The 57,671-nt window shown below is 69.8% G+C and carries 47 protein-coding genes, 1 tRNA gene and 3 pseudogenes (1 of these 51 running past the window's edge); 24 read left to right on the forward strand and 27 right to left on the reverse strand.

Annotated elements, in window-relative coordinates; translation table 11 throughout:
- Nucleotides 1-492 precede the first annotated feature (492 nt).
- Nucleotides 493-3,711 (forward strand): helicase HerA-like domain-containing protein, encoded by a 3,219-nt coding sequence (locus tag ACFE76_RS05900; protein WP_375430825.1) that lies wholly within the window; start codon nt 493-495, stop codon nt 3,709-3,711.
- Nucleotides 3,712-3,781: 70 nt separating this feature from the next.
- Nucleotides 3,782-4,039, forward strand: coding sequence for a hypothetical protein (locus ACFE76_RS05905; RefSeq protein WP_375430826.1), 258 nt, complete (start codon nt 3,782-3,784; stop codon nt 4,037-4,039).
- Here ACFE76_RS05905 and ACFE76_RS05910 read toward each other — a convergent pair.
- On the reverse strand, nt 4,036-4,224 hold the full coding sequence (locus ACFE76_RS05910) for a hypothetical protein (protein WP_375430827.1): 189 nt from the start codon (nt 4,222-4,224) through the stop codon (nt 4,036-4,038). The two genes, ACFE76_RS05905 and ACFE76_RS05910, sit on opposite strands and share 4 nt — an antisense overlap.
- Nucleotides 4,203-4,799, reverse strand: coding sequence for a hypothetical protein (locus ACFE76_RS05915; RefSeq protein WP_375430828.1), 597 nt, complete (start codon nt 4,797-4,799; stop codon nt 4,203-4,205). Before ACFE76_RS05915 ends, ACFE76_RS05910 begins: the two co-directional genes overlap by 22 nt.
- An 827-nt stretch (nt 4,800-5,626) precedes the next feature.
- On the opposite strand from ACFE76_RS05915, the pseudogene ACFE76_RS05920 reads away from it, so the two are divergent.
- Nucleotides 5,627-6,854, forward strand: a pseudogene (locus ACFE76_RS05920) (IS256 family transposase).
- A gap of 132 nt (nt 6,855-6,986) precedes the next feature.
- On the opposite strand, the gene ACFE76_RS05925 reads toward ACFE76_RS05920, so the two are convergent.
- Nucleotides 6,987-7,059 (reverse strand) — tRNA-Ala (locus ACFE76_RS05925).
- Nucleotides 7,060-7,188: 129 nt separating this feature from the next.
- Between ACFE76_RS05925 and ACFE76_RS05930 the strand changes: the two genes are divergently transcribed.
- From ACFE76_RS05930 to ACFE76_RS05960, 7 genes and pseudogenes are all read left to right on the forward strand, one after another.
- Complete coding sequence (locus ACFE76_RS05930; protein ID WP_375430829.1) at nt 7,189-7,608, forward strand: DUF5318 family protein; 420 nt, start codon at nt 7,189-7,191, stop codon at nt 7,606-7,608.
- Complete coding sequence (locus ACFE76_RS05935) at nt 7,601-9,760, forward strand: transglycosylase domain-containing protein (RefSeq protein ID WP_375430830.1); 2,160 nt, start codon at nt 7,601-7,603, stop codon at nt 9,758-9,760. The genes ACFE76_RS05930 and ACFE76_RS05935 overlap by 8 nt, the downstream gene beginning before the upstream one ends.
- A gap of 80 nt (nt 9,761-9,840) precedes the next feature.
- A complete protein-coding gene (locus tag ACFE76_RS05940; protein WP_375430831.1) occupies nt 9,841-11,250 on the forward strand; it encodes a glycosyltransferase family 87 protein in 1,410 nt (469 codons plus the stop codon).
- A gap of 41 nt (nt 11,251-11,291) precedes the next feature.
- Entirely contained in the window at nt 11,292-12,422 is a 1,131-nt protein-coding gene (locus ACFE76_RS05945) for a hypothetical protein (RefSeq protein WP_375430959.1), read from the forward strand.
- Nucleotides 12,423-12,452: 30 nt separating this feature from the next.
- Entirely contained in the window at nt 12,453-13,253 is an 801-nt protein-coding gene (locus ACFE76_RS05950; RefSeq protein WP_375430960.1) for a tyrosine-protein phosphatase, read from the forward strand.
- A gap of 577 nt (nt 13,254-13,830) precedes the next feature.
- Nucleotides 13,831-13,890: pseudogene (locus ACFE76_RS05955) on the forward strand (hypothetical protein); the annotation flags it as partial.
- Nucleotides 13,891-13,915: 25 nt separating this feature from the next.
- Nucleotides 13,916-14,047: a hypothetical protein gene (locus ACFE76_RS05960; protein WP_375430967.1), complete on the forward strand. Its 132-nt coding sequence runs from the start codon at nt 13,916-13,918 to the stop codon at nt 14,045-14,047.
- 41 nt (nt 14,048-14,088) lie between these two features.
- Here ACFE76_RS05960 and ACFE76_RS05965 read toward each other — a convergent pair whose 3' ends face one another.
- Together ACFE76_RS05965 and ACFE76_RS05970 are read right to left on the reverse strand one after the other, a co-directional pair.
- Nucleotides 14,089-14,970, reverse strand: a complete 882-nt coding sequence (locus tag ACFE76_RS05965) for a hypothetical protein (protein ID WP_375430968.1) — start codon at nt 14,968-14,970, stop codon at nt 14,089-14,091.
- A complete protein-coding gene (locus ACFE76_RS05970; RefSeq protein WP_375430832.1) occupies nt 14,967-15,515 on the reverse strand; it encodes a hypothetical protein in 549 nt (182 codons plus the stop codon). The genes ACFE76_RS05965 and ACFE76_RS05970 overlap by 4 nt, the downstream gene beginning before the upstream one ends.
- 109 nt (nt 15,516-15,624) lie before the next feature.
- On the opposite strand from ACFE76_RS05970, the gene ACFE76_RS05975 reads away from it, so the two are divergent.
- Nucleotides 15,625-15,846: a tyrosine-protein phosphatase gene (locus tag ACFE76_RS05975; RefSeq protein ID WP_375430833.1), complete on the forward strand. Its 222-nt coding sequence runs from the start codon at nt 15,625-15,627 to the stop codon at nt 15,844-15,846.
- A 415-nt stretch (nt 15,847-16,261) separates the two neighbouring features.
- Here the strand turns inward: ACFE76_RS05975 and ACFE76_RS05980 are convergent.
- From ACFE76_RS05980 to ACFE76_RS06000, 5 genes and pseudogenes are all read right to left on the reverse strand, one after another.
- Nucleotides 16,262-16,420 (reverse strand): annotated as a pseudogene (locus ACFE76_RS05980) (transposase); the annotation flags it as partial.
- 756 nt (nt 16,421-17,176) lie between these two features.
- Nucleotides 17,177-17,995: a Hint domain-containing protein gene (locus ACFE76_RS05985; protein WP_375430834.1), complete on the reverse strand. Its 819-nt coding sequence runs from the start codon at nt 17,993-17,995 to the stop codon at nt 17,177-17,179.
- 667 nt (nt 17,996-18,662) lie between these two features.
- Nucleotides 18,663-24,584, reverse strand: coding sequence for a DUF6531 domain-containing protein (locus ACFE76_RS05990; protein WP_375430835.1), 5,922 nt, complete (start codon nt 24,582-24,584; stop codon nt 18,663-18,665).
- 164 nt (nt 24,585-24,748) lie between these two features.
- A complete protein-coding gene (locus ACFE76_RS05995; protein WP_375430836.1) occupies nt 24,749-25,810 on the reverse strand; it encodes an alanine racemase in 1,062 nt (353 codons plus the stop codon).
- Between the two features lie 68 nt (nt 25,811-25,878).
- A complete protein-coding gene (locus tag ACFE76_RS06000) occupies nt 25,879-27,003 on the reverse strand; it encodes a lipid II:glycine glycyltransferase FemX (protein ID WP_375430837.1) in 1,125 nt (374 codons plus the stop codon).
- A 94-nt stretch (nt 27,004-27,097) separates the two neighbouring features.
- Here ACFE76_RS06000 and uraD point away from each other — a divergent pair, with 94 nt between their 5' ends.
- The gene (gene uraD, locus ACFE76_RS06005; RefSeq protein WP_375430838.1) at nt 27,098-27,634 is read left to right on the forward strand and encodes a 2-oxo-4-hydroxy-4-carboxy-5-ureidoimidazoline decarboxylase; all 537 of its coding nucleotides are present in this window, start codon (nt 27,098-27,100) and stop codon (nt 27,632-27,634) included.
- Nucleotides 27,631-27,951, forward strand: coding sequence for a hydroxyisourate hydrolase (gene uraH / locus ACFE76_RS06010; RefSeq protein ID WP_375430839.1), 321 nt, complete (start codon nt 27,631-27,633; stop codon nt 27,949-27,951). Before uraD ends, uraH begins: the two co-directional genes overlap by 4 nt.
- 135 nt (nt 27,952-28,086) lie before the next feature.
- On the opposite strand, the gene ACFE76_RS06015 is transcribed toward uraH, so the two are convergent.
- The 9 genes from ACFE76_RS06015 to pta form a co-directional block, all read right to left on the reverse strand.
- A complete protein-coding gene (locus tag ACFE76_RS06015) occupies nt 28,087-29,577 on the reverse strand; it encodes an amidohydrolase family protein (protein ID WP_375430840.1) in 1,491 nt (496 codons plus the stop codon).
- A gap of 47 nt (nt 29,578-29,624) precedes the next feature.
- Nucleotides 29,625-30,533, reverse strand: a complete 909-nt coding sequence (pucL, locus tag ACFE76_RS06020) for a factor-independent urate hydroxylase (protein WP_375430841.1) — start codon at nt 30,531-30,533, stop codon at nt 29,625-29,627.
- Between the two features lie 55 nt (nt 30,534-30,588).
- A complete protein-coding gene (locus tag ACFE76_RS06025; RefSeq protein ID WP_375430842.1) occupies nt 30,589-33,312 on the reverse strand; it encodes a molybdopterin-dependent oxidoreductase in 2,724 nt (907 codons plus the stop codon).
- Nucleotides 33,309-34,124 carry an FAD binding domain-containing protein gene (locus ACFE76_RS06030; protein ID WP_375430843.1) on the reverse strand — a complete coding sequence of 272 codons (816 nt, stop codon included), beginning with the start codon at nt 34,122-34,124 and terminating at the stop codon, nt 33,309-33,311. Before ACFE76_RS06030 ends, ACFE76_RS06025 begins: the two co-directional genes overlap by 4 nt.
- A 328-nt stretch (nt 34,125-34,452) precedes the next feature.
- A complete protein-coding gene (locus ACFE76_RS06035; RefSeq protein ID WP_375430844.1) occupies nt 34,453-36,144 on the reverse strand; it encodes an FAD-binding oxidoreductase in 1,692 nt (563 codons plus the stop codon).
- 55 nt (nt 36,145-36,199) lie between these two features.
- Complete coding sequence (locus tag ACFE76_RS06040) at nt 36,200-36,883, reverse strand: lysophospholipid acyltransferase family protein (protein ID WP_375430845.1); 684 nt, start codon at nt 36,881-36,883, stop codon at nt 36,200-36,202.
- 93 nt (nt 36,884-36,976) lie between these two features.
- Entirely contained in the window at nt 36,977-37,744 is a 768-nt protein-coding gene (locus ACFE76_RS06045) for an SDR family NAD(P)-dependent oxidoreductase (protein ID WP_375430846.1), read from the reverse strand.
- 392 nt (nt 37,745-38,136) lie between these two features.
- Complete coding sequence (locus ACFE76_RS06050; RefSeq protein WP_375430847.1) at nt 38,137-39,294, reverse strand: acetate kinase; 1,158 nt, start codon at nt 39,292-39,294, stop codon at nt 38,137-38,139.
- Nucleotides 39,291-41,423, reverse strand: coding sequence for a phosphate acetyltransferase (gene pta / locus ACFE76_RS06055; RefSeq protein ID WP_375430848.1), 2,133 nt, complete (start codon nt 41,421-41,423; stop codon nt 39,291-39,293). The genes ACFE76_RS06050 and pta overlap by 4 nt, the downstream gene beginning before the upstream one ends.
- Before the next feature lie 133 nt (nt 41,424-41,556).
- On the opposite strand from pta, the gene ACFE76_RS06060 reads away from it, so the two are divergent.
- On the forward strand, nt 41,557-43,071 hold the full coding sequence (locus ACFE76_RS06060; protein WP_375430849.1) for a serine/threonine-protein kinase: 1,515 nt from the start codon (nt 41,557-41,559) through the stop codon (nt 43,069-43,071).
- A gap of 18 nt (nt 43,072-43,089) precedes the next feature.
- Here ACFE76_RS06060 and ACFE76_RS06065 read toward each other — a convergent pair whose 3' ends face one another.
- The 3 genes from ACFE76_RS06065 to ACFE76_RS06075 are packed head-to-tail and all read right to left on the reverse strand — an operon-like array spanning nt 43,090 to nt 44,734.
- On the reverse strand, nt 43,090-43,440 hold the full coding sequence (locus ACFE76_RS06065) for a winged helix-turn-helix domain-containing protein (protein ID WP_375430850.1): 351 nt from the start codon (nt 43,438-43,440) through the stop codon (nt 43,090-43,092).
- Nucleotides 43,437-43,895: a hypothetical protein gene (locus tag ACFE76_RS06070; protein ID WP_375430851.1), complete on the reverse strand. Its 459-nt coding sequence runs from the start codon at nt 43,893-43,895 to the stop codon at nt 43,437-43,439. Before ACFE76_RS06070 ends, ACFE76_RS06065 begins: the two co-directional genes overlap by 4 nt.
- A 38-nt stretch (nt 43,896-43,933) precedes the next feature.
- Nucleotides 43,934-44,734 carry a deoxyribonuclease IV gene (locus ACFE76_RS06075; protein ID WP_375430852.1) on the reverse strand — a complete coding sequence of 267 codons (801 nt, stop codon included), beginning with the start codon at nt 44,732-44,734 and terminating at the stop codon, nt 43,934-43,936.
- Nucleotides 44,735-44,787: 53 nt separating this feature from the next.
- On the opposite strand from ACFE76_RS06075, the gene ACFE76_RS06080 reads away from it, so the two are divergent.
- From ACFE76_RS06080 to ACFE76_RS06115, 8 genes are all read left to right on the forward strand, one after another.
- Complete coding sequence (locus ACFE76_RS06080) at nt 44,788-45,756, forward strand: Type 1 glutamine amidotransferase-like domain-containing protein (protein ID WP_375430853.1); 969 nt, start codon at nt 44,788-44,790, stop codon at nt 45,754-45,756.
- The gene (locus ACFE76_RS06085) at nt 45,753-46,988 is read left to right on the forward strand and encodes an alpha/beta hydrolase-fold protein (RefSeq protein ID WP_375430854.1); all 1,236 of its coding nucleotides are present in this window, start codon (nt 45,753-45,755) and stop codon (nt 46,986-46,988) included. Before ACFE76_RS06080 ends, ACFE76_RS06085 begins: the two co-directional genes overlap by 4 nt.
- A 435-nt stretch (nt 46,989-47,423) precedes the next feature.
- A complete protein-coding gene (gene rpsF, locus ACFE76_RS06090) occupies nt 47,424-47,714 on the forward strand; it encodes a 30S ribosomal protein S6 (RefSeq protein WP_375430855.1) in 291 nt (96 codons plus the stop codon).
- Nucleotides 47,715-47,883: 169 nt separating this feature from the next.
- Nucleotides 47,884-48,447: a single-stranded DNA-binding protein gene (locus ACFE76_RS06095; protein WP_375430856.1), complete on the forward strand. Its 564-nt coding sequence runs from the start codon at nt 47,884-47,886 to the stop codon at nt 48,445-48,447.
- Between the two features lie 107 nt (nt 48,448-48,554).
- Nucleotides 48,555-48,791 (forward strand): 30S ribosomal protein S18, encoded by a 237-nt coding sequence (rpsR, locus tag ACFE76_RS06100; protein WP_375424317.1) that lies wholly within the window; start codon nt 48,555-48,557, stop codon nt 48,789-48,791.
- Nucleotides 48,792-48,805: 14 nt separating this feature from the next.
- Nucleotides 48,806-49,255, forward strand: coding sequence for a 50S ribosomal protein L9 (gene rplI / locus ACFE76_RS06105; protein ID WP_375430857.1), 450 nt, complete (start codon nt 48,806-48,808; stop codon nt 49,253-49,255).
- Between the two features lie 104 nt (nt 49,256-49,359).
- On the forward strand, nt 49,360-49,917 hold the full coding sequence (locus ACFE76_RS06110) for a hypothetical protein (RefSeq protein WP_375430858.1): 558 nt from the start codon (nt 49,360-49,362) through the stop codon (nt 49,915-49,917).
- A complete protein-coding gene (locus tag ACFE76_RS06115) occupies nt 49,914-50,351 on the forward strand; it encodes a cupin domain-containing protein (RefSeq protein WP_375430859.1) in 438 nt (145 codons plus the stop codon). The genes ACFE76_RS06110 and ACFE76_RS06115 overlap by 4 nt, the downstream gene beginning before the upstream one ends.
- On the opposite strand, the gene ACFE76_RS06120 is transcribed toward ACFE76_RS06115, so the two are convergent.
- Nucleotides 50,348-51,664 carry an MATE family efflux transporter gene (locus ACFE76_RS06120; protein WP_375430860.1) on the reverse strand — a complete coding sequence of 439 codons (1,317 nt, stop codon included), beginning with the start codon at nt 51,662-51,664 and terminating at the stop codon, nt 50,348-50,350. The genes ACFE76_RS06115 and ACFE76_RS06120 overlap by 4 nt on opposite strands.
- A gap of 50 nt (nt 51,665-51,714) precedes the next feature.
- Nucleotides 51,715-51,987 carry a cell division protein CrgA gene (locus ACFE76_RS06125; RefSeq protein WP_375430861.1) on the reverse strand — a complete coding sequence of 91 codons (273 nt, stop codon included), beginning with the start codon at nt 51,985-51,987 and terminating at the stop codon, nt 51,715-51,717.
- A gap of 104 nt (nt 51,988-52,091) precedes the next feature.
- Between ACFE76_RS06125 and ACFE76_RS06130 the strand changes: the two genes are divergently transcribed.
- Nucleotides 52,092-52,934: a DUF881 domain-containing protein gene (locus ACFE76_RS06130; RefSeq protein WP_375430862.1), complete on the forward strand. Its 843-nt coding sequence runs from the start codon at nt 52,092-52,094 to the stop codon at nt 52,932-52,934.
- A gap of 15 nt (nt 52,935-52,949) precedes the next feature.
- Nucleotides 52,950-53,585 (forward strand): aminodeoxychorismate/anthranilate synthase component II, encoded by a 636-nt coding sequence (locus ACFE76_RS06135; protein WP_375430863.1) that lies wholly within the window; start codon nt 52,950-52,952, stop codon nt 53,583-53,585.
- Nucleotides 53,586-53,725: 140 nt separating this feature from the next.
- On the opposite strand, the gene ACFE76_RS06140 is transcribed toward ACFE76_RS06135, so the two are convergent.
- The 3 genes from ACFE76_RS06140 to ACFE76_RS06150 all read right to left on the reverse strand — a co-directional run.
- A complete protein-coding gene (locus ACFE76_RS06140; protein WP_375430864.1) occupies nt 53,726-54,358 on the reverse strand; it encodes an alpha-ketoglutarate-dependent dioxygenase AlkB in 633 nt (210 codons plus the stop codon).
- A 45-nt stretch (nt 54,359-54,403) separates the two neighbouring features.
- Complete coding sequence (gene pknB / locus ACFE76_RS06145; protein ID WP_375430865.1) at nt 54,404-56,188, reverse strand: Stk1 family PASTA domain-containing Ser/Thr kinase; 1,785 nt, start codon at nt 56,186-56,188, stop codon at nt 54,404-54,406.
- A gap of 85 nt (nt 56,189-56,273) precedes the next feature.
- Nucleotides 56,274-57,671, reverse strand: partial view of a peptidoglycan D,D-transpeptidase FtsI family protein gene (locus tag ACFE76_RS06150; protein ID WP_375430866.1) — the 3' portion only. Its footprint extends 39 nt past the window's final position; only the last 1,398 of its 1,437 coding nucleotides appear in the window; the start codon falls outside the window, past its right edge — the gene reads right to left on this strand; the stop codon is at nt 56,274-56,276.

Raw genomic sequence — 57,671 nt, forward strand, 5'->3', positions numbered from 1 at the left:
ACGCCGAGCCAGAGCCGCCACCACCACCCCACCCCGTTCGACACCAGTCACCTAGACGCGGGTGGGACTCTGCCCGCGCTTAAGCTCCGCCTGCACGCCAACGACAGAGCCAGGACGACGGTCCAAGTCGACTGGAGGCCAGACCTAGATGATGTAGCGCTCTTACGTGCGGCGCTGCTGTTTGCCGAGCAGCCCAGCCTTTCGCTTAGAGCCGATGATGAGCCGACCCTGCATGCGTTTTGTGGCGCCCAGCCTTTGAGGTTCGCCGCTGTACCGCAGACCCTTCAACCCCTCGCCTCGCTACTCCACGACACAGCAAACGAGGCACTTGAATATGGGTTGAGCCCAGCCCTACTTACGCGCTGGGCGGAAGCCTGGACCACGGCGTCCCAGGCCCTGCAGGCTGCCGGCAATGAGTCCGACGCGCAAGCGCTGGCGCTCGCGGGCGCTGTCCGGGCCGGACAGTGTGTCGCTCTTACTGGCTTTGCCCCGATGAAAGCAGAGTGGCTCGGTCAGCAGCTCGAAGCTCTCTGGAAACTACTCGACCGGGCCGAAGACGGCAGAGACACTGAACCCGGGGATGCAGCTGCTGCTGCTGCCGCCGTGGCCCGTACCACTGCAGCGCACCACCCTGCCCATATTCGGCTGCGCAACCAGGACAACGTCCTGCTGCCGACCGCTGAGGGGCGGATTTGGAGCCTCTACGGCTCCCGCCGCAGCCTCGACGAGAGCGGGGCCGCCTCCGACTCGTTGCACTCGGTCATCACCCAATTGCTCACCTTGCAGCCCGAAGCAGCCGGCCACCTGCGCTGCCTCGCCTGGGGACCCGGCGCCGCCGACCTGCTCGCCGCCGAAGCGGTTGAGTTGATCGGCACCAAGATCGGCAGCGCCGTCGTCGAACGCGTCGAAATCTTTTGCGTCGGGGACCAACCTGTGGATAAGCCGTCCCGGCCCACCCTGGACCGAGCCGACCGCAAACTCCGAGGTGAGCAGGACGCGCTGCAGCTTCGCTACATGCCCGACCTGGCCGGCGCCCGACGAGTGCTCGCCCCAGCCCACGACACGCCTGCGGTCCACCTGGCGCTCGTCACCGGCCTCACCGAAGGTGGCCGCCGACTCCAGGTTGACGCCCCCGAGGTCGAGCTGCCGCGCTTAGACGCGGAAGTCCTGTTCGCCCCCCGTGTCTGGCAGCGCCCCGGAAAGGAGCGGCGGACCCTGCTCATGCCGCCGGCTGCCAGCGCGACCGGCCGGTCCTGGCTACAGCTACAGAACGCCGTCTCCGACTCCTGGCCCGAGCCGGACGGCCCCCTCGAGGTCCCGGAAGTGCGCACCGGCACCCTCAACATCCGCGACCAGCTCGTCGAAATCCACGAACTGGCCCTCTGGGTAGCCACCCTCGACCGCTACGCCACGCGCGATAGCCTCGAGCAGGCGCTCGGCCGCGATCAAGTCGCGATCCTTCATCAGGAACGTCGCCTCGGCGGAGACAGCCCCCTCGCCCTGGTTCTCAGCCAGAAGTCTGGAGGACCCGCCGACCGGGCAATCGGACGGAGCCTCCGCATCGCCGGCATCGTCGACAATCCTGACGTCGCGCTCGAACTCGGCACCGACCTCCGCAAAGTCGCCAGTCAGGGATACGGAATCCTCGCGCTCCAGGCGGCGACGAGCGGGGCCGGCATCAACGAACTCGTCGGTCACGTCGTCGCGTTCAGCATGCTCGCCACCACTGCGACCCCCTGGCCGCTGCCGCCTGGCTGCCGGGTGCTGCTGGTTAGTCTCGACGAATACCGACACTGGTTCAGCGGTAAGCGCGCTGACCTCCTCGCCATCGCCCTCGACCCTGCCGAACGAGGCGTCCACGTCGCGGTCATCGAAGTCAAGGCCCGGCGCTCTGACGAGACCGACGCCAAAGCCGGTGCTCTCGACCAGCTCGTCCAGACGATCGCCGCCACCCGCTGGGCGGCGTACCCCGACAGCAGCATCCAGAGCAGGCTGTGGCTTAACCGTATCGCTGAAGCCGCCTACTCCGTGGCGCGGGAGTCGAAGTTCCGGCTCGACGCGGCGGAGCTCGACGCGCTCGAGAGTTTCCGCCTCGGCGACGGCTCGTTGGAGTGGGCCGGTGTGGGACTGGTGTTCCGGCCCAACGCCAAGTCCGACGACGCCACCCACCAGCAGTCCGTAGCCGGGGACATCGTTCCTGTCGTCCTGCGCAGCGTCACCCTCACCGAGGAGCTGCTTCGCACCGCCACCAGTACAGACCTGACCCAGCTGCGGACCGTGGAGTCTGAGCGGGCGCCGTTCCAAAGCACCCGCGTCCACCGACGGCCCGAAATCGGAAGAGGCGCAGCTATTGCGCCGGCCGGCCCGGAGGCGTCTACCGCACCACAGGCGGCCGAGCACGGAACAAAAGTCCAGCATCTCGACCCGGAAGCCGGCGAAGACACCGAGTCGCTTGTGGAAGCGGCGCCGGAACCGACCCGGGAGAGCAGCAGCGCCGGCACCCGGATCGGCGACGACAGCGACAGTCCACCAGAAGACCATGAGCCCGGCGGCGGGGAGGACCACCAGGCCCCCGACGGCCCAGAAACCTCTACAACGACCGGCGAGCAGGCGGCGAGCCCGACCTCGGCAGGCTTCCGGGCCCCGGTCCTCGGATGGGACGCCGACACAGGCGACGCTGTCAGCTGGCACCCGGCAGGGCCGCCCAGCCCAAACCTGCTGCAGAACGGCCACGTCGAAATCTGGGGCTCCTCCGGTATGGGGAAGACCCAGTTCGTCATGAGCCTTCTCGCCCAACTGACCCACCACAGCGGCAGCAAGGTCGGCATCCTCGACTTCAAGAACGACTACAGCGGCGACACAGGCTTCCCCGACTTCGCCGACGCAGAGTTCCTCGACCTCTGGGACGGGGGAGCGCCCTACAATCCGCTGGCGCTGCCCAGCGACAGCAAACGCGACATCGACGCCGCCGTCATCGAGATCCGAGACACCGTCGAGGAAGCTACCCGGGCCTTTACCCGGATGGGCGTCCGGCAGAAGAGCAAGCTCAAGACTGCGCTAGAAAACGCCTACCGCATCGGCCGCCAAGAGCACAGATGGCCCACCCTGAAGACCCTCGGCGGGCAACTCGACGACGACCTCGCCGGAGTGATCGGCGACCTCACCGAATACGACCTGTTCGGGTCCGGAGAGCCGCTCGGCAGCGTCATCGACCGCAACGTCGTCTTCGGCCTTTCGCGCATCCCGGGCAACGGCCAGACCACCGTCTTCGCCGCCGGCTTCATCCTCTCCTCGCTGCTGCTCACCGTCCAGAACCTCCCCCCCGTGCCCAACACCATCCGGTACGTGGCCGTCGTCGACGAAGCTCACCGCGTCGCCGCGTTCAAAGCCATCGGAACCATGATCCGCGAGGGCCGGTCCAAAGGACTCTCCGTCGTCCTTGCCACTCAGCAGCCCCTGGACCTGCCCGACATCGTTGCTGCCAACGCCCAGACCAAGATCTGTTTCGGCCTCCCCGACGGCCCAGCCGCCACCATGGCCGCCCGGAAGCTCGACCCCCACAACGCGCGCCTCCCCGAACAGATCCGCACCCTCGGCGTCGGCGAGGCCTACGTCAGCCTCCGCGGCGGGACCCCGCAGCTGGTGCGGATGGCCCAAGCGCACCGCGACGCACCCGCCCTCGGCTTGCCGGCCCTCCGCCACCCCCAGTGACCCCGGCCGGCCGGCGTCAGGACGGCCGGCCCGCCACCAGCCGGCGGACCCCCGCCGATCAAGGCGAGTCTTGGGCGAGCAGCCCGGCCGTCCGGGCGCTGATGCAGCGGCAGCAGACTCGCGACACCTCTGCCGAGCTTGCCGTTCGGCGGCTACTGCACGTCTAGGGGCTGCGGTACGGCATCGACGCTGCCCCCTGAAAGGGCTGCGTCGCCGAGCCGACCTAGTGTTCGGCCCCGCCAAGGTCGCCGTCTTCATCGACGGCTGCTTCTGGCACGGCTGCCCCGATCACGGCTGCCCCGATCCACCACCGCCAACCGCGGGCTAGTGGAGCGACAAGATCTCGAGGAACAAGGCGCGCGACGCCGGCACCGATGCCGCCCTGGCGGCAGCCGGCTGGTCGGTGGTCCGGGTCTGGGACACGAAGATCCGGCCGCAGTTGCGCACGCCGTCTGCTTCGAGGTCGCAGCGCGGCGCCCGCGGAAGACAGGTCAGGACGGCCGGACCCCCCACCTGTGAACCTCCTCCGGTGCCGTGTGCCAGCGACCACTGGCTGGGCTGCGATGGAAGCGGCCGACGAGGCCGTACTCCTCGCTGACCACTCGGACAGCAGAAGCCGGGGCGTACTCAAGAGCGCGATACCAGCCGGTCTCCAAGCCGCCGCGGAACAGCAGAACAGGCTCCGAGTCGCCGACCAAGCGGGGCCGCTGCGTCGGCGCAGGCGGCTCGAACGGGTGAAGCCAGGTCAGCTTCGGCGGCTGCTCCTCCGACGGTGCCAGGACGTGCTTTCCGAACTCCTCAAGGTGCAGCCCCCAGGGGCCGACCGGCTCACCTTCCTTCTTGAGCTCATAAGCCGTTTCCACCGTTTGGTCCATCCAGGCGGAGGGCAGGTGGTCTGCGCCTGTCTGCGCGCGCCACGCCATGTACCGGGGGACGGCGCCGTCACCGAGCCACACGTGCCGGACCAAGGCCAGCGGCAGCACGTCGTCGGGCGACCCCTCGTCCAGCCAGCGTGCTAGGCCTTGGGCGGGGAATGTCCACCCCAGCTGGTAACGCAGCACGTGGTCCAGCGCCGTCCAGTAGGCCAAGGCACTCGCGAATGTCTGGTCCCAGCGGTCCCCGGCTCGGACCCACGGACACGGCGGCAGGGCCACGTCGGCCCGTCGGTCGGCTAGAAGGCGTATCACGGCAGGCAGCGCTTTGCCCCAGTTCTCGGTCGTCGATCCGGTCCATGCTCGACGGAGGCGGGGGAAAGAACTTGGTGAGGGCATGTGGTCATCCTGCCTCGCAGAGGCCGGCTGCCGAGGCACCACGACCTTCGCCTCTTGCCAAGGCATTTGGCTCGGCGAAGCCGCCGGGTCCCGGCGACTCCTGACTAGGCGACACAAGGAGGCCCAGGTGTCAGTAGCTGATCGCCCGAAACAGCCGCGGATCGCCGCGGCGCGAGATACCGTTCTCGCTGCCGGTCCGGGTACACGGGAGGGTGCTGCGCGGCGGCCGACGAGGGGTGAATCGAGTGAGGCAGACGCCAGAGCATCGCCGCAGGCGAGAGCAGTTCAACAGCGACGCTCTGCTGGTCGCCCTGGGCTCTCTGCGCTGAGTGAAGGTTGACTCATTCACCGTGACGCCGGGCGGTTCCAGCAACGGTGCCGACCAGGTCCGGGCAATGCTGCACCTGCCACGGCTTCCAGTAATTTCTGAGAGAAACTTCGACGGCCGTACTGCTCGGCAATTACGGATGATTAGAATGGTATTGAGGCAATTAAAATCCCAGCCCTGAGGCAAGGTGACGAAGTTACGTGTGAGTCTCCTGGCGTGGTGGGGTTTCGGGGTTCGGTGAGTTGCTGCAGTTGAGGGCGCCATCGGCGGGATTCTCGGTGTGTACCGGCAAGTTCTTACCAGGAGGTTCCCGCCAATGGTGTTGTCCCAGTCTGTCGCATCCGAGCTGTTAGAGGCCTTCCGGGCCGGGGAGGGTGTGGACCTGATCCGCGAATCGGTGCGGTTGGTCATGCAGGACCTGATCGAGGTCGACGCGGCCGAGCAGATCGGCGCCGGCCGCTACGAGCGCACCGAGACCCCCACCACCCAGCGCAACGGGTCGAGGTCGAAGCTGATCTCCACCCAGGCCGGGGATGTGGAACTGGCGATCCCGAAGCTGCGGCAGGGGTCGTTCTTCCCCGTCATCCTCGAGCGGCGGCGGCGGATCGACCAGGCCCTGTATGCGGTGGTGATGGAGGCGTGGGTCGACGGCGTCTCGAACCGGGCGGTCGACGATCTGGTCGCTGCCCTCGGGATCGGCTCGGGCATCTCCAAGTCGGAGGTGTCGCGGATCTGCGCCGGCCTGGACGAGCAGGTCGAGGCGTTCCGGTCCCGTCCGCTGCACCACACGACGTTTCCGTACGTGTTCGTGGACGCCACCTATCTGCATGTCCGCCGCACCGGTCAGGTCACCACCATGGCGGTGGTGGTCGCGACCGGCGTCACCGCCAACGGCGGCCGAGAGATCCTCGGTGTCGACATCGGCGACTCCGAGGACGAGGTGTTCTGGCGCGGGTTCCTCCGCACCCTGCGCGAACGCGGCCTGTCCGGGGTCCGGCTGGTCATCTCCGACCAGCACCGCTGGTCTGGTCGCCGCCCCTCGCCCGGCAGCTGCAGGGGTGGTCCACCAACGGTGCCGGGTCCACTTCGCCCGCAACCTCCTCGCCCTGGTGCCGAAGTCTCACAAGGACACGGTCGCTGCGGTGTTTCGGACCGCGTTCGCCCAACCCGACGCTGCCGCCGTCGCCCAGGCCTGGGACCAGGTCCGTGACCAGCTCGCCGGCACCTTCCCCAAGATCGGGCCGCTGATGGATGACGCGAAAGCCGAAGTGCTGGCGTTCACCGCCTTTCCCCGCAGCCACTGGGTCAAGGTCTGGTCGACCAACCCGATCGAACGGCTCAACCGCGAGATCAAACGCCGAGCCCGCGTCGTCGGCATCTTTCCCAACGACGCCTCCGTCATCCGCCTGGTCGGTGCGGTGTTGAACGACGCCCACGACGAATGGCAGGTCTCCGACCGCCGCTACCTCTCCGAGACCTCCATGGCCAAGCTCAACCCAGCCAGCGATACTGGTGCTGTCGCCGCAATCGGAGCCGGCGACTGACATCGAGAACACCCGAAAGCCCACCACCGGGCGGGACTCAATCCGCGTTAGTCACTCAGTGGGCCATCTGAGCTGTTCTAGCAGTGCCAAAATTCATGGGTCAAGTGCCCTTTGACTAGGTAGGGTGATGCGTGGAGCCAAGGGGACTCGAACCCCTAACCCCCTGCTTGCAAAGCAGGTGCGCTACCAATTGCGCCATGGCCCCGCGGTCGTCGACCAGCCCACGATGCTACGTCATCGGGCGCCCCAACGTCCCACGGTAGCCTCAGGTTCCAGCCTGTCAGGCACCTCACAGAACCGGCTTCCCCTGGCCAGGAGTCGTACCCTAGACGCCATGTGGTCGCAGCGGGAGGTCATCGATTATGCGCTGCAGCGACGCTCCACGCTGGAGAAGCTGCGCCGCAACGGACGCAAGATGGCGCGTCTGGACGCGTGTGACGCCGACCCGATGCTGATCCGGGCGGCCAAGTACCACGGTGAGGTGACGACCAACGCGTGCCCGGTCTGCCAGGCGCCGGCGCTGACCACGCTGAGCTACGTGTTCGGTGAGCAGCTCGGTCAGTACTCCGGCCGAATCAAGCGGACGGCTGAGCTGGAGGAGATGGCTCACGAGTACGGCGAGTTCAAGGTCGTCGTGGTCGAGGTGTGCCAGACCTGCAAGTGGAACCACATGATCTTGTCCTACTTGCTCGGCGACGGGGTGCGGCGCAAGCCCCCGCGCCGGCAGCAGACGGTTGAGGACATCTATGGCTGACCCCTCTTGGGGGCCGGTAGCAAAGCGACCTGAGGCGAAGGCGCCGCGGAAACGCGGTCGCGCCGCCAAGCGGATCTTTGCTGCGCTCGCAATCCTGATCGCGCTCGGCCTGGTCAGCGTGACTGCGGTCGTCGCGGTCGGCTACACCACCACCGACCTGCCCAACCCGAACGCCGACTTCGAGACCGCCACCACCTTTGTCTACTACGGCGACGGCAAGTCCGAGCTCGGCAGCTTTGCCATCCAGAACCGGCAGCCGCTGGAGTTCAAGGAGATGCCGCAGACGATCAAGGACGCGGTCGTGGCGGCGGAGAACCGTTCGTTCTGGACCGACCGCGGCATCTCGATCCGTGGCATGGCCCGCGCCGCCTTCACGATCGCCCGCGGCGGCAGCCTGCAGGGCGGCTCGACCATCACCCAGCAGTACATCAAGATCAAGTACCTGTACTCCCAGCAGACGGCCACGCGAAAGTTCAAGGAGCTCTTCCTCGCGTACAAGATCAACAAGCAGCTGTCCAAGGAGCAGATCCTCGAGGGCTACCTCAACACGATCTACTTCGGGCACGGCGCGTACGGGGTTCAGGCGGCGAGCAGGGCCTACTTCGACGAGGACGCCAAGGACCTCTCGGTCGCCCAAGCCGCCGTGCTGGCCAGCGTGATCAACAACCCGACCTATTTCGACCCGTCCGACAAAGAGGGCAAGCAGCACCTGCTGGACCGTTACCGCTACGTGGTCGGCTCGATGGCCGAGACCGGGGCGATCACGCCGGCGAAGGCCGCCAAGGACTCGGCCAAGCTCCCGAAGTTCCCCGACGTCGCGACCAATGAGCGTTACGGCGGCCCTAAGGGATTCCTGCTGAAGATGGTCGAGAGCGAGCTGGCCCAGAAAGGCTTCAGCTCCGACCAGATCAGCGGCGGCGGGCTCAAGATCACGACCACGTTCGACAAGGACGCGCAGAACGCCGCCGTCGAGGCCGCTCAGGACTACACCAACCAGGCGGCGACCGCGGCGGACAAGAAGGCCAAGAACCTGCACGCCGCGATCGCCTCCGTCGAGGTCGGCACCGGCGAGGTGCTCGCCCTCTACGGCGGTCCCGACTACGTCAAGAACTCGCGGAACTGGGCCACCACCGCCCGCCCGACCGCCTCCACGTTCAAGGCGTACGCGTTGGCTGCCGGCCTGGATGACGGCTACAGCCTGCGTTCCACCTTCCACGGCAGCAGTTTCTACCTGCCCGGTGACCCGAAGGTCGTCCGCAACGAGTACTCGCAGAGCTACGGCTACCAGACCAGCCTGCTCAACGCGACCACCTACTCGATCAACACCGCCTTCGTCGATCTCGTGACCAGCATGGAGGACGGCAAGGCGAAGGTGGAGAAGGTCGCCGAGGATGCCGGCGCCCCCGAGACCCGCGGCTGGGACGCCGCCCCGCGCAACATCCCGATCGGCACCCCCGAGGTCAGCCCGCTCGACCAGGCCAACGCGTACGCCACCTTCGCCAACGACGGCGTGTCGGTCGCCGACCACGTGGTCAAGGAGGTGCAGGACGCGGACGGCAAGGTTCTCTACAAGGCAGACCCCAAGGAGAAGCGGGCAGTCAGCGAGGACGTCGCCGCCGACGTCACGTTCGCCCTCTCCAACGTGGTCGAGAACGGCACCGGTACCACCGTCCAGACCCTCAACCGGCCGGTCGCCGGCAAGACCGGGACCAACGGCGTGGACGACGGCAAGGGCGGAAACGTCGTCAACTCATCTTGGTTCGTCGGCTACACCAAGCAGATCTCCACCGCGGTGATGTACGTGGCGGGCAACAGCGGCTCGGCCAGCCTCGACGACTATCGCCGCCCCGGCGACAGCACCTTCTTCGGCGGCACCTACCCGGCGCTGACGTGGGAGGAGTACATGAAGACCGCCACCGAGGGCCAGGCGGTCAAGGAGTTCCCCGAGCCTGCCTACGTCAACGCCGACAGCGCGCCGCAGCCCTCGCCGACCTACCAGGCGCCATCGCCGACAGAGCAGCAGTCCGCCAGTACCGCACCGTCGCAGACGCCCAGCCAGACGCCGAGCTCGTCCGCTTCGGCCAGCTCGATCCCGCCCAAGCCCAGCTCGTCGAGCACGCCAAAGCCCAGCTCGAGCTCCAGCGGGCGTTAGCTGAGCGGGCTTGGAGGGAGCGCAACCTCTTCGAGGCCTTCGACAGGCTCAGGGCGCGTAGGTGCGCCTAGTCTGTCCGGGTGCAGCGGACGTCGCCCCCGGTCAGCGACCCGTTCGTCGTCGAGCTGGGCCGTCGCTTCGGCGGACCGGCCGGTCGGCACGCGACGGGCGGACGTTGGTGGAACCCCACCCGGGTAGCGCTACTGGTCGGCACGCTCGTCTACCTCGCTGGGCTCGTGTTCCGGCTGCCGTGCCGGATCACCACCGCCGGCCAGTCGATCGACCAGTACAAGAACATGTGCTACTCCGACATCGGGCTGCTCTACTCGGGCCGCGGACTGCTGCAGGGCAACGTGCCCTACCTCGACTCCGGCAGCTATCCGGTGCTGGAGTATCCCGTCCTCACCGGCGCGTTCCTCGAGCTGGAGCGGCGGATCACGGTGCTGCTGGGTGCGCCGTCCGGTACCGGCCTGACCGACCAGCAGGCGGTCGACGCCACGCTACGGTTCGTCGACGTGAACGCCGTCCTGCTCGGGGCGCTGCTGCTGGTGACGATCTGGGCGCAGGTGCGGTCGGTCCCGGGCCGCCCGTGGGACGGGCTGATGCTCGCCGCGTCGCCCTGCGTCGCCACCGCCGCGCTCGTCAACTGGGACCTGCTGCCTGTGGCGCTGACCGCCACCGCGCTGCTGGCCTGGTCGCGGCGTCGGCCCGGCCTCAGCGGACTGCTGCTCGGCCTGGGCATGGCGGCCAAGCTCTATCCCGGTCTGCTGCTGGGGCCGCTGCTGCTGCTCTGCCTGCGCGGCCGCCGGACTGGTGACCTGCTCACCGCGATCTTCGCGTTCGTGATCGGCTGGGCGGTGGTCAACCTGCCGGTGCTGATCTTGGCGCCGCAGGCCTGGCTGAGCTTCTGGCAGTTCAACTCCGAACGTACCGGCGACTTCGGCTCGCTCTGGTACGTCCTCTCCCTCGCCGGCCACCCCGTCGCCAACCTCAACCTGGTCAGCGGCGGGCTGTTCGCGCTCGGCTGCCTGGCCATCGGACTACTCATCGTGCTCGCGCCGGTCCGGCCGCGGCTCGGCTCGGTGGCCTTCCTGGTGGTGGCCGCCTTCCTGATGACCAACAAGGTCTACTCCCCGCAGTACGTGCTCTGGCTGCTGCCCCTGCTCGTCCTCGCCCGTCCCCGATGGCGCGACTGGGTGATCTTCACGGTCGGCGAGCTGCTCTACTTCGGCGCCATCTGGTGGCACCTCGGCGGTCTGCTGGCCCCCGGTGACGGCTCGCCGGACCGGCTCTACTGGCTCGCCGTCCTGGTCCGGCTCGGTACTCAGGGCTGGGTGGTCGCCGTCGTCGTCCGCGACATCCTGCGGCCCGCGCACGACCCCATCCGGGCCGGTGGGCTGGACGACCCGACCGGCGGCGTGCTCGACGGAGCGACTGACGCCGCCTGGGTGCGACGGCTGCGGGCTGCGGTCGTGGGCGGCGTCGGATGAGCGCGGCGCTGCAGCTGCGACCTGACCCGGCGCCGAGCCGGATGCGCCTGGCCCGGCTCGCGCCGCCGTCGACCCTGGACGGGGCCAGCGGCCGTACGGTCGTCCAGGCCTGGCTCGCCAGCCGCGGGCTGATCGCCCTGGTCGCGCTGGTGCTGGCGCTGCGCGAGGGACGCCGGGTGACCGACATGGTCAGCAACTGGGACGTCCAGCACTTCACCCTGCTCGCCCAGGGCGGCTACTTCGCCGAACCGGACAACATCTTGATGGCCTTCTTCCCCGGCCTGCCTGCGCTGCTCGCGGCCGGCCTGGCGGTGGGCGTCCCGGTCGCGGTCGGCGGCGTCGTGCTCTCGCTGATCTGCTCCGGGATGGCCGCGGCGGCGCTGGCCCGGCTCGGCGGTCCGTGGGCGGCGGCGCTCTGGCTGTTCGCGCCGACGGCGGTCTTCACGACCGTCCCGTACACCGAGTCGCTCTTCTGCGCTGCGGCCTTCTGGGCCTGGGAACGGGCGCGGGCCGACCGATGGGGGACCGCCGCGCTGCTGGCGACGGTTGCCTGCACGGTCCGGGTGTCCGGGCTCTTTCTGGTGGGCGCGCTCGGGGTGATGATCCTGACCGCGGGCGGGCTCAGCCTCGTCGACCGGATACGGCGGGCGGCGTGGCTGCTGCTGCCGGCGGCGGCGATCCTCGCCTTCGCCACCTACCTGCACGCGCTGACCGGCAGCTGGACCGCCTGGTACACCGCGCAGTCGACCGGCTGGGTACGCCAGCTGACCACGCCCTGGCAGTCGTTCCTGAACACGATTCCCGCCATCGTGCCCGGCGCGTACGCCGACCATCCGTGGTGGGCGGCGGTGTTCCGCGGCGAGGTGGTCTCGATGGCCGTGGGGCTCCTCGTCACCGTGTGGTGCCTGACCCGGCGGCTGTGGGCCGAGGCCGCCTGGGTGGGCGTGCAGGTGGTGGCGTTCTCGCTGTCGTACTGGTTCTTCTCGGTCAACCGGGCGACCCTGTTGTGGTTTCCGCTGTGGATCATGCTGGCCCGTTGGGGGGTCCGGCGACCCGCCGGCGTCGGGCCGGGACTGGTCCACCGGGCGCTCGTGGTGGCCGGGGTCGGGCTCGGTGTGGTCGGGATGATCTGGTGGAGCTGGCTCTTCTTCACCGGTCACTGGGCGAGCTAGCAGGCTCCCTACACTTGCTCGGTGCAACGGATGTGGATCGACGCTGACGGCCTGGTCAACCTACGAGACGTCGGCGGGATCCCGACCACCGACGGGCAGGCGATCGCCGCCGGCCGGCTGCTGCGCTCGGACAACCTGCAGTCCCTGACCGAGGCTGACGTGGCCACCCTGCTCGGCCGCGGGCTGAGCGACGTCGTCGACTTGCGCAGCGACTACGAGGCCGAGATGGAGGGCCCGACCGCGCTGACCGGGCACCCGGAGGTGTCGATCCACCAGCTCTCGCTGTTCCGCGAGTGGCGCGAGGGGGTCGGCGAGGCCAAGCCCGAACCCGAGGAGGACCGGCCTGAGGCGCTGCCCAAGGAAGCGCTGCCCTGGGTCGACCTCGAGCCGAGCGTCGAGCTGGGGAACGACGTGGCCTCGCACTACCTCTCGTACCTGGTCGACCGGCCCGACTCGGTGATCACGGCCCTCCGGGTGATCGCTGACGCGCCGGGCGCGACGCTGGTGCACTGCGCGGCCGGCAAGGACCGGACCGGCACCATTGTCGCCCTTGCGCTGACCCTGGCCGGGGCCGACCGCGCGGCCGTGATCGCGGACTACGCCGCCAGCTCGGAGCGGATGCAGGCCATCGTCGACCGGCTGATGACCTCGGCGACGTACGCCGACAACCTGCGCGACCGGCCCCTGTCGTCGCACCTGGTGTACGCCGAGACCATGCAGTTCCTGCTCGACCACCTCGACGACCAGTTCGGCGGGGTCGAAGCCTTTCTCATCCCGCACGGCTGGACCGCTGAGGACACCGCTCGGCTCCGGAGGAAACTGCTGGACTGACTCCGAAGACTCAGATCCTTTTCTGCTCGACGCTGGTGCAGATACCAAGGTATCTCGGGCGACAACTCGTTGCGAAGCTCCCCGAAACCTCTAGCATCTCGCGCTCGTTCCTGAAGTAGTGGTATCCATCGGAGGGAGTAACACCGTACCGGCGCCCAGCCTGCTCGATCAAAGCGGCTCCCTTGTCTGGGTCCGGGTTCGCAACTCTGCTCGTTGGGAATTGTGGTCGATGATCGCCTGGTAGGTAGAGATGTCCTGGCGGATGAACGCGTCTACTACACACCGCGGCTCGGTTTCCCGTGTCGGGGTTGAACGCGTTGACCTGGTCGCCGACCTGGATGTCCTCAATTGGATTGCTCGTGCCGTCGGCGAGGAGGACGGGGGCCGGCGACTGAGGGCGGTGCCGAGGGCCTCAAGTCCGCCGGTGGTCAGCGCGATGGCGCGGCCGGGTCGATCTCGAGCCGAGCGTCGAGCCGGGTAACGACGTCGCCTCGCACGACCTGGCGTACCTGATCGACCGGCCGAACTCGGTGGTCAGGGCCCTTCGGGTCATCGCTGACGCGCCGGCGTAACCCTGGTGCACTGCGCCGCCGGTAAGGACCGGACCAGAACAGTCGTCGCCCTGGGCCTCACACTGGCCGGCGCCCCTGTCGTCCCACCTCGTGCACGTCGAGACCATGCAGTCCCTGCTCGACCACCTCGACGACCAGTTCGGCGGGTCGAGGCCTTTCTCACCCCGTCATGGCTGGACCGCCGACGACACGCGGCGGCTGCGCGTCAAGCTGCTGGGCTGATCGGTCGGGCATCGGCGGGAACGTTCCCGCGGGAAGGTTTCTCAACGGACGAGAACCTGCAGCTCGCCGACCGGGATCGTCGTGCTGGCGGACTGATAGAACGGGATGGTGCCGGTGGTGCCGGTGATGTTCCAGTCGACGGCCCAGACGGCATTGGCGGTGACGGTGTAGGAGCCGGCGGGGAGCGACGGTTTCTGGTAGCGGTATCCGCAGGACGGGGACGCGGTGCCGGGCTTGACCGACGGGGTCCACTGGGTGCTCAGATTGGTGCAGGTGAGCTTGTTCCCGTCGCCCATGTCGAAGACGACCTTGACCAGGCGGGCGTCGAGGGAGACGGAGATGTCGTAGACCGAGTCCGAGACGGGCGCGGGGTCGAGGTTCCCGTCGGCCCACAGCCAAAGCGGATAGCCGACCGCAGCCATCTTCCACCGGTTGAGGTCTGGTGACGGCCCGATCCTCGGCTTCGGTGGGGTCAGCGTGAGCCGGGCCGACGCGATGTAGGCGACCTCTTGCGGGCTCAGCGCAGGTTGTGCCGGTTCGGCCGGGTCGCCGGCTTGGCGAATGTCCGGTGCTTCGGGCAGCTCGTCCTGTCGCCTGATCGCACAGCCGGCAGCCTCGATCCGGTCCACGCACAAGGCGTTGCTCGACTGGAGCTGCTGGTTCCGGGCGATCGCCGCCGCCAGCTGGGCGCGATAGGCTTTCATCTGGCTCTTGTACTCGTCCTTGGGCAAGTACCTGTACTTCGGCGCCGCTGTCTTGGTACTCGCACTGTGCTTCTCCGGGTGCCCAGCGGTTGATTTTTTGCCTTTCTCCGAGACAAAAACGGTGTTATTACCGGTCGTTAGTGCGCCATGCGCAACATCAGGCACAGCAACGAGGGACGATGCGATGATGAAGACCGGAGCGGCCAGGAGTGCTCTCATTCGCATGACGACACCTTTTGGCCAGTTCCAGACCACAGCTTCCAGGAAGTACCGACCTTGCGAACCTTGAGTCGAGCCACACGGATCTCATTGCCCTTGAGCCGTCGTCCCGGTGCGATAGAAAGGATGGGCCGTTCGTCCTCGCAAACCTCGAGGATCACGGCGCGGGCACTGTGACCGTCGGGCCGTACGTACAGGATCTTCTCCTTACCACTGTCGTGACCACCGATACGGTCATAGGCGACGATGACTTCGGTGAGTTCAGCGAGGTATGAACCGCCTGCGGTCGCTTTCATGAGCTTCGTCGGCTTCTTGGCACCGCCGGCGCGTAGGACGCGGTTGTACTCGGCGCGGAAGGTCCGGTACGACTTCTCGGCGGCGGCGTAGTCAAGCCGTTGCTGGCGCTCCAGCGTGGTCTCGGTCGGCGTCTGCACCACAGGCGTAGGTGAAGGGGCAGGACCGGCGGGTTCGTCGCTCGTGCAGCCGGTGACGGCAAGCAGGCAGGCCAGGGTGACCACCCCCAGCACGCTGCGCGCGTCAACCATCTCCACGTCCTCCCCCGTACGCGAGACGCAAGAGTGACACGTCAGCGCCCTACCTGTCAGCCGGCTGCGCACTTCTGTGGATAACCCTGGCGCGCCAGTAGAGCTGGGAGTGGACCATCGGGTCGACCGCGACATCGCCGACGCACCGGGCGCGACCCTGGTGCACTACACGGCCGGCAAGGACCGGACCGGCACCATCGTCGCCCTTGCGCTGACCCTGGTCGGGGCCGACCGGGCGGCCGTGATCGCCGACTACGCCGCCAGCTCGGAGGAGGCAGGCCATCGTCGACCGGCTGATGACCTCGGCCACGTACGCCGACAACCTGCTTGACCACTACCTGATGTGCTCTGGAACAACCGTATCGCCGGATCCGATCCGATACTCGCCGTGACCCGTCTACACGACTTGCCCATCTGGACGGCCGCCCTCTAGGACCCTCGTCGCGTAGCCGCTGCCGCCGCGCGCCAGATGTTCTGCTGGCGTGGGGCTGATGTGGTCGAGCGTTCGGCCAGCGTAACTGCCAATGCCGTGGCTGACGGCGCCGCCGAGGCTGGCGAATGCGGTGCCGGTGCCGGCTCCTTCGGGCGGTGGCGCCGAGGGGCCCTGAGCTGGTGTGCGGGCCGGGACCAGTGGCTACTGGTCGCCGCACCGCTGACCCCGCCGGCGATCGTCGCTCCGACGGGCTCCTCAGTTCGAGCTCCTTGGGCCGCGCCAGCTCGCTGACCGTCAACACCGGCTCCTCGCCGACGTGCTCGACCCGCCAGGCGTTGACCCAGTTCCCCAGCGTCTGAGCCACCACCCCGTTCTCCCGGGCCACGTCCGCGATAGGGCGGGACTTGTCGATCACCTCCCGGACAGCCGCCGCTTTGAACTCAGGAGAGAACTTTCCACGCTTTTCAGGCAAAATGCGTTTCCAATCTGATAGGCCCCAATCTTACTTGGGGGCCACTGTCCGGGAAACTTAGAGCACCTCAGACCGCGGCCCAACCCCAGGTCGCGTCACCGGTGGCGGTTTGACGGGTTCATCCAGTTGAATGAGTAGCAGGGGGTGTTCCAGCCCTTGATGAAGGCTCGGATCTGGGACATCAGGTCGCGGACGGAATTGAAGTTGCCGCGGTGGATGGTTTGCTTGTCAGAAATGGAGAACCAGACCTCAACCAGGTTAGCCAGACCCGTAGGTGGGTGAAGTGGACGTGGATGCGGGGTTTCGCCTCGAGCAGAAGCTATCATCCCCAGCCAACGTAAAATCCAAATCGACACACCACTAGCCGCCGCTCCCGCCATCAAGTACGTAGGTACTGTCGTCGTCAGACTGGAGGTTATAGCATCTGCCCGATCGCGATCAGCCGAGGGAGTCGCAAGACCCAAGGATCGATATCAGTGTCAGCATGCACATGAAGTATCGCGTTGCTGAAGCGAAATTTGATTTCGCCAGCCACTCCGTCCTCCACCGTGATTAAGTTAGTGCCGATCAAGTCCCACGCGCGATCCTCCACGTCATCATCTTCCCAGCTGACCTGACGTGATGCTATGACACCTGACCATGGGCATCTCAGACTCAATGACCATTCCATTCCAAAAATGGTAAGGATCGGATCGCTGTACTCGAGTTCGGCCACCGTTACTGGTAGCCCGGCGTTAATTTCAGAGCGTGGCCAACTCATGGGCCAAGCTCCACGTGGGTCCGCTCTATGACATATTCGCAACGCTGCGGTTTTGTCAATCCCGGTGGTGGTTGAGGAGTTTTCCCCGTGAATGGACTTACTGGCCCGCCGTTGGCGTTCTCGAACGAGGCGCGCAACGGTGCCGTATTGGTCGGTTCCATCACACGAACACGCGATCCATCGGACAAAGTGTACTGGGTTCCCGGTGAAGCTGTGGGAGCTGAGGGCAGCCCAGCGGAGCGGTAGCCTTCTTCCAGCCGAGCGCGGCTAGTAGGAACGACGACCCCGTCAGAGTTGGCGACGAAGTCTGCTCGGCCGCAGTTGGCGTTGTGGACGAGTAGCCGGTGGTGGCCGGCTTGGATGTAGTAGTTGTGGAGTCCATCAACTTCGAAGTTGTGGACGGTGGCGACCTCGCCGGTGGCGTCGATGGAGTGGATGGTGACGGTCGACCCGTCGGGTCGAACCAGCTGGTCGCCTTTGCGGAGTTCACGGACGGGGGTCCAGCCTTGGCCGTCGACCATGAAGGGGTGTTCGGCGGTGGTGGTGACGGCTTGGTCGTTGTCGAGGATGACGCGGTAGGTGGGTATGTCGTGGTGGGTGAACGCGTCGAGGACCCGGCGTGGCTCGTTCTCCCCGGTCTCGGGATTGAACGCGGCCACCTCGTCGCCGATCTGGATGTCTTCGATGGGTTTGGTGGTGCCGTCGGCGAGGAGGACGGGTGTGCCGGCGACGAAGCAGGCGGTGACGGCTTCTTCGGTCCGGTTCAGCAGCCGACCGGCCCCTGACTCGAGTCCATGGCCGGCGACGCCGCGCAAAGGGACGCCGCCGGTGGCGGCGCCGACCCCGGCGTTCTTGGCCAGTCCGGTGACGGTGTGCGGGCCGGGCCCAGTCAGGTAGGTGGCGCCGTTACTGACCCGCCCCTCAATGATGAACACCACTACTGATCAATCTAGAGTGCTTCGGGTCAGAACCAGGGAGCGGTGGCACCGGAGTACGCCAGCTTGAGTCGCTCGAATCGGCACCGGTCTGATCCGGCACAAGCAGGGCCTCGACTCCACCTGCGGCAGCGACCCCCTTGAACTGCCGTGACTAGTAGGTCGGTCTCGTGTATTCAGGTGACCTTAAGTCATCATTGGGAAGCTGCTGGGCTCGTTGCCACTTGCATCTGACTCGTCGAGCGCCATGGCGGATGCAACGATCAAGCCCTCTCCTCCGCGACTGCGTACCGAGAAGATAGTCAGGTCAACATCTACTTCCAGTTCCCACGGTACCCGATCCGGATTCTCGCTGAGTGTTCCTACCGCCTCGATAATCGGACCTACCAACACCATCGGTACGGACATGTACTGGACGTACATAAAGAATATTTCCATCCTCGATGTAACATCTTGCCTGATATTCGACCGGAAAAGAAGCCGGTTCATACCACCTCGCATTACCTCTAATCTGAACGTCCGCTTGGACAGATCAAGGTAGACCGGGTCATTCAAATGGATTTTTGACATTACTTCCTCCCTCCCAAAAGTTGACATTCTTGAGCTCCTGCGCTTCGTGCAGTTGACGCATCTCCCAGTCGAAGGGTGATCCGCGCCCCGTCGCGTCACGTTGTACTGCAGATACCACCTTGTGATAGGGGGATTCTCCAGTGACGCCGTCGAGCACCACGCTAATTCTCGTACTTGGGTCGTTAATCGCCGCCCGCACGCTTGATTGCCAATCAGCGTCCTGCATCAGGTGGCGTCCGCCGATTAGCTTGGCTTGTTGCGCCAGCCCCTCCGACTTGCCGAGCACGACGTGGTCGCCACAACTGTTGTGGACGAGGAGCCAGTGGTTGCCGGCTTGGACGTAGTAGTTGTGGAGGCCGTCGACTTCGAAGTTGTGGACGGTGGCGGTGTCGCCGGTGGCGTTAATGGTGTGGATGGTGACGGTCGACCCGTCGGGTCGAACCAGCTGGTCGCCTTTGCGGAGTTCACGGACGGGGGTCCAGCCTTGGCCGTCGACCATGAAGGGGTGTTCGGCGGTGGTGGTGACGGCTTGGTCGTTGTCGAGGATGACGCGGTAGGTGGGTATGTCGTGGTGGGTGAACGCGTCGAGGACCCGGCGTGGCTCGTTCTCCCCGGTCTCGGGATTGAACGCGGCCACCTCGTCACCGATCTGGATGTCTTCGATGGGTTTGGTGGTGCCGTCGGCGAGCAGGACGGGTGTGCCGGCGACGAAGCAGGCGGTGACGGCTTCCTCGGTCCGGTTCAGCAGCCGACCGGCCCCTGACTCGAGTCCCTGTCCGGCGGCGCCCCGCAAAGGGACGCCGCCGGTGGCAGCGCCGAACCCAGCATTCTTGGCCAGCCCGGTGACGGTGTGCGGACCGGGACCGGTCAGGTAGGCGGCGCCGTTGCTGACCGCACCCTCGGCGACGTTCGCGGCGACTTCTTTCGCACCGGTACTGAGAGCAGTCTTGGCGAGGACGCTGCCGGCGCCGAACCCGACCGCGCCGGCGGCGCCGGAGACTGCGACCTGACCCCAGTTCACGTCACCGGTGGTGGCTTTCTGGATGATCGTGTCCGCACCAGCGGAGATCAGCATCATCCCGGCCGGCCCGCCCACCCCGGTCGCCATCAACGCCCCACCGGCGACGACCATGGCGCCGCCGGCGACGTACTCCCAGTTGTTCTTCAACCAGTGGCCGGTCGCGTCCATCGCCGAGTGGAACGCGTCCCCGGTCGCTTGCAGGGCGCTGCCGACCAAACCGTTGTTACTGTCCCGGTAAGCAGCCAGCTCAGCGTCGGTGACCGGCCGCAACCCGGTCGGATCGACCGCGTGCATCGGGTCGTTCCCGGCGAACGCGTACGGGTTCCCCGCCCACCCGGCACCGGTGACCGGATCCAGCGGGTCGACCGACAAGAAGCCGCGGGCCGCTGGGTCATAGACCCGCGCCCCCATCCATTCCAGGCCGTCCACGCTCACCTCACCCGAGGAGCCGACCGACGCCGCCCCGAGCCCGGTCTGACCGGTGCCGCCGAGGGACCACGGGTCGGCGCCGACGGCACGGGTGGTGCGCCAGCCGGGCGCAGTCCAGCCGGCGCCGATCCCGGTGACCGGACCGGAGGTGAGGATGGGGGTGTCGCCGGCCAGCACGGGGGCGCCTGCGTAGCCGGCGGTGTCCCAGAAGAACTCCGTCCCGTCCACCGACGCCAGCTCACCCAAGGCGTCCGCGTGCACCGTGATCTTCCGGACCCGATCGTCACGGTCGTGGCGGATGATCCCGGCCAGGTAGCCGGTCGGGTTCCACACGAACTCCCGCGCCGTCCCGTCACTGCGCCGCGACCACAGGCGCCGGCCGGCGGCGTCGTAGCTGTAGCGGGTCGTCGTCCCCGACGCGTCCACCGTCGACAGCAGCTGCCCGGCCAGGTCGTAGACGTGCTCGATCGTCTGCAGACCGGCAGGGCTGGACGCGGCTTCGACCTGGTTGTCGATGGTCTCGGAGGAGAGCCGTCCGGCTGCGTCGTACACCCACCGCCCGGTCGCCGTCCCGATCCCCGCCTCCGTGCGAGCTGAGATGAGCTGGCCGGCCCGGTCGTAGCCGTACTCGGTCACCGACCGGCCGATCCCCGCCCCCCGGCTGTCGCCACCGTCGTCCTTGGTGACCCGCAGGACCCTGCCGTCACGGTCACGGTCGATCGCGGTGCGGGTGGCCCCCTCGCCGTCGGTGATGGTGTGGGCGACGACGAAGCCGTCGGAGTGTTCCCAGGACTGGATGAGTCCGCCCGCGACGGCGGAGATGATCCGGCCGGCTGCGTCCCGGTCGAACGCCGCCCGACCCAGCAGCGACGAGTCGACTTCCCTCAGGCGGCCGCCCGCGTCGTAGCGGTAGTCGGTGATCGTGCCGTCCGGGGTGGTCATCCGGGTGCGGCGGCCGTCCGCGTCGTAGCCCCAGGTGACCGCCCGCCCGCCACGGGCCCGACGGATCAGCTGCCCACGCGAGTTCCACTCCAGGACGTGCTCGACCGGCTCAGCCCGACCCGGGTCGGATGTGTCAGTGATGGTGACGGTGCGGCGCCGCAGATCCCGCGTCAGCGCGGTGACGGTCTTCCCGTCGACCGCCATGGTCGCGGGCCGGCCGGCCGCGTCGTAGGTCAAGGTTGTCCGCCGCCCGTCCGGAGCCTCCCGCCACGCCAACCGGCCGGCCGCGTCGTAGCCGGCGCTTGTGGAGCGGCCGAGCGGGTCGGTCTCGGCGACGCACCGGTTCATACCGTCGAACTTGCGCCGGGTCACCCCGCCCATCGGGTTGACGATCTCGACCGTCCGGCCCAGCTGGTCGGAGGTGTACCGGGTGACCCCGCCGTTGCCGTCGGTGGCGGTGAGCAGCTGCCCGGCCGCGTCATAGCTGAAGGTGGCCGGTCCCGTCTGCGGCGACTTCCACCCGACCACCCGCCCGGCCAGGTCGTAGGTCCAGCTCGAGGTGCCGGCGCCGGGAGCGGTGTGCTCGACCAACCGGCCGCACGCGTCGTACCGTGACCGCGCCACCTCACCGGTCGGCAGGGTCTGCGTCACGGCCTGACCGTCGACGTCGTAGCCGATCGTCACGGTCCCGCCCGCCGGGTCGGTCACCGTCGCGAGCCGACCGCAGCCGTCGTAGCCGTAGGTCGTGGTCAATCCTGACGGGGAGGTGACGGCGACCGGTCGGCCCGCCGGATCGCGGACGATTCGGGTCAGACCGCCGTCGCCGTCCAACGCCTCGACCGGGCGTCCGCACCGGTCGTAGGTGAAGACAGCGGCGGTCCCGTCGACCCGGCCGGCTGAGGTGAGCCGGCCCAACGGGTCGAACCCACTTGTCACCGTGGTGTCAATGCCGGAGACCTGGACCTGGTGCGCCGTTGGGTCAGCGTCGACGCCGACCCGCACCCCGGTCGGGTCAACGGTGGCGACCAGGTGGCCGGCCGCGTCATAGGTCTGCGACCACACCCCGCCGGTCGGGTCGGTCGTCGCCGACAGACGGGACAGGTCGTCGTGCGCGAACCGCCACTGCGACCCGTCCGGCAGGGTCACCGCTGACACGTTGCCCAGCTCGTCGAGCTGCCGGGTCACCTCCCTCTCCAACGGGTCGACCGTCCGCGACTCCTCCCCGTGGCTCCCGTACTCGACGCAGGTGCGGGCGCCGAACGGGTCGATGGTCGCGGTCAACCGGCCCGCGACGCTGTGCTCGTAGCGCCAGACTGCGCCGTCGGGGTCCTGGCGTTGAGCCAGCTGACCCGACGCCGGGTCCCAGACGAACTCGGTGCGGTGCCCCGACGGGCTGACGGCCGCGGTGACGCGACCGAGAACGTCGCGTTCCAGGCGAGCGGTCTGGCCGTCCGCGTTGGTCACCCCGATCAGGTCACCCCGGTCGTCATAGCCGAACCGCAGCGTGACCTCGGTCGGGTCGACCACCTCGCTCAGCAGACCGTCGTGCCACGTCAGCCGGGTCAGCCCGCCCTCGGGATCCAGGATCGTCGACGGGTTCCGCTGCTCACCCTCGTAGGTGCAGGTGGTGACCGCACCCTGCTCGGTCACCACCGTCGTCACCCGATCGAGCCCGTCGAAGCCATAGCTGATGTCCGCGCCGGACGGGGTCACCGTCTGGATCCGGCGGCCGCGGTCGTCGTACTGGTGCACCGTGGCGGCACCGTCACGCTCAGTCAGCAGAACGGGGTTACCCCACCGGTCGTACGAGCTGGACTGCCGCTGCTCGTCGGCATCCACCACCCCCACCAGGCGACCCTTGTCGTCGGAGATCCACGTGTTCGACCGGGCCCCGTCCTCATCCGAGACCACCGTCACCCGGCCGGGCAGGTAGACGAACCGGGTCGTCCGCCCGAACAGCGACCGCTGAGAGGTCACCCGCCGGCGGTCGTCGTAGCCGTTCTCGGCCTCCACCACCCCGTCCGCATCAGTCACCGACACGATCAGCCCATCGGCGTTCCACCCGTACGAGCGGGTCCCCGCCGGGCCCGACGCCGAGACGAGCTGGCCGCGCTCGTCGTAGCCGTAGGAGACGACCCGGCCGTCAGCGCTCCGGGCGACGACGACCCGGTCGTCTGCCCACTCGAGCCCGATCCACTGACCGCGGGCATGCGTCAGCCGAACCACCCGGCCGGCGTCGTCGCGACCAACCTCGACGAAGGCCCGGGACTCCCTCGGCCCCGTGCCGAAGGTCCTCAGCGCACCCGACTCCGACAGTCGCCACCACGAGCCGTCGTTCCCCGACGCCACCAGCTCACCCGAGTCGTCGGCGATCAGCCACAGGTTTTCTCCGACCGCACGATCCCAGCCAGCGCCCAACCGCGGGAAGTGGACCTGACGCCCATCCGGCAGCGTGAGCCGGGCCAAGCCATCGGTGTCGAACGTCAGGCCGGCGTCGCAGACCGAGGACCAACCCGGCCCGAACGCGTGCCCGCCGGTGTCGAAGGAGTTGTAGCAACGGCCCAGCACCAGGCCCGCAGCAGCACCCGGGAAGGTCAGGTCGGTCTCGACCTCGACGAAGTTGCCCGTCGAGGCGTTCACCGGGTCATTGGCATATCCCGATGTCGCCGGACCCCCGAACGCCTGCGGCGGCTCGATCACCAGGTCTTGACGGGTCGCGTCCACCCCGGCCGCTCTCAACGCCGCCGCGACCGCGCTGTTCGACATCGTCGACAGCTCGCCCTCACCGCCGGCCGCCGTGAACGCGTCCGCAACCGTCCTCGCCCACGCCACGTCCTCGGCGTTGGCCGCCAACCACGCCGTGTAGCCCGTGAACACCCCGGACGCGTCCAGCGACCCCCACCGGCACTTCGCCACGAAATCGGCGTAGTCCGCCCTCAGCCGTCCCGGCGTCGACGCCAAGGCCTCGTCCAGATGGCCGGACGACGTCGCGAACGACCGCAGCTTCGACGGCCGCGCCGACGAGGTGCCACCACCCCCGCCGCCACCGCCGGGCGGCGGAGACTGCCGGGCCCGAGCCGAAGCGGCCGACACGGCAATCGACGGCTCCGCCGCCGGCGGCCCTACCGGCGGGTCGTCGGGACCGAAGAGCTCGTCCATTCCCCTTTCCAGCAACGACCGGTCCGCCTGCTCCTGCAACCACGCCCGCGCGGTCTCGCGGCGCTGCTGCTCCTTCGCCGCCTCATCCTTCAGCGACTGCGCGCCCGCCGCCACTTCCCGCAACCGCGCCACCAGCTCTGAGGCGTCCCCCGCCGCCGTCGCCGCGTTCGTCGCGAACACGAACGCGAAGTGACCCACGAAGTCGGTGCACCCCGTGGACACCGCCGACGCCCGAGGGCCCGCCTGACTCTCGACCGCCGTCGCCGCCAGCCGGCACCGCGTGATCAACGTGTCCGCCGTCGCGTCGTCGAACGGGACGTCCTCCTCGACCGCACCCAGGTCAGCCATCAGAACCCGCTGATCTCACCCGCGAACCCTCATCACTCACCGACCCCACTGGTCGACCGCTGGAGCACCGAGTAGTGGTCACGGTGCCGGACCACGATCCTCACACGCAGGTGGCCGCCGAATCGGCGTTCCGACAAACCTGTGGATAACTTCTGAACCTCGCCCTACGGCGACGCGGGAACGATCTGGTCCACCGTGACCGTGGTCAGCCGCACCTCGACCGGGACCTCGTCGCCGAGGTTCGGCGGGGTGGCGCCGTTGGGCAGGAAGATCTGGCTGGACTGCATGTGCGGGGGTTCGAGGAAGAAGCGCTTCCTGCCCGCGATCGTGTACGGGCTGAGGGCGGTGCCGAAGGCCTCCAGCCCGCCGGTGGTCAGCGCGATGGCCCGTTGCCGCATCGTGCTCGCCGAGCTGGGGGCCTCCAACCCCACCCCGTGGGCGGTGCCGCCAGCGACCACGACCACGTACCCGTCGAAGCGGCAGGGGCGCTGGCGATAGCCGACGCGTTCGCCGCGGGAGACCTTGTGGACGTCGAGCACGGTGGCGGTGGTGTGCCGGCTGTCCGGGTCGCCGAGCCAGAGCTGGGTGCCGCTGCGCAGCCGGAGCGGGACGGGCGGGGCGCCGGCGTCGGCCAGCCCCGCCGCCAGGACGGCGGCCTCACCCGGCGGCAGGTGCGAGAACCACAGCGGGGCGTCGACGGCGGCCAGCGCGGCCCTCGCCAGCTGTTCGGCTTCGGTGAACCGGCCCTCCTCGCGGAGCGGCAGGTGCAGGCTCCAGCCTTCGATCCGGACCCGGTCGGCGAGCAGCGCGACGCGGTCGAGGTCGGTCGGCGCGATCCCGTGCCGGCGCATCGAGGTCAGCACCTCCACCAGCACCCGCGGTCGGGTCTGCAGGTCGGCCAGGGCCGCGAGGTCGGCCAGCCGCGAGACCGTGGTCAGCACCTGTGGGTCCTCGGCCAGCTCGACGGCCAGCGGGTTGTGCGCGTCCCAGGGGTTGAGGATGACCACCGTCTTGCCGAACGCCTCCCGGACCTGCTCGACCTCGCTGGGAAGGCCGACGGCGATCGTGTCGACGCCCAGCGCGGCCGACTCCTCGGCCAGTCGGTGCAGCCCGAAGCCGTAGCCGTTGCCCTTGGCCACCGGCACCAGCCCGGGCGTGGAGCCCGCTTCGGCCCGTAGGTGCCGGCGCCACCGCTCGACGTCGAGGTGCAGGGTTAGACCGCTCACCCGGCGAGCGTAGCGGGCAGCCACCTGCCTCCGACGATGGCGCAACCTCTTCGAGGCCTTCGACAAGCTCAGGACGCGGAGCGGCGGCGCATGTACAGGTCGAAGGCGCCGTAGAGGATCGCGTTGAGGGGCAGGTCCCACTCGCCGAGGTACTCCACGGCTTCGCCGCCGGTACCGACCTTGAACTGGATCAGGCCGAGGTGCGGGTCGTCGGCTTCCAGGCCCTCGGTGATGCCGCGGAGGTCGTAGACGGTGCAGCCGGCGGCCACGGCGTCGGTGATCATCTGCCACTGGATGGCGTTCGAGCCGCGGACCTCACGCTTGGCGGTCGAGCTCGCGCCGTAGGAGTACCAGGCGTGCTGGCCGACCCGCACCCAGGTGGTCGCGGCGACCAGGTCGCCCTCGTGCTCGGCCAGGTAGAGCCGGATCCGGTCGGGGTCCTCGGCCCGGAGCGCGGTCCACATGGTCTGGAAGTAGGACAGCGGGCGCGGTGTGAAGTGGTCGCGCTCGGCCGTCTCGACGTACAGCGGGTGAAAGTGCGCGAGGTCGTCGAGGTCGCCCTGGCGTACGGTCACCCCGAGCTTGGCGGCCTTCTTGATGTTGCGCCGCCAGAGCTGGTTCATGCCCGTGAGCAGCTCGTCGGTGGTCCGGCCCGCGATCGGCAGCTGGAAGACGAACCGTGGCTGGCCGGCGGCGAAGCCTTCGTCCTCGTGCGGGGGGTGCCAGCCCAGCTGACGCATGCTGTCGCGCAGGTGGGTGGCGCGGTGGTTGACCTCGTCGGGCATCGCCTCGCTGATCCGGGGGATCCGCTCGTCGGCGATCGCCGCCTTGATCGTCTCCGCTCGCCAGCGGCGGACGACGACCGGTGCGCCGACCCGGATCCCGAACGCCCCGGCCGCACGGACGTGGTCGGCCAGCGGCCGCAGCCAGGCGCCGATGTCCTCGGCGTTCCAGTCGATCGTGGGTCCCTCGGGCAGGTAGGCGAGGTACTTCTTGACCCTCGGCAGCTGGCGGTAGAGGACCAGCCCGGCCCCGACCAGGTGGTCGCCCTCGTCGAACCAGCCGATGGACTCGCTGCGCCACTCGCTCTTGACCTGGCCCCACGCCGGGGTCTGCAAGAAGCTGACCGAGGGCTGGCTGGCGTTGAAGAGGGTGTGACGTTCCGCGGGGATGGTCCGTACCGAGAGGGTCACGGGCGACAAGGTTAATCTCTCCCCTACCCTCGATCACGTACCTGGCCCCTGATGGTCGGACCCAGAGTCCAACAGAGCGTGGAGGGAACCGCCGATGACCGTGCCCCGGGTCGAGCTGACCGACGACGAGCTGCGTGAGGGTCTGACCGCCTGCCTGGCCGTGCCGCGCTGGGTGGACGAGGTGGTGGCCGCCGCCCCCTTCGCCTCGCTGCTCGCGCTGACGGACGCGGCCGCCGCGGCCGCGAACCCGTTGACGCCCGAGGAGGTGGACCAGGCGCTCAGCCACCACCCGCGGATCGGGGAGCGGCCGGTCGGTACGGGCACGGCCCCGGCGTTCTCCCGGGCCGAGCAGGCGGCCAGCGCCTCGACCGACACCGACCTGGCCGAGGCGCTCGCGGCCGGTAACCGGGCGTACGAGGAGCGGTTCGGGCGGGTCTTCCTGATCCGGGCTGCCGGACGGAGCCGACCGGAGATCTTGGCCGAGCTGCAGCGCCGGCTCGAGCTGGACGACGAGACCGAGATCGCCATCGTGGCCAGCGAGCTGCGGGACATCGCCCTGCGAAGAATCCCGCAGCTGTTCGGCCATCTGGATCACCACTCCGGTTACAACGACGTCGAGGCGGCCGAATGACGCGCAGCCGGGTGACCACCCACGTGCTCGACGCGGTCGCTGGGCGGCCGGCGGTGGGGGTGACGGCTCGACTGGAGGGGGCCGACGGGTCGCTGATCGCGGCCGGCACCACGGACGACGACGGCCGGATCGGCGGTCTAGGTCCGGTCGACCTCGAGCCGGGCAGCTACCGGATCACCTTCGCCACGGGCGCCTACTTCGCGGCCACGTTCTATCCCGAGGTCGTGCTCAGCTTCACGATCGACGACCCGGACGCGCACTACCACGTGCCGCTGCTGCTGAGCCCGTACGCGTACTCCACCTATCGCGGCAGCTGAGCTGGCCGAACCTCTTGGGGCCCTCGACCAGCTCGGGACGCGGACGTTTAGTGGGGTCCGGAACCCGGGATAGGCGCCCGCACAGGGGATGGGCCCGGCCGCGCGGGGAACGCGTACGGGCCGGATGCGTACGGCCTACCCCGGGCGTCCGTGGACCCCCCGGTTTCTCCTCCACCGTACTGGACGCGACTCAATCTCGTGACCTGCGACGAAGACCGCGCCGATGGCTGATTCCCGAACACCCATCAGCAGCGCGAAGAGGGTTTGATCGGCGGCGAGGGGTTCGTCACCGATGCAGTTGACGAATTCGAGACTACGTGCCAACGGCTCCCAACCGGAGACTTCTACCAGAACAACGTCAGCATCTTTCCCGACATCGAAGTTGCCGATCCGCGAGTCGAGGTCGAGAGCCTGGGCGCCGGCCAGGGTGCCGGTGAAGAGCAGCTCGGCGGGATGCAGCGCGACGCTGTCGGCACCGGGCTCGGAAAGGTGCACCTTGTACGCGTCGTTGAGCACGCGCGGGATCAGCCACTCGTCGCCGCCGCCGATGTCGGTACCCGCGGCGACGGTGATGCCGGCGGCGACGGTCCGCAGCCACGGCATCGTCCCAGAGCCCAGGAACTGCTGCGAGGTCGGGCAGTGGGCGATCGAGCTGCCCGTCTCGGCCAGCCGGGCAAGCTCGCGGTCGGAGCAGTGCACGGCGTGCGCGAACACGCTGCGCCGGCCGAGGAACGTCTCGCCGCCGACGGTCGACCCGGGCAGGAAGCGGCCGTCGTAGGTGTCGAGGTAGTCGGTCACCTGGTAGGTCTCGCGCACCGCGGTGACCTCGCCGTCGCCGGGCCGGTCGTTCTCGCTGAGGTGGGAGTGGAAATAGACGCCGCGGTCGCGCACCCCGGCGTACAGCTCGCCGAGGGCGGTCAGAGTCCGCGGGGTGACCGACAGGCTGAACCGGGGCACGACGGCCACCTGGAGCCGGGCGGTGCGGGGGTCGCCGGTGTCGGCGAGGTGCCAGCGGTCGATCTCGTCGGCGACCAGCCGGACGGCCTCGTCCTCACCGGTCAGCAGCGGCGCGGCGGCGGGGGGCCCGACGGTCTGCACCCCGCGGCCGCTCACCAGCCGCAGCCCGGCCTCCTGGTGGGCACGGAAAAGGGCGTCCTGCGCCTCGGGGAACGCCGACCCGAAGACCATCGCCGCCGTGGTCCCAGCGGAGACGCGGCGGCGGACGAACTCATCCGCCACCCGTTCGGCGGTGTCCGGGTCGGCGAGCGTGGCCTCGGCGGGAAAGATGCAGCGTTCGAGCCAGTCGAGCAGCTGACCGCCGCCGTACGCGTCGAGGGCGTTGGTCTGCGGATAGTGCAGGTGGGCGTCCACGAAGCCGGGCAGCACGAAGTCGGCCCGCCGGACCGGCACGTCCGCGTACGCCGCCGGCAGGTCGGTGTGGTCGCCGACCCAGGCGATGGTGCCCGCGTCGTCGATCACCAGCGCCCCGTCGGGCAGCGAGACCAGCGCCTCGGCCGCGCTCGTGACTCCTGCGTTCCCGGCCACGTGGAAGATGTGGCCGCGAACGACCAAGAAAGGAGCGGGAGCGGAGCGACCACCAGCCCCTGCGGCGAGCAGTGTGGTCACAGGAGCGGGAGCGGAGCGACCACCAGCCCCTGCGGCGAGCAGTGTGGTCACACGAGGCCTGTGTAGGCGTACCAGGCCGGGCCGGCGTCCGGGGCGTCGTCGCGGATGACGGTCGCCTGGATCAGGCCGTACGGGCGGTCGTCGGCGTGGAAGACCTCGCCCGGGTTGTCGAGCCCGAAGGGCGACAGGTCGTAGACGAAGTGGTGCTTGTTGGGCGCCGAGAACCGGATTTCGGCGATGAAGCCGTACGCCTCCAGCACGGCCCGGCCCATCTCGTGCAGCGTCTGCTGCAGCGCGAGGGAGTGCAGCTCGGCGAAGTGCCGGACCAGGATCTGCTTGATCCCGGCGTAGGTGGCCTCCCAGTCGATCTCGGTGGACTCGGTGAAGCGCCACTTCGCGGTCAGCGAGGTGGCCATCACCCGGTCGTTCGTCGGCGCCAGAGTCGTGTACGGGTCGGTGAGAAAGCCGGTGAACTCCGAGCCGGTCGACTTGAGGATCACCATCTCCTTCAGGCCCCCGGTGATCCACACCTGCTGGTCGTCTCCGGTCCCCTCGACGGTGACGGAGGCGGTCCGCACCTCAGAGCCCTTACGGGTCCAGGTGTGGTCGTGCTCGACGCCGTCGATGACCACCCGCTCCCAGGCGAACTCCTCGATCTCGACCCGCGCACCCTGCACCGGTTCCACGTCCTCGACGAAGTGCCGGGCCAGCGCGAGCCCGTAGTCCTCGATCGAGAGCAGCCCCTTCTCCTTCGCGTACGCGTAGGCGGTGTGCTTCTGGGTGTCGGTGGGCAGCACGTCGGACTGGTCACCGTGGGTGTACGCGGGGGCGAAGTCACCGCGCAGCGCCGTGGAGACATTCACGTCGCGGATCTCGTGCCGCGGAGTGTCGCGATAGATCCGGACGATCCGGTTTTCCGCCTTGCCGTACTGGTTGGTGCCCAGGACGATGCCCATGCCGGTCCCCCTTGAGTTGGCGATGCCCGCTAGCCGAAATCCTAGGGAGCGCGCGTTACGGCTCTGGGTCGCCTAGGTGGGTGGTGTCTCGCAGCAACCGCCAGATGCGGTCCCTCGACATCGGCAGCTCGTACGGCCGGACGCCGATCGCGTCGGTGACCGCGTTGGCCAGCGCGGGCGCGACCGGGTTGTAGGGCGACTCGCTCATCGACTTGGCCCCGTACGGGCCGAGGTCGTCGCTGGTACGGGCGAACAGCACCTCGGTGTCGGGCAGGTCCGAGAGCTGGGGCAGGTGGTAGTTGCGGAACACCGCCGTGGTGACGGTGCCCTCGTGGAGGATCAGCTCTTCCCACAGGGCGGTTCCGAGCGCCTGCGCCACGCCACCCTCGATCTGGCCGCGGCACTGGGCGGGGTTGACCACGTAGCCGGCGTCGGCGGCCTGGACCGACTGCAGGATGCGGATCTCACCCGTCCCGGGGTGCACGGCCACCCGGAAGCCGTGCACGTTGAACGCCAGCGACCGGACGCTCCCGTCGACCGTGCCCTCACCGCGGAGCGTGGCCTCGCCGCCGAGGAGGTCGGCGAAGGTCAGCGTCCGGTCAGCGATCTGGAGGCCCTCGGGTCCGGCCAGCCAGTCCGCTGGGTCGACGCCGGTGAGGGCCGCCGCCCGCTCGCGCAGCCGGCGGAGCAGGTCGAGCGCGGCGTCGTGCACCGCCCGGCCGGCGACCACCGTCCCGGTGGAGCCGAAAGCGCCGACGTCGTGGCCGGTCGCGTCGGTGTCGGCGGCGTACAGGGTGATCCGGTCGGCCGTGGTGGCCAGCGCGCTGGCCACCAGCTGGGTGTGCACGGTCGCGGTGCCGTTGCCGAACTCGGCGGTGCCCACGCCGATGGTGTAGCGGCCGTCGCGGTCGACGGTGACGTTCGCCTCCGCCCGGTGGCCGCGCGGCGGGACCGTCGCGATCATGGCCATGGCGAGTCCAGAGCCGGTCCGCCAGCCGGGCTCCCGTGGCTCAGGGAGCCCGCGGCCGCTGCCCAGCGCCTGCTCGACCAGGTCCAGGCACTGGTCGAGACCGTAGGAGCCGAAGACCAGGTCGTCCCCCTCGACGTGGGTGACCACCAGCGGGTCGCCGGGGCGGACCATGTTCTGGCGCCGGAACTCGACCCGGTCGATCCCCAGCTCGACCGCCAGCTCATCCATCGCCGACTCGAGGGCGAAGATCACCTGGCCGAGGCCGTAGCCGCGGAAGGCCCCGGAGGGCAGGTTGTTGGTGTAGACGGCAGCGGCGTCGACCCGCTTGTGCGGCACGTCGTAGACGGCGACCGACTCGGAGACGCCGTGGAACATCACCCCGGCCGAGTGGTTGCCGTACGCGCCGGTGTCGGACAGCACGTCGATCGCCAGCGCCGTCAGCCGGCCGGCCCGGGTGGCACCCAGGGTGACCGCGACCCGGAACGGGTGCCGGCAGGGGGCGGTCGTGAACTCCTCGCTACGGGTCATCTCGTACTGCACCGGACGGCCGGTGGCCAGCACGGCCAGGGTGACCAGGTCCTCGGTGAGGATCTCCTGCTTGCCGCCGAAGCCGCCGCCGACCCGGGCGGTGAAGACGCGGACCCGGTCGCGGTCGAGGTCGAAGAGCCGGGCGATCTCGTCGCGGACCAGGAACGGCACCTGAGAGCTGGTCCGCAGGGTCAGCCGGCCGTCCTCGGCGAGCCAGCCGATCGTGGCGTGGGTCTCGAGGTGGGCGTGGTTGACGCGCTGGTTGCGCCAGGTCCCGCGGACGACCGCGTCCGCCTCGGCCAGGCCGGTCGCGACGTCGCCGTACTCGCCGTGCAGCTCGGCGGCGAGGTTACGGCGCGGGTTGGCGATCCGGCTGGTCATCGGGTCGAGGTGGCCGTGCAGCGCCGGCGTCGTCGGGTCGCGGGCCAGCTCGGGGTCGTGGTTGGCAGGCAGCACCTCGTACTCGACCGCGATCAGTCGGCACGCCTGCTCGGCGACGCCGACGCTCTCGGCCACGACCGCGGCCACCCGCTGGCCGCGGAACCGGACGACCGTATCCAGGATGAGGCTGTCGTCGGGGTCGTCGAGCCGGTTGGCGTGCCGGCCGGTGGAGTAGAGCACCGGCGGCACGTCGGTGGCGGTGAACACCCGGACCACGCCGGGCAGCGACTCGGCGGCGGTGGTGTCGATGCTGAGGATCCGGGCGTGCGGGTGCGGGCTGCGCAGGACGGTCAGGTGCAGCAGGCCGGGAACGGCGACGTCGAGCGTGTACGGCTCGCGGCCGCTGACGATACGCCGACCGGCCGGGGCGCCGACCGACTCACCGACGCCGGAACCACTGGCGGCCGTAGCCGGGCACTGATCCTGGATCGCCTCACGAATCGCCCGGTAGCCCGTGCAGCGGCAGAGGTTGCCCTTGAGCAGGCGCGGCAGCTCGGGCAGGTCCTCCTCGGTGAGGGTCGAGGCCGTGACGACCATGCCGGCCGTGCAGAAGCCGCACTGGAACGCCGCGTGGTCGACGAACCGCTGTTGGACCGGGCTCAGTGCGTCCGGGGTGCCCAAGCCGGCGACCGTGGTGACGGCCCGGCCCTCGGCGCGGTAGGCCGGGTAGATGCAGGAGTGCACCGGCGTCCCGTCCACCAGCACCGAGCACGCTCCGCAGTCGCCGGAGTCGCAGCCCTTCTTGACGTCGAGGTGCTCGGTCTCCCGCAGCAGCGTCCGCAGGCACTGGCCCGGACGCGGCTCCTGCTCGACGCCTGAGCCGTTGACGGTGAACCTCATCGGGGCGTACCGAGCTCCGTGCGGATCTCCTCCGCCAGCAGCCGGCTCACGGCGCGGCGCCAGTCGGCCGCCCCGTGCGGGTCGGTGAACCACTCCTGGATGCCGGCGACGTCGGCGTCGAGCTCGGCGGCCGCGGGGAGGGTGGGGTAGCCCAGCTGCACCGGCCGTACGGTCCCCGCGGTGACGGTGAGCACGAACGAGCCGTCAGGCGCGAGCCGGCCGACCAGCACCGCACCGGACCGGCCGAGCGCCGAGAGGGCGATCTTGCGCAGCGCCGTCCGACTGTCCAGGGCGTCCGGTGAGATCTCGACCGAGCGCAGCACGTCGCCGGGTGAGAGCACGTTGGTCTTGTTGCCGGTCACGAACGCCGCCGCCGGCAGTACCTCGTCCTGGCCGTCGGCCCGCCAGATCACCACGTCCGCGTCCAGACCGGCGGCCAGGCTGGTCATCGGTCCGGCGGGCAGCGAGGCGCAGAGGTTGCCGCCGATGGTGGCGACGTGCCAGACCTTGAACGACCCGTACAGCGCCTCGCACGCCTGGCGGAAGAGCGGGGCGGCGGCGCGGTGCAGCCGGGTCGACAGCGAGGCGACCTCGGTCAGGGTGCAGGTCGCGGCCAGGCTGAGCCCGCCGTCCGTACGCTCGGTGACCGCCGCCCAGCCGAGCGCGGTGATGTCGACCAGCCCGGACAGGTGGTCCTGCGGCTCGGAGTAGAGCCACGACCCGCCGGCCAGGACACCGGTCCGCTCGTCGAGCGCCGCCAGGTCCGCACGCGAGCGTGCGGCCACCACGGCGGTCACGGTGTTGAGGTCCACGCTCTACTCTCCGGTCGCAGGAGCCCCCATTCAAGAGCCTGCGCGTTCCGTCCGTGTTACCGATTCAGAGTGTCGCTCTAGCACCCTGACGTTCTGACACGTCGGCCACGACGATGATGTCGAGCAGGCCGACCACCGAGGGTAGTGCGTCCAGGGTGATGCTCGTCCGCAGCGAGTCGGCGATCCGCTGCGGCCCCTCGAAGAACGGAACTGGTCACGGGCCGGCACCGCCCCAGTCCGTGGCCCCGCAGCGCACGCCCCGGACGATTACCGCCCGCTGAGCGATCCTGACGCGTAGTCGCGGCAGGATCGCTCGCTGGAGCGTGGGTCAGGCCCGCGAGGTCGGCGGGGTGACCGTGATCTTGCCCGGGTTGAAGTTACGGCCCGGGTCGGCGCCGGCGAAGAGGCCTTCCATCAGGTGGACGCCGGCGGCGGAGATGTCCTGCTCGAGCCAGGGCGCGTGCTCGGTCCCGACGCCGTGGTGGTGCGACAGCGTGCCGTCGGTGTCGAGGAAGGCCTGCTGGATGGCCGACTTGACCACGTCGTAGCGGCCGAGCGGGTCGTCCCCGTCGTGCCGGAAGGCGAAGGTGAAGTAGAGGCAGGCGCCCGAGTGGTAGGAGTGCGACAGGTGGCACATGACCCAGCCCTGCACGCCGATCTGGGCGAACGCCTTCTTGGCCGCCGCGGTGACGTTGTCGTACATCGGCACCAGCTTGGACCACGGCGCTGCGGTCTCGGAGACGTCGGCGGCCGCACCCCGGTCGAGCAGGAAGTCCCGGATGTAGGGGGTGTCGAACTTCTTCTGGTCGTACAGCTCACCCGGGCCCTTGCCCAGGCCGATGCCGCCGTGGGAGGCGATGATCTTCTTGACGATCGCCTTCTGCCGGGACACGTGGTCGGGGCCGCCCTCGTAGCCGACGAAGGACAGGCAGACCGCGCTCAGGTCCCAGCCGCGGCGCTCCAGCACCTTGAACAGGCCCTTGCTGACCAGGCCGGACACCGAGAGGCCCTTGCCCTTCTTGCGGGTCGAGAAGGAGAAGCGGGTCTCCCCGGCGTCGGAGACGCGGGTGACCGAGGGCGCCGCGTCGCTGGTCGAGATCTCCTGCATAGCGCCCACGCCGGCCTCGAACGAGGGGAACAGGTAGCCGAGGATCACCCGCTCCTCGGGGATCCGGTGGACCTGGACCGTGACCTCGGTGATGACGCCGAGGCGACCCTCCGAACCGAGCACCATCTCGCGGACGCTCGGCCCGGTCGAGGTGCTGGGCAGACCGCGCAGCACGAGCACCCGGCCGGGCATGACCATCCGCAGGCCCCGGGTGATGTCGGCGATGTCGCCGTACTTGTCCGACTGCATGCCCGAGGAACGGGTCGCGACCCAGCCGCCGAGCGTGGAGTGGGTGAAGCTGTCGGGGAAGTGGCCGAGCGTCCAGCCGCGGGCGTTCAGCTGCTCCTCGAGGTCGGGTCCGAGCGCGCCGGCCTGGATCCAGGCCAGGCCGGACTCTTCGTCGACGTCGACCACCTGGTTGAGCCGACCGAGGTCGAGGGAGATGACGGTGCGGGTCTCGTCCTCGGGTGCCTGCAGGCTGCCGGAGATGTTGCTGCCGCCGCCGAAGGGGATGAGCACGACGTCCGCGGCGATGGCGAGGTCGACGATCGCCTGCACCTCGGCCTCGTCGCCGGGGTAGACGACGACGTCGGGCACCCGGGGAATGTCGCCGGCCCGGAGCCGCATCAGGTCGCGGATGCTCTTGCCGTACGTGTGGACGATGCGGTCCTCGTCGGCGCTGACGGTGTTGTCCAGCCCGACGACCTCGGTCAGCTGCTCCAGCAGGGCGTCGGAGATCTGCGGCGTCGGGATCGGCAGGTCCTCCAGCGCCGGCGCCTTGCCGGGCGGGGTCGCGAGGTCGAGGTCGATGATCTCCTGCACGAACGGGCGCAGCGCCGGCTTGTCCTCGTGGTGGAAGCTGGTGCCTTCCACGCCCCAGCCGTACCACTTCATGTGCTTGACGGCAGGCATCTGCGTTCTCCTTCGGTTGCCGGTCCGCCGACCATCATCCCCGAAGGGACAAGATTCAGTGCCGGTGGGCTTCGGCGTAGGTGGTGGTGTCGTCGATGAGGCCCCGGACCTCTTTGGCGATCCGCTCGGAGAACTGGGCGACGCTCTCGCCGTCCTCGGCCCGCAGCGGCGCCCCGAAGGTGACGTAGACCGGCGGCCGGCCGCGGTCGGGCCAGTTCTTGCCGTGCGGCATGGCCTGGGCGGCGCCGACGATCGCGACCGGCAGGCAGGGCACGTCCCGGCTGATGCACAGCGCGGCGGCGCCCGGCTTGAACGCGCCGATCTCCCCGGTGCGCGAGCGGGTGCCCTCGGGGAAGAGCAGCAACGGGACACCGTCGTCCAGCAGGCTGGTGGCCAGACCCTTGCGTCCGCGGAGCCCGGTCCGGTCGACCGGGAAGGCGTTGAAGAAGAGCGAGGTCAGACCCTTGCGCCACCACACGTCGAAGAAGTAGTCCGCTGCTGCGCCCGCCGCCACGTAGCGCGAGAGCTTCCGCGGCAGCGACGTGATGACCAGCGGAGCGTCCAGGTGGGACGTGTGGTTCGAGACCACCACGTACGGTCCGCGGACATCGGCGAGGAGCTCCGTACCGCGCACGGTGACCGTGGTCTTGCGGTAGATGAACGGCTTGAGGATCAGCTGCTGGGCCACGAACCTCGCGCCGGCGTGCACGGGCGAGGTGTAACGGCTACGGCTGGACACCGTGCCACAGTAACCGACCGGTCGTCGGGTGTTCATCTTCTGAGCGGTGTGCCGTTGCCCTCACTGAAGACGCCCCTCCCTGAAGACACCCGCTCAGTGGCGGCCGGAGGACAGCACAGCTGACGCGCGGCGGACGGCCGTCCGCGGCGCGAGCCGGGCCAGGCAGATCAGCACCTGGTAGCGGCGGGACGGGATCGAGATCACCTTCGCCGCCGCGACGTCGCGTAGGCACTCCGCCACCAGGGCGTCGGCCTCCAGCCAGGCCCAGCCGGGCAGCTTGCTGGTCCCGATCTCGGCCCGCTCGTGGAACTCGGTCCGGACGTAGCCGGGGGCCAGCACCGTCGCGGTCACGCCGCTGCCGCGCAGCTCGACGGCCAGGCCCTCGGTGTAGACCGCGACCCACGCCTTGAGCGCGGAGTAGCCGCCCATGGTGACGTAGCCGGCCGTACTGCCCACGTTGACGATCGCGCCCGTGCCGCGAAGGCGCATCGTCCGGGCGGCCGCGCCGGAGAGCAGCAGGACCGCCCGGACCATCACGTCGATGCCGTGCTCGTGCGGGGAGAGGTCGGTGGCGGTCAGCGAGACCGGGATGCCGAAACCGGCGTTGTTGACCAGCAGGTCGACAGGCCTGTTCGTGTCGGCCAGTCGGGCGGCGACGCGTTCGACGTCGTCCCGCACCGCCAGGTCGGCCACCAGGATCTCGACCTCGACGTGGTGGGTGTCCCGCAGCTGAACGGCCATCTGCTCGAGCCGGTCAGCGTTCCGGGCGACCAGCACCAGGTCGTCCCCTCGCGCCGCCAGAGCTCGGGCGAACGCTGCCCCGATCCCCGACGTCCCGCCCGTCACCAGTGCCGTTGTCACGGCAGCCACCCTAGGCGCAGCCCCGCTGAGCCCAAGGGTTGACGCAAGAGGTTGCGCCATCGGGCTGAAGATGCGGGGGCGCACGCCGATCTGCGCTATGAGCCTGAAGGGCTCACCGGTTTGCGGTTCCTCGCCGATATGGCGAGTAACCGCTGACGGATGCTCCCGCTCGGACGCATTCCGGGCCTGTTGACCCGGAAAGGCGATCTGCGGAGCATTTATCAGCGGATTGCCTCATACCGACCTGCTGGTCAGGCCGCGACGAGCGCGCCGAGCCGGCCGCTGCCGTCGTCTCTCGGCTACCGGTAGAGGCGGACCGAGTTGACCTTCTCGGCGCAACTGTTCATCTTCGTGGCAGCTTGCTCGTTGGCGGCGAAGGGGTTGCAGTGACCTTAGCCGGCAGAGGAGTCCAGCAAAGCCACCGTCTGGCGGGCGATCTCGAGCTCTTCGTTGGTCGGGACGACGGCGACGGTGACGCGAGAGCCGTCGGGGGAGATGACCCGGGCTCCGCCTCCGGGAGCGGCGTTGCGGTCGGGATCAACCGACAGGCCGAGGCCGTCGAGTCCGGCCACGACGGCGGCCCGGAGCTCGGCGTTGTTCTCCCCGACCCCGGCGGTGAAGGTGAGCACGTCCAGCCGGCCGAGCTGGGCGAGGTAGGCGCCGACGTAGTGCTTGAGCCGGTGCACGTAGACCCCGAAGGCCAGCTCGGCGTCGGCATCTCCCGCCTGGCGCAGCTCCTGCAGCGCCCGGAAGTCGTTGACGCCGCTCAGGCCCTTCAGCCCGGACTGCTTGTTGAGCGCGGAGTCGATCTCGTCGATCGACAGCCCGGCCTCCCGGGCGAGGTACGGGTGCAGGCCGGGGTCGACGTCGCCGGAACGCGTCCCCATCACCAGACCCTGCAGCGGGGTCAGCCCCATCGACGTCTCGATCGCGCGGCCGCCCTGGACGGCGGAGGCGGAGGCGCCGTTGCCGAGGTGCAGCACGATCTGGCTGAGCTCGGCCAGCGGCCGCCCGACCAGCGCGGCCACGGCTGTGGACACGTAGCGGTGCGAGGTGCCGTGCATGCCGTAGCGGCGGATCCGGTACTGGGCCGCCAGCTCCCGCGGGATCGCGTACGTGGCGGCCGCCGCCGGCAGGCCGGCGAAGAAGGCGGTGTCGAAGACCGCGACGTGCGGCACGGCCAGCTCGGCCCGCGCCGCCTCGATCCCGGCCACGGCCCCCGGGTTGTGCAGCGGAGCGAGCGGGCTCAGGTCGCGGATCTGCTCCACCACGGCGTCGGTCACCACGACCGGGTCGGAAAAGTCGGGCCCACCGTGCACCACGCGGTGGCCGACCGCGCGGACCCCGGCGGTGGCCAGGTCGATCCCGGCGGCGCCCAGCTGCTCGGTCATCTGTCGGACCGCGGCGCTGTGGTCGGCGATGCCGCTGCCGTCCTCGCCGATCCGCTCGATCGTGCCCTTGGCGGCGACCTCGGTCGTGCCGGGCACGACGAGCTGGTACTTGAGGCTGGACGAGCCGGCGTTCAGCACCAGCACCGGCGCGCCGGTCATGCGGAAGCCCCCGCTGCCGAAACGGCCTGGGCCTGGACGGCCGTGATGGCCACGGTGTTCACGATGTCCTCCACCAGGGCCCCCCGGGACAGGTCGTTGACCGGCTTGCGCAGCCCCTGCAGCACCGGCCCGATGGCCACGGCGTGCGCGCTGCGCTGGACCGCCTTGTAGGTGTTGTTGCCGGTGTTGAGGTCGGGGAAGACGAAGACGGTGGCCCGGCCGGCGACGTCGGAGCCGGGCAGCTTGGTCCGGGCGACGTCGAGGTCGACGGCCGCGTCGTACTGGATCGGCCCCTCCAGGGCCAGGTCCGGCGCCCGTTCGGCGACCAGGGCGGTGGCGGCGCGCACCTTCTCGACCTCGGCGCCGGCCCCGGAGCTGCCGGTGGAGTAGGACAGCATCGCCACCCGCGGCTCGATCCCGAACTGCCGGGCGGTGTCGGCCGAGGAGAGTGCGATGTCGGCCAGCTGCTCGGTCGTCGGCTCGGGGATGACCGCGCAGTCGCCGTAGACCAGCACCCGGTCGGCCAGGCACATCAGGAAGACACTGGAGACGGTGGCCACGCCCGGCCGGGTCTTCACGAACTCCAACGCCGGCCGGATGGTGTGCGCGGTCGTGTTCACCGCCCCGGAGACCATGCCGTCGGCCAGCCCGAGGTGCACCATCAACGTGGCGAAGTAGGAGATGTCGGTGACCACCTCGCGCGCCTTCTCCAGCGTCACCCCGCGGTGGGCGCGGGCCTCGGCGTACGCGGCGGCGAACCGCTCGACCAGCGCCGGGTCGGTGGGGGACACCACGTCGGCCTCGTCGAGGTCCAGGCCGAGGGCGGACGCCCGGGCGCGCACCTTGGTCTCGTCGCCGAGCAGGGTCAGCCGGGCGACGCCGCGCCGCAGCAGGATCGCCGTCGCCTCGAGGATGCGGTCGTCGGTGCTCTCGGGCAGCACGATGTGCTGACGGTCGGCGCGGGCCCGCTCCATCAGCTGGTACTCAAACATCAGCGGCGTCCGTACCTCGGAGGCCGGCAGGTCGATCGCCGCCAGCAGGGCGGGTTGGTCGACCTGCTCGGCGAACAGCCGGCGGGCGGTCTCGATCTTCTTCGTCGAGCTCTTGGTCAGCGGCCCGCGGACCCGCATCAGCCGTTCCGCCGTGGTGAAGGTGCCCAGGTCGGTGAGCGCGATCGGCAGGTCTTGCTCGACGCCGGCGGACAGCCGGCGGATGCTCTCCGGCAACGGGTACCCGCCGGTGAGCAGGATGCCGGCGAGCGCGGGAAACGTCCCGCTCTGGTGGGCGAGCATCAAGCCGGGGATCAGGTCCGTCCGGTCGCTGGGCGCGATCACCGCCACGTCCGGGCGCAGCCGGTCGAGCACGTTGGGCAGGCTCATCGCCGCCACGATGATGCCGATGGCCTCACGGTCCATCCAGCTCTCGTTGCCGAGCGTCAGCTCGCCCTGGCCGGCCTCGACCAACGCCCGGAAGGTCGGCGCGGAGAGGATCGGGTTGTCGGCGATGGCCGCGATGACCAGCCCGGCTGGCTCACCCTGCTCCGAGGATCCCGACCGCGTACCCGAAGCCAGCTCGGCCTTGATCGTGGCGACCGCGTCGGCCTCGACCCGGTTGGCCACCACGGCCACCACCCGCGCGTGGTTGGCTCGCAGCTCGTGGATCGCCCCGTCGGCGGCGGAGTGGATCTGTTCGGGCGTCCGCTCGCGGCCGTGCACCACCAGGACCACCGGCGAGCCGAGGTTGGCCGCGATCTTGGCGTTCAGGGACAGCTCGGTACCGGTGGAGACGTCGGTGTAGTCGGAGCCGATCACCACCACCACGTCGAAGCGCTCGCTCAGCCTTCCGAAGCGTTCGACGATGACGTGCAGCGCCTCGTCCGGGTCGTGCCGGGCGGCCTCGTAGGTGACCCCGAGCGCGTCGGCGTAGCTCTGGTTGATCCCCGGCTGGTTGACCAGCAGGTCGACGACCAGGTCGACGTCCTCGTCCGCGTCCAGGCTGCCGGCTGTGGTCAGCGGTCGGAAGACCCCGACCGATCCGGCCTCCCGGGTGAGCGCGTCGAGCAGCCCGAGCGCCACGGCCGACTTGCCCGTCAGGCCCTCGGGTGAGGCCACGTAGACGCTACGACTCATGCGGTGAGGGTAGCGGCCGACGCCGACATCGTGGGGCGGCAAGGGGCCGCTCCGTCGCCGGCCCAGGCTCAGGAACGCCTGAGGCTTCTTCGGTTCCGCCCCCCGCGGACCACGGCGCGTCTATGTTGTCCCGGTGGCGATCACACCTCCACAGATCCCGGGACTCACCGACTGGCGTCCGCTGGCGCGTGGGGGCTTTGCCACGGTCTGGGAGGCCCGGCAGGAGACGCTCGACCGGCTGGTCGCGGTCAAGGTCGACCAGCGCCGGCTCGACGTCGAGGCCGAACGGCGACGTTTCCTCCGTGAGGCCGGAGCGGCCGGGCGGATGTCGGCGCACCCCGGCATCATCACCGTGCACGACGCCGGCATCCTGTCCGATGACCGCCCGTACCTGGTGATGGACCTCTGCCCGGGCGGCTCGCTGACCCGCTATCTCGCCGCCGACGCGCGGCTGACCCCGACGCGGGTGCGCGACATCGGCGTCCGGATCGCCGACGCGCTCGCCGCTACCCACGCCCGGGGGGTGCTGCACCGCGACGTCAAGCCCGCCAACATCCTGATCGACAGCTACGGCAACGTCGGCCTCGCCGACTTCGGGCTGGCCGCGATCGCCGGCCCCGAGACGCCGCCCAAAGAGGCCTTCGAGGTCCTGACCCCGGCGTACACGGCCCCGGAGATCCTGCACCGGCGACCGCCGTCGGCCACCGGTGACGTCTATTCCCTTGCCGCCACCCTCTACGCCCTGCTGTCGGGCCGGCCGCCGCGCTGGCCCGCTGAGGGCACGCCCACCTTGGTGGAGGTGCTGGAGCGGCAGCAGCAGCCGGTCGAACCGCTGTCCACGATCGACCCGGCGTTCATGCAGCTGCTGCTGGAGGCGCTGGCGCTCGAACCCGCCGGGCGACCGGACGCGGCCGAGTTCGGTCGCCGACTGGCCGCGCTGCCCCTGGGTGAGACGGCCGAGGACCGAGACGATGCCCTCGTCCCGGCCGAGGCTGCCGCGGCCGAGGCCGGCCCGAGGAAGGCTGCGGTGGCGATCGGGTCCGCGGCGGGCGGCCGCAGTCGGCGGGTCAGCGACCCTCGCCGACGTGGCCTCGTGGCCGCTCTGCTCGCCCTCGTCCTGGTCGCCGTGCTGGTGGGCACGCTGGTCGTGATCAACCGCGGCCGGCAGTCCGTCGTCGCTGATCCCGTCCCCGCCAGCACCGCAGCCAGCACCGCCAGCAGCTCCCCGACCCCGCCGTCTGACGTGGCGGCGGTGCCGCTCGGTTTCTCCGACTGCTCGACCGCACTGGGCCAGCCCAGCTACTGCAGCGCCGAGCGGGAGTGCTGGACGAGCGTGATCTCGGTGTTCGACACGCCCCGGCTGGGCAACCTGGTGGACTGCGACAAGAACCACGTCTACCAGACCTTCGTCGCCGGCCCCCTGGACTTCGACGTCCGGACGCAGTCCAGCCTCGAGGCCGACGCCGAGGTCAAGCAGCTCTGTTCCAGCAGCGTCCTGAAGCGGATGTTGGACAAAGAGGCCAGGAAGACCGACTGGGAGATCCTGTCCCTGCCGCCACAACCGAATGATGGCGACGCCCGGTTCTTCCGCTGCATCTTCGGCCGCGGCGAGCGGCTCAGCCCCGTCGACCTGCAACAGCCGGGCTAACCGTGGGCTAACCGTGCGCTAACCGGCGGTCTGGTCGCCGGCCGCCGGGACGAAGCCCGACGCGATATCGGTCAGGGCAGCGAGGTGAGCGGCGTACGCACGCCGGCCCTCGGCGTGCAGGCTCAGCCAGGTCCGCGGTCGCTTGCCGACGTAGCCCTTGGTCACTCGGACGTAGCCGGCCTGCTCGAGCACCGCGACCTGCTTGGAGAGCACCGAGTCGCTGATCTCGACGGTGTCGCGGACGAAGGAGAACTCGGCCCGTTCGACGGCGGACAGGGTGGCCATGATCGAGAACCGCACCGGCGCGTGGATCACCTCGTCGAGGCCGTGCCGCGGATGCTGACCGGCAGCGGTCGAGGTGGGGCTCATGCCGTACGGCGGTAGGCGACGACCGCGCCCACCACGGGCGGCGTCGCGACCGCGATCCCGCCGACCAGCCACCAGCCCATCGACGTGGCGAAGTAGTACTGGCCGAGGATCACGTTCGCGGCCCACACCAGGCCCCAGCTGATCATCACCGCCGCGTGCAGCCGGGTCATGCCGCGGATCGCGGTCTGCTTGCGGCTGATCCAGATCGTGGTGACCAGGAGGAAAGCTCCCCAGAGCAGCGTGGTGGTCAGGACGCCGGACGGCCCCCGCAGCGCTCCGGTCAGGATCGAGATGGCGAAGGAGCCGGCGGCGAAGACCAGCAGGTAGGTGCCGTACCAGCGGCCGGAGCGGCGAGCCTGGCCGCTGAGCTGGGCGGCCCGTCGGAGCACGTCGGCAGGCGCGGTAGCGGGCTCGGGAGCGTCGGGGAGCACGGCCGGGGTCGAGGAGTTGTCCATGGCTCGAGTCTGGCTACTTTCCAATTTGGCAAGTACGTTCAGGCTGCTCGTTCCCGTAGCCACGCGATGTCGGCAGCCTGACCCTCCCGTCCGCCGGGGGTCTCCACGACGACCGGCGCCCCGGCGGCACGGACGACCTCGACCAGCGCCTCGGCCGGCACCTGGCCGTCGCCGAGGTTGGCGTGCCGGTCGGCCCCGGAGTCGAAGGCGTCGCGGGAGTCGTTGGCGTGCACCAGGTCGATCCGGCCCGTGATGGCCCGCACCCGGTCGACCAGCCCGTCCAGCGGCTCGCCACCAGCGTGGGCGTGGCAGGTGTCGAGGCAGAAGCCCACCTGGTCGGCTCCCGGCGCCGCTCCGACGGCCTCCCAGAGCTGGGCGAGGCGGTCGAGCCCGCGGGCCATCGCGTTGTCGCCGCCCGCAGTGTTCTCGATCAGCAGCGGGACTTCCAGCTCGAGCCGCTCCACGCACTTGCGCCAGTTGTCGAAGCCGACCGCCGGGTCGTCGTTCTTGAGCACGTGACCGCCGTGCACGACCAGCCCGGCCGCGCCCACCTCGGCCGCCGCGTGCAGGTACTGCTGCAGGAACTTGCGGCTGGGGATGCGGATCCGGTTGTTGCTGGTGGCGACGTTGAGCACGTACGGGGCGTGCACGTAGAGGGTGATGCCCGCCTCGACCGCGGCCGCCCGCAGCGCCGCCGCCCCACCCGGATAGGCGAGCTCCGGACCCTTCCAGCCTTGGGGGTCGCCGAGGAAGAACTGGGCCAGCGTGGCCGAGCGGGCCTGCGCCTCGGCCAGGGGATCTGCCTGCTCGCCGTGCCCACCGATCACCAGAGTCGTCATGCCCCGAACCTAACGGTGACCACCGACAGCCCGGCCACGACTAACCTCTTCGGGTGGACGTCACCTTGCTCGGACCCCAGCGCCGGGTGGCGGGGGCCCGCTCGGCCGTCGCCGAGCTGGTGCCCGACGGGCCGGTCGCGGCGGTCAACGCCGGCTGGCTCGAGCGCGAGGCCGACACGGGCGAGCTGGACGACGTGCTCGGTGGACGGCTGGTCAACCTCGAGCTGCACCAGCGCTGGCAGACGCTGCGTGAAGACGACCCCGACTTCGACGCGAGCCAGCTGCGGCTGTCCAACGCGCTCACCGAGCTGCGGACCGCCTACCGACTGCGGCTCACCCAGGCTCTCGCGGCCGTGGCCGCGGTCCGGCGGCAGGTCCGCGACGAAGGACTTCGTGAGGCGGCCGACGCGGACGGGGTCGAGGCGATCCGCGCGCTGGACGCGTGGAACCTGCGCTGCGGCCAGCAGATCCGGGACGCCGCGGCCGAGGAAGTCCAAGCCAGCAACAGCGACACCCTCGCCCGGCACCGGGAAGACGTGGCGCGACTGCTGGGGGACAGTGCTGGTCTGGTGGTCACCGGCGGGCACGTCGCGATCTTGCTGCACCTGCTGCAGCTCTTCGGGATCGCCGACCAGCTACGCGATTCCACGATCGGCTTCCCGGTCATCGCCTGGTCGGCCGGGGCAATGGCGTTGGCCGAGCGGGTGGTGCTGTTCCATGATCATCCGCCGTACGGGGCCCGCCCGGCCGAGGTCTACGCCGTCGGGATCGCTGCGTACACAGGAGTTGTCCCGCTGCCGCACGCGCGTCGCCGGCTGCGGCTGGACGACCATGATCATGTTGGTCTGATGGCGCGGCGGCTGGCTCCTGGCCGCGGGGTGGTGATGAACGACGGGGCTCGGCTCGACCTGCGTGACGGGCAGTCGCTGCCCGACTGGGCGCCGCGGCTGTCCGAGACCGGACGGGTGGTCACCGGGGCCGACGCCGCTCCCGCGAGCGGCCGAGCGAGCCGGGCCTGGTGACCAGCTCGCCCGGCGTCGCCCTCGGCCCGACCACCGGGGCCAAAGCGACCCAGCGCAAGCTCGCCGTCAACCGGCTGCGGGACCGGTTGCGCCGGCTGTCGTCGGAGGAGTCCCCCGACGCGACGATCGACCGCTTCTTCGCCCGGCAGCCCTTCCCGGTGGTCGAAGGAGTCCGCTGCACCTTCGCCGTCCGCTGCCAGGCCGACGCGGTCTACGTCCGGCACCGCGTGGTCGGGCTGCCCGGCGACCTGCCGCTGCGGCGGCTGCCCGGCACCGACTTCTGGTACGTCGTGGTCGAGATCCCGCCGGACTCGCGGGTCGAGTACCAGTTCGAGGCGCTCCGTCGTTCGGATGCCTTCAGCGGCGGCGACACCTGGGAGCGGTTCAACGATCCGGCCAACCCGCGGACGGCCGACGGCCCGTTCGGCAACTCATCCGTCTGCTACGGGCAGGGCTACGAGACCCCGGACTGGGCGATCTTCGACCCCGACGCCCGCCAGGGCCAGCTGGTCGAGCTGACCGTCCCGAGCCGGGCCCAACGCCGGGACAACCGGGTCACGGTCTACCTGCCGGCGCGCTTCCGCCGCACCACCCGGTACCCGTTGCTCGTGGTGCACGACGGCGGCGACTTCCTCGCGTACGCGTCGATGAAGACCGTGCTCGACAACCTGATCCACCGCCTCGACATGGCCGAGACGGTCGTCGCGTTCACCTATCCCGGCGACCGGCTGCGGGAGTATCCCAACTCCAGCGCGCACGCCCGCTGGATCGCGACCGAGCTGGTCGACCACCTGTCGGCGCAGCTGCCGCTGGCTGACGGGCCGGGTTCGCGCTGCCTGATGGGCTCCAGCTTCGGCGCGGTCGCCTCGCTCTCCACGGCCGTCCGCTATCCCGACGTCTTCGGCTCGCTGCTGCTGCAGTCCGGCTCGTTCGTCTTCACCGACATCGGCGCCGACCACGGCGAGGACTCCGCGTTCGACCCGGTGGTGCGGTTCGTCAACCGCTACCGGGCCCGGCCGGTGCGGGTGGCGGACCGGCTCTTCATCTCGTGCGGGGTGTACGAAGACCTGATCGTGCAGAACCGCTCGATGCTGCAGGTCTTCGCCGACGCGGGGATGGAGGTCAGCTACGTCGAGTCCCGCGACGGCCACAACTGGGTGTCGTGGCGCGACCGGCTGCGCGAGGGGCTGAGCTGGATCTTCCCCGGCGAGCAGATGTTCGTCTACGAGTAGCGTTCGTCCCATGGCCTTCGCCGTTCCGCTCGTGGACATGGCCGCCGACGTCCTGCCCGACAGCACGCCCGAGGAACGGGCGGGCACCGCCCGGGTCCTGGCCGCCTAGGGCTGAGGTCGGGTAGCCCGGCACCCGGCACCCCCATGTCCTCCACTTCACACCCTGTCGGGCGTCCGTGCGCTCCGTGCAGGGGGCGCACCAACGGCCGCGGAAGTGTGAAGTGGGGGTCGCACCTCGGCCGGGGTGGTGGTGAGGGCGGAGGAGGGGTCCCCGCGGATTGGCCAGGAGACGGCCGAAACCGGTAGGTTGGACCGCTGTGCTGCCGCCATCAGTGGTGGCACGACATCGCCCCACCCGTGTGGGGCGGTGGCATTCGCCCTCCTGCTACGGGGACGTCCCGTGGCCGCTGAGACCAGAGGAGGTGGAGTTCGCGCATGCGCCCCTACGAGGTCATGGTCATTCTCGACCCTGAGACCGAAGAGCGTTCCGTCCAACCCACGCTCGAGCAGTACCTGACCGTCATCACCAAGGGTGGCGGCACCGTGGAGAGCCTGGACATCTGGGGTCGTCGCCGGTTGGCGTACGAGATCCAGAAGAAGTCCGAGGGCATCTACGCCGTCATCACCATCAAGGCCAACCCGGTCGACGTCAAGGAGATGGACCGCCAGTTCTCCATCAACGAGTCGATCATGCGTACCAAGGTCATCCGCACCGACGCCCACTGAGTTCGATCCGCATCGAGTGCGGGCGCGGCTTGTCCACAGGCCGCGAGCCTGTCCGGCGCTGTCCACAGATCAGCCGGGCTGACACTTTTCGTCAGTGCCGACTGGCAGGATCTTGCCCGGACGGACACCTCACTCGACGTACGTCGTTCCTCATCTCCAGGGAGACCCCATGGCAGGCGAAACACCCATCACCCTGGTCGGCAACCTCACCGCCGACCCGGAGCTGCGCTTCACCCCCTCGGGTGCGGCCGTCGCGAACTTCACGGTCGCGTCGACCCCCCGCACCTTCGACCGCCAGAGCAACGAGTGGCGCGACGGTGACGCGATGTTCCTCAGCTGTGCCGTGTGGCGGCAGCCAGCGGAAAACGTCGCGGAGTCGCTGCAGAAGGGCATGCGCGTCATCGTCCAGGGCCGCCTGAAGTCACGGAGCTACGAGACCCGCGAGGGCGAGAAGCGCACCGTGTTCGAGGTCGACGTCGACGAGGTCGGTCCCGCGCTGCGTTACGCCACCGCCAAGGTCACCCGTACCACCAGTGGTGGCGGCGGGGGCGGCGGCGGTCGTCCCTCCGGGGGCGGCGGCGGTTACGGCGGAGGCAGCTCCGGCGGCGGGTCCAGCAGCGGGGGTGCCGGGGGCGACGACCCCTGGGCCACCGGGGCCAGCAGCGGCGGCGGTAACCGTTCTCAAGGTTCTGACCCCTGGGCGACGCCCCAGAGCGAAGAGCCCCCGTTCTGACCTGTCGGTCAGGACAGTTCTGACCAGCAGGTCAGGACACCACGTCAGGCACATTCCGGCAATCGAGCACAGGTCTCGCGCCGGGCTTTCGAGAGGAGAGCACCACAATGGCCAGCACCCCACCTGCGAAGCGCATCCCGAAGAAGAAGTCGAATCCGCTCCGCGCCGGTCAGCACATCGATTACAAGGACACCGCCACGCTGCGGAAGTTCATCTCTGAGCGTGGAAAGATCCGGGCCCGTCGGGTCACCGGACTCAGCGTCCAGGAGCAGCGCAAGGTCGCGATCGCCATCAAGAACGCCCGCGAGGTCGCGCTGTTGCCGTACGCCTCGACGGCGCGCTGAGAAAGGGACGTCAGATGAAGCTCATCCTGACTGCTGCCGTGGACAACCTCGGTGTGGCTGGCGACGTGGTCGAGGTGAAGGACGGCTACGGCCGTAACTTCCTCGTGCCCCGCGGCGTGGCCATCCGTTGGTCCCGTGGTGGCGAGAAGCAGATTGACGGCATCAAGCGCAGCCGTGACGCCCGGGAGATCCGGGGTCTCGACCACGCTCAGGAGGTGCGTACGCGCCTCGAGGGCCTGAGCGTCGAGCTCGGTGTCCGGGCCGGCGACACCGGCAAGCTGTTCGGTGCCGTCACCCCCGGTGACGTCGCCACGGCGATCAAGAAGGCCGGCAACGTCGCGATCGACAAGCGGGCCGTCGAGATCCTCAAGCCGATCAAGACCCTCGGCACCCACACCGTGGGCGTCAAGCTGCACGACGCGGTCACCGCGCACGTCCAGCTCGCGGTCGTCGCTCAGTCTTAGGACTGCACCCCCAGAACGCCCCGTGGCTCCGGCCTCGGGGCGTTCTGCCTTTCCGCACCTGACTTTGTCGAAGAAATCCGCTGCTGCTCGCATAAAGTCGACGCGTGATTCTCCCCACCGCCGAGGCCCTCGAACGCCGCCGCCGCGGCTACCAACGGCGCGGCGTGGTCTGCGGGCTGGCCGTGGTGCTGATGCTCATGAGCGTGCTCCTCCCGCACGTCGCCGTCGCCGACTTCCACGCGTACGGTCGCTCGCTGCTGCCGGCGAGCCGGTTCTTCATCAAGGCCCAGGCGGACGCTCCGTACTTCGTCGGCTACGACCCGACGGCAGTTTCGGCCGGCCTCAACGTCACCTACGTGGGGCTCGCGGCGCACCAGGTCGGTCTGCTCTTCGCCCTGTTCTCCACCTGGGCGCTCGCCGCCGAGACTCTCGGGGTCTGGGTCCGCCGCATCCTGCTGTTGGCCGGTTGGTTCCTGTCCCTCAGCGCTGTCATCACCATCACGGGCTACCAGCTGCTGGCGTCCTCGGGCGTCCCCACCCTCCTGGGCAGCGCCTGGGTGTTCGCCCTGCTCGGCGGTCTGGTGTTGATCCTCGGCGGGATGGAGGCGCGCAAGCGGGTCGACCAGACCACCTACATCGCTGCGCTGGAGTGGAACGGGTGACCCGGCCGGCGCTGGCTGCCGCCCTCGACCTCGAGCCGCATCCTGAGGGCGGCTGGTTCCGCCGTACCTGGGCGTCCTCGGTGGTCGTTCGCGGATCCGAGGGCAGCGCGCGACCGACGGCGACGGCCATCTACTACGTCCTCGGGCCGGGCGAGAAGTCGGCCTGGCACCAGGTCCGCTCGGCCGAGCTGTGGTTGCACCACGCCGGCGTCCCGCTGCGGCTGCGTCTGGGCGGTACCGGCGACACTCCGGGCGAGCAGGTCACCGAGGTGCTGCTCGGCTCCGACCTGGCCGCCGGTCAGCAGCCCCAGGTCCTGGTCCCGGCGTCGGCCTGGCAGTCGGCCGAACCCGCAGCTGAGGGCGAGGCGTTGGTGTCCTGCGTCGTCTCCCCCGGCTTCGACTTCGCTGACTGGCGGACCTTGCCGCAGCGTTAAGCCCCGACCCGCAACCAACGGTCGGTGCGGGCCCGCAGCGAGAGTGTGACCGCCCGCGCGAGCATGAAGCCTCCGTACGCGACCCACAGCCAGACCAGACCGGCGTCGGTGTGACCGACGGTGAGGGCGAGCGGCACGTAGCCGAGCAGGGCGACCAGCCCGGCGCCCGCAAGGTAGCGGCCGTCGCCGGCCCCGATGAGCACGCCGTCGAGCACGTAGACCACTCCGGCGACCGGGGTCACCACCACGACGACGAGCAGGACCCGGCCAACCAGCTGCTGCACGCCCGGGTCGGGGGAGAAGAGCCCCACGTACAGCGGCCGACCCAGCCAGACGACGAGCCCGAACACCACTCCGGCGGTCACGCCCCAGCCCAGCATCCGGCGGGTCAGGGCCCGGCCGAGCGCGACGTCGCCGGCGCCGAGCGCTCGGCCGATCAGCGACTGGCCGGCGATCGCGACGGCGTCCAGCGCGAAGGCCAACAGGACCCAGAGACTGGTCACCACCTGGTGCGCCGCCAAGGCCGCTGTGCCGGCGGTCGCGGCCACCAGCGTGGTCAGCGTGACCGCCCCCTGCAGCGTCGCCGTCCGCAACACCAGCCAGCCGCCCGCCCGGGCGGCGCGGAGCACCCCGCCCGGCCGGAAACGTGCGGGCGCCCGGGCGGCGCGCATCCGCCGCAGGACGACGGCCGCGACCACCACCGCCGCGCCGGTCTGGGCGATCAGCGTGCCCAACGCGGACCCGGCGATGCCGAGCCCGACCCCGTAGACGAGCAGCAAGTTGAGGCCGATGTTGGCGAGGTTGGCCCCGATCACGACGCGCAGCGGGGTCCGGGTGTCCTGCAGCCCGCGCAGGACCCCGGTGCCAGCCAGCAGCAGCAGCACCGACGGCAGCCCGAACGCGGCAATCCGCAGGTAGGTGGTGGCCGCGACGGCCACGGCCGGGGTGACGTCGTACGCGCCGGTCACGGCCGGGATCGCGGCCTGCAGGGCGAGGCACAGCACGACGCCCAGTCCGACAGCGAGGACGAGCCCGTCGAAGCCGCCGCTCAGCGCGCTGCTCCGCTCACCGGCGCCCAGCCGGCGGGCGACCGTCCCGGTGGTGGCGTAGGCCAGAAAGATCGAGAGCCCGGTCAGCACGCCGAGCACGTTCGCGGCGAGCGCGAGGCCGGCCAGCTGGTTGGTCCCCAGGTGCCCGACGATCGCGGAGTCCGCGATCAGCAGCAGCGGCTCCGACACCAGCGTCGCCAACGTCGGCAGGGCGAGGCTGACGATCTCGCGGTCGAGGCGACGGCCCGCACCCGGCTTGTCCACAGGAGTTATCCCCATTGTGGAGAACTACACCGGTGGTATTCGCTCCCGGTTCAGCGCCACAGGGTGGCGATGCCGAAAGCGGCAGCCATCCCGCCCATCCCGATCAGGATGTTCCAGTTATCGAGGTCGCTCATGTAGGGGATGCGCGGCCCGGCGACGTAGAAGGTGATCAGCCAGGCCACCCCGAGCAGCCCGACGGTGATGAAGGTGGGCGGAACCCACCGACGGCTCGACGGCGCCTTGACCTTCTGAGGCTTCGCGGCGCGCTGCGCCTTGAGCTTCTGCTTGTCCTCGGCCGACTTGCGTGTTCGTGACTCGGGCACGCTCTCTCCTCGCTCCTGAAGTAGGTAGCGTAGTCAATGACCTGGACCGGAGCCATTTCTGGCGACCGGCACGGTGAGCAGTCGGGCGCAGCGGAGGGGGGACGGTGACCGTACCGACCCATCCCTCGATCTGGCTGCGGGTCGAGCGGACGCTGACCCGGGCCCGCGCCGCCCAGCGTCTCCGGCAGCAAGACCGGCGTCCTGTCCACCGGGTGCTGACGGGTCTGGTCTGCCTGCTGGCCGGCCTGCTCGTGGTGGTCAGCGCGGTCAACGCCCGCGGTACCGACCTCCGGCCCGGACGCAACACCGACCTGGTCAGCCTGGTCCAGTCCCAGTCCCGGCGCAACGCCGACCTGACTCGACAGGTGAGCCAGGTGCGAGCGCAGGTCGACCAGCTGTCGGCGGCCCAGAACTCGGGGTCGACCCTGCAGTCGGAGCTGGACCGGGCGGCGCAGCAAGCCGGGTTCGCGGCCGTACGAGGGCCGGCGGTCACGGTCACGCTGGACGACGCACCCGCCTCGGTGGCGGCCGACGGCGTCGACGCCGACCTGCTCGTGGTGCACCAGCAAGACATCCAGGGGGTGGCGAACGTGCTGTGGAGCGGTGGCGCCGAGGCCATGACGATCCAGGGCCAGCGGGTGGTCTCGACGACGGGGATCAAGTGCGTCGGCAACACCGTCGTGCTGCACGGGATCCCGTACGCGCCGCCGTACGTGATCAGCGCGATCGGCGACCCGAAACGGCTGCAAGCGGCGCTGGCGACGTCCCAGACGCTGCAGATCTATCGGCAGTACGTCGCCGCGTACGGACTGGTATACACCGAGAAGTCGGTGAAGCGAGCCGAGTTCGGCGCGCACGAGGGGCTGCTCGACCTGCAGCACGCCCGGCCGCTCGGCAGCACCACGAGCTCGCCGACGGTCGTTCCGAACGGCACCAGCCCGCGATAGCGGAGAATGGGGGCCGTGCCCGCCACGATCCTGGTCATCGACAACTACGACTCCTTCGTCTACAACCTGGTGCAGTACCTGGCCCAGCTGGGCGCTGAGGTCGAGGTCTGGCGCAACGACGACCCCCGCTTCGACGACCCCGACTTCGCCCGCGGCTTCGACGGCATCCTGCTGTCGCCCGGGCCGGGGACGCCCGAGGGCGCGGGGGTCTGCGTCGACGTCGTCCGCCAGCAGGGCGGCGTACTGCCGATCTTCGGGGTCTGCCTGGGGCTGCAGTCGATCGGTGTCGCCTACGGCGGCGTGGTCGACCGGGCCCCGGAGCTGCTGCACGGCAAGACGTCGCTGATCGACCACGACGGCATCGGCGTGCTCGCCGGCCTGCCCTCGCCGTTCACCGCCACCCGCTACCACTCGCTCGCCATCGAGCCCGCGACCATGCCGTCCGTGCTGGAGGTCACCGCCACCACCGAGAGTGGCGTGATCATGGCCGTCCGGCACCGTGAGCTGGCCGTGGAGGCCGTCCAGTTCCATCCGGAGTCGGTCCTCACCGAGGGCGGCTACCAGATGCTGGCCAACTGGCTCGCTGTCTGCGGCGACACCGAAGCCCCGGGGCGTGCCGTCGGGATGGCGCCCCTGATGTCGGCTCGCTGAGCGGTCAGCGAGCGGCGATCGATCAGCCTGGGTTGGGTGGCGTCGGGTCTTGCTCACGCCGCGCCTGGCCGACGCGCCTGAGCCTGGCCGACGCGCCCTGAGCGTGTCGAAGGCCTCGAAGCGGTTGCGCTGACCTCGGATCAGCGGACGCCGTGCGGGCGGAACTGGACGCTGATCCGGGGGCCGACGGGCTTGCTGGTCTTGGGGATGGCGTGCTCCCAGGTGCGCTGGCACGAGCCGCCCATCACGATCAGGTCGCCGTGGCCGAGCTGGTGCCTGATCGTGGCGCCGCCGCCGCGCGGTCGCAGCATCAGGTGGCGCGGCGACCCGAGCGAGACGATGGCCACCATCGTGTCCTCGACCTTGCCCCGGCCGATGGTGTCGCCGTGCCAGGCCACCGAGTCGCGGCCGTCGCGATAGAGGCAGAGGCCGGCGGTGGCGAACGGCTCGCCGAGCTCCGGCGCGTAGTGGGCGTTGAGGCTCTCGCGGGCCGTCACCAGGTCGGCCGTCGGTAGCGGGTCGCGCTCACCGTAGAAGCAGAGCAGCCGCGGGACGTCGACCAGCCGCTCGTACATCTGCCGACGCTCGGCCTGCCAGGGCACCCGGGTCAGCAGCTCGTCGAACAGCGCGTCGGCGCCGCTCAACCACCCGGGCAGCAGGTCGACCCAGGCACCGCGACCCAACACCTGCCGGGTGACCATGCCCCCCAACGGTCCGAGCCCGAGCCCGTCCACGGGAAGGTCGAAGAGCGAGGTCTGCACCATACTGGCCATCCCATGAGGCTAGCACCTCATTCGTACGAACGCTCTAATAAGGGGTCAGCCTCCGGTGCTGGGACTCGCAGAAGGGGTACTGCTGGGAGTCTGCTCCGGGGTCGGTGTCGGCTTGGGGATCGGCGTCACCACCGGGGCGGGTGCGACCGCCACCGTGATCACCAGCTCCTTGCTCCTCGGCTCCCGCGTCCCGGCCTTCGGGTTCTGCTTGAAGACGATGCCGGCGGGCTCGTCCGCGGTCTCCTCCTCCACGACCTTCACCTTGGGGAAGCCGGCGGTCGCGGCGTCCGACCGGGCCTGGGCCGGGGTCCTACCGGTCAACATCGGCACCTCGGACTCGCCGGTGGCGTAGGTGAGGACGACTTTGTCATCCAGCGCGACGATCTCGCCCTCGTCCGGGCTCACCGTCAGCACCTCGTTCTCCTTGGCGTCGGGGTCCTCGCTCTCGGCCGGCTCGGTGCTCACGTTGGTGAACTTCGCGTCCTTCAGCGCCTTCTCGGCGTCGTCGACGTCGGTCCCCACCAGGTCGGACGGCACCTTCGCGGTCTTCGGCCCGACGTTGAGGGTCAGGGTGACCACGCTGTTGACCGCTGCCTGGGTGCCGCCGACCGGGGTTTGGGCGGTGATGGTGTTGATGGTCTCGTCCGGCCCGTTCTCGCGGGTGATCTTGGCCTGCAGCCCGACCTGGGTCAGCCGATCGCGCGCCAACGTCTCCGGATAGGTCAGCACGTTCGGCACCTCGACCTGCTGCACGACGGGCGTGGACGGTCCGAGCGCGCGGGAGAACGCGTACGCGCCCACCCCGAGCAGCACCAGGATCAGGGCGACGATCCCGACGATCAGGCCCACCCGCCGCTTGGGCGGCTCGTCCTCCTCGTCGGCGGGCGGGACGGTCGCGTCCGGCGGCCGCGGTACCACCCGGGTCGGCGACGGGTCGGGCACGGGCGCCGCGACCCGCGGGACGACCGCGGTCGCCTGCTCACCGGCCAGCACCCGGCTGATGTCGGCCTTCATCTCCCGCGCCGACTGGTAGCGGTCGGCCGGGTCTTTCGCGAGCGCCTTGAGCGTGACGGCGTCGATCTCGGGCGTGATCACCGGGTCGAGCTGGCTGGGCGGGACGGGTGCCTCGCGGACGTGCTGGTAGGCCACGCTGACCGGCGACTCGCCGATGAACGGTGGCCGGCCCACCAACAGCTCGTACAGCAGACATCCGGCCGAGTAGATGTCGCTGCGGGCGTCGACGGTCTCGCCGCGCGCCTGTTCCGGCGACAGGTACTGGGCCGTCCCGATCACCGCGGCGGTCTGGGTCATCGTGGCTGAGGTGTCCGCCACGGCGCGCGCGATGCCGAAGTCCATCACCTTGACCCCGCCGGTGGGGGTCAGCATCACGTTCGCCGGCTTGATGTCGCGGTGGATGATGCCGGCCTTGTGGCTGTAGCTGAGCGCCTCGAGCACGCCCTGGGTCAGCTCCAGCGCGCGTTCGGGCAAAATCTTGCGCCCGTCCCGCAGCACGTCCCGCAGCGTCGAGCCCTCGACCAGCTCCATCACGATGTAGGGGATCGAGATGCCGGTGTCGGCGTCCAGCTCCTCGCCGGTGTCATAGACCGCCACGATCGTCGGGTGGTTCAGGCCGGCCGCCGACTGCGCCTCCCGGCGGAACCGGGCCTGGAAGGTCGGATCGGTCGCCAGGTCGGTCCGCAGCTGCTTGACCGCCACCCGGCGGCCGAGCCGGCGGTCGAGCGCGCCACGCACCTCGGCCATCCCGCCGCGGCCGAGCAGGTCGCCCAGCTCATAGCGTCCACCCACGGTGGTTCCCGCGCGTTCGGTCATCTCCGACCTCCTCTCCCGTCCCGAGCCCCGTGCCATTGTGGGCCACCGGTCTGTCGGCGAGCCGACGAGCGGCCGAACCCCAGCCTCACAGCCCCGCCTCCATCACGGCCCGCGCGATGGGCGCAGCGACCCGGCCGCCACCGATGTCGGCGCGCGGGATGTCGGCGTCCTCGACCACCACGGCCACGGCGACCTGCGGGTCGGCGGCAGGTGCGAACGAGGTGAACCAGGCGAACGGCTTGCGCTTCAGGTCCGACTGCGCCGTCCCGGTCTTGCCGCCGACCGCCACGCCCTGGATCTGGCCGTTGACGCCCGTACCGGACTGGACCACGTCCACCATCATCTGCTGCAGCTCCTTGGCGTTCTCGGTCGTCATGGCGCGCGACAGCACGGTGGGCTTGTGCGTGGAGAGCGGGTTGAGGTCGGGCGCCTGCACCGTGCTCACGAGGTAGGGGTCCATCAGCACGCCGTCGTTGGCGATCCCGGCGGTGATCATCGCCATCTGGAGCGGGCTGGCGGCCACGTCGAACTGGCCGATCGAGCTGAGCGCCAGCTGGGCCGGGTCGAGGTCGCCGGGGAACTGGCTGGCCGCGCCGCTCAGCTCGGGCAGGTGGCGGGCGTTGAACCCGAACAGCTGGGCCTGCTCGCGCAGCTTGGCCTGGCCGAGCTCGAGCCCGAGGTTGGCGAAGGCGGTGTTGCACGACACCTTGAGCGCCTGGACGATCGTGACTGTGGTGCCGCCGCAGGAGGAGGAGTTGGGCAGGTAGGTGGTCGTCCCCGGCAGCTTGATGCGGTTGGGCGAGGCGACCTTCGAGTCCGGCTTCTTGCCGTCGGCGAGCGCCGCGGCCGCGGTCACCAGCTTGAACGTCGACCCGGGCGGATAGATCTCGCGGGCCGCCCGGTTGGCGAGCGGCCGGTCGGAGTCGGCGGCGAGGGTGTCGTACGCCTTGCCGGCGGCCTCGATGTCGTGGCTCGCGATGTCGTTCGGGTCGTACGTGGGGCTGGTCACCATGGCCAGCACGGCCCCGGTCTTCGGGTTCAGCGCCACGACCGCGCCCTTCTGGTCGCCCAGCGCCTTGGCCGCCGCCTCCTGCATCGCCGGCACGATGGTGGTCTGGACGCTGGCCCCCTGCGGGGCCCGGTTGGAGGCCAGGTCGATCAGCCGCCGGACGAAAAGGGCGTCGGCCGTCCCCGCCAGCTCGGTGTTCTCGGCGCTCTCCAGACCCGTGCTGGCGTGGTCGTAGGAGTAGAAGCCGGTCACCGGGGCGTACAGCTCGCCGGCGGGGTAGCTGCGCTGGAACCGGAACCGGTCCTTCGACGGCTTCGTGACGGCGATCTCGGTCTTGCCCGCCGCGAGGATCGCGCCCCGGTCCTGGGCGAACTCCGCGTCCCGGACCCGACGGTTCTGCGGGTTCGCGTTCAGCGACTGCTGCCGGAACAACATCGTGTACGTGCCGTTCACCAGCAGCAGCGCGAACATGCA

Source organism: uncultured Friedmanniella sp. (genome assembly GCF_964244005.1).
Taxonomy (GTDB): domain Bacteria; phylum Actinomycetota; class Actinomycetes; order Propionibacteriales; family Propionibacteriaceae; genus Microlunatus.

Bases quoted from the DNA above. Each gene is read 5' to 3' on its own strand.
- ACFE76_RS05900 (WP_375430825.1), top strand. From the start codon at position 493: ATGAAAGCAGAGTGGCTCGGTCAGCAGCTCGAAGCTCTCTGGAAACTA.
- ACFE76_RS05930 (WP_375430829.1), top strand. From the start codon at position 7,189: ATGTGGTCGCAGCGGGAGGTCATCGATTATGCGCTGCAGCGACGCTCC.
- ACFE76_RS05935 (WP_375430830.1), top strand. From the start codon at position 7,601: ATGGCTGACCCCTCTTGGGGGCCGGTAGCAAAGCGACCTGAGGCGAAG.
- ACFE76_RS05945 (WP_375430959.1), top strand. From the start codon at position 11,292: ATGCGCCTGGCCCGGCTCGCGCCGCCGTCGACCCTGGACGGGGCCAGC.
- ACFE76_RS05950 (WP_375430960.1), top strand. From the start codon at position 12,453: ATGTGGATCGACGCTGACGGCCTGGTCAACCTACGAGACGTCGGCGGG.
- ACFE76_RS05965 (WP_375430968.1), bottom strand. From the start codon at position 14,970: ATGAGAGCACTCCTGGCCGCTCCGGTCTTCATCATCGCATCGTCCCTC.
- ACFE76_RS05970 (WP_375430832.1), bottom strand. From the start codon at position 15,515: ATGGTTGACGCGCGCAGCGTGCTGGGGGTGGTCACCCTGGCCTGCCTG.
- ACFE76_RS05990 (WP_375430835.1), bottom strand. From the start codon at position 24,584: ATGGCTGACCTGGGTGCGGTCGAGGAGGACGTCCCGTTCGACGACGCG.
- uraD (WP_375430838.1), top strand. From the start codon at position 27,098: ATGACCGTGCCCCGGGTCGAGCTGACCGACGACGAGCTGCGTGAGGGT.
- uraH (WP_375430839.1), top strand. From the start codon at position 27,631: ATGACGCGCAGCCGGGTGACCACCCACGTGCTCGACGCGGTCGCTGGG.
- pucL (WP_375430841.1), bottom strand. From the start codon at position 30,533: ATGGGCATCGTCCTGGGCACCAACCAGTACGGCAAGGCGGAAAACCGG.
- ACFE76_RS06025 (WP_375430842.1), bottom strand. From the start codon at position 33,312: ATGAGGTTCACCGTCAACGGCTCAGGCGTCGAGCAGGAGCCGCGTCCG.
- ACFE76_RS06035 (WP_375430844.1), bottom strand. From the start codon at position 36,144: ATGCCTGCCGTCAAGCACATGAAGTGGTACGGCTGGGGCGTGGAAGGC.
- ACFE76_RS06050 (WP_375430847.1), bottom strand. From the start codon at position 39,294: ATGACCGGCGCGCCGGTGCTGGTGCTGAACGCCGGCTCGTCCAGCCTC.
- pta (WP_375430848.1), bottom strand. From the start codon at position 41,423: ATGAGTCGTAGCGTCTACGTGGCCTCACCCGAGGGCCTGACGGGCAAG.
- ACFE76_RS06065 (WP_375430850.1), bottom strand. From the start codon at position 43,440: ATGAGCCCCACCTCGACCGCTGCCGGTCAGCATCCGCGGCACGGCCTC.
- ACFE76_RS06070 (WP_375430851.1), bottom strand. From the start codon at position 43,895: ATGGACAACTCCTCGACCCCGGCCGTGCTCCCCGACGCTCCCGAGCCC.
- ACFE76_RS06075 (WP_375430852.1), bottom strand. From the start codon at position 44,734: ATGACGACTCTGGTGATCGGTGGGCACGGCGAGCAGGCAGATCCCCTG.
- rpsF (WP_375430855.1), top strand. From the start codon at position 47,424: ATGCGCCCCTACGAGGTCATGGTCATTCTCGACCCTGAGACCGAAGAG.
- ACFE76_RS06095 (WP_375430856.1), top strand. From the start codon at position 47,884: ATGGCAGGCGAAACACCCATCACCCTGGTCGGCAACCTCACCGCCGAC.
- rpsR (WP_375424317.1), top strand. From the start codon at position 48,555: ATGGCCAGCACCCCACCTGCGAAGCGCATCCCGAAGAAGAAGTCGAAT.
- rplI (WP_375430857.1), top strand. From the start codon at position 48,806: ATGAAGCTCATCCTGACTGCTGCCGTGGACAACCTCGGTGTGGCTGGC.
- ACFE76_RS06140 (WP_375430864.1), bottom strand. From the start codon at position 54,358: ATGGCCAGTATGGTGCAGACCTCGCTCTTCGACCTTCCCGTGGACGGG.
- pknB (WP_375430865.1), bottom strand. From the start codon at position 56,188: ATGACCGAACGCGCGGGAACCACCGTGGGTGGACGCTATGAGCTGGGC.